The following is a 55835-nucleotide window of genomic DNA, read 5'->3' on the forward strand; positions in this document are numbered from 1 at the left end:
CTGAATATCGTTGTGCACATGGCGGGCCGGAACGGGCGTTCCCTACCGCCGTGACCCACACACACGATTCAGGAGACGCGAATGACTCAACCCCAGGTGGTGACGCTGACCCGCGCCGGGGCCCCCGCCATGCCCCGCAACTGTACCTTTGATGCCCATGACTGGGAGATTCTGAGCCGCTACTGGCATCCCGTCGCGTTCGCGCATGAGGTGAGCGACAAGCCGCTCGGCGTCACGCTGCTCGACGAATCGCTCGTGCTGTTCCGCTCGGCAGGGCGGGTCGTTGCGGCGCGCGATGTGTGCCCGCATCGCGGCGCACCGCTTAGCCGCGGATGGGTCAACGGCGACAATCTCGTTTGCCCCTACCACGGCCTCGAATATGGGGCGAACGGCAAGTGCAACCACATTCCCTCGCAACCGGAGGGCGCGATTCCCGACCGCCTGTGCCTGACGACGTACGCCGCGCAGGAAGCGTATGGGCTCGTGTGGGTGTCGCTCGGCGGCGGTGAGCTGCCGTTACCCGATTTCCCGGCCTGGAATACGGACGGGTATCAGCAGATCCTGCCGCCGTCGATCGACATCCGCGCCTCGGCCGGGCGGCAGACCGAAGGCTTCATCGACGTCGCGCATTTCGCGTGGATCCATCACGACAGCTTCGCGGTCCGCGCCAATCCCGTGGTTCCGCAGTATTCCGTCGAGCGGCGTCCGAACGGCCTGCGCGCGGAATATGTGAGCACTGTGAGCAACTTCCCGAAGTCGATGCAGCATCGTGCGCCCGAGGGCTTTTTGTGGCGTCGCGTGTTCGAGGTCGACGTGCCGTTCTTTGCCCGGCTCACGGTGCACTTTCCCGAGAACGCACGCCTGGCAATCCTCAATGCTGCGAGCCCGGTGTCGGCGCGCCACACGCGCCTCTTCGTCCCCATCGCGCGCAATTTCGACCAGGATTTGCCGCTCGACGATGTCTACGAGTTCAACCGCCAGGTATTCGAAGAGGACCGCGCGATCGTAGAGCTGCAGTGCCCGGAGGATCTGCCGATCGACCGTTCCCTCGAAGCGCCGATTTTCGCCGATCGTTCCTCCGGTGCATACCGGCGCGCGCTCGCGGAGATCGGGCTCGGACAGGCCTATGTCCGTTGATGCAGGCACGCGAGGAGAATTCATGAAGATCTGGGAATGCGTGATCTGCGGGTTTCGCTACGACGAGACCGAAGGACTGCCCGAGGCGGGCATTGCGCCGGGTACGCGCTGGGAGGACGTGCCTGAGGACTGGATGTGTCCGGACTGCGCGACCGGCAAGCACGACTTCGAGATGCAGGTGGTGGCATGAGGCCTTCCGAATACACTGAGGCTCAGGGCGATCCTGTCGTGATCGTCGGCTCGGGGCTCGCCGGCTACACGGTGGCGCGCGAGCTGCGCAAGCTCGACGCCAAAATGCCGATGGTGATCGTGAGCCGCGATGACGGCAGCTTCTATTCGAAGCCCACGCTTTCGAATGCGCTGGCGATGAAGAAGGCGCCTCACGAGATCGCGAACTTCACGGCGCAGGCGATGGCGACGCAACTCGATGCGCGCGTCTGGAGCCATCGCCAGGTCGAGCGCATCTTGCCGGGCGAGCATGCGATTGTGGTGGACGGCCAGCGGCTCCGTTATCGCGCGCTGGTGCTCGCAACCGGGGCCGACCCGCGGCGCGTGCCGGTCGAAGGTGACGGCGCCGGCGACGTGCTGTCGATCAACGACCTCGGCGACTATGCTCGGTTTCGCGAGGTGCTCACGCCGGGCGATACGGTGGCCATGCTCGGCGCGGGCTTGATTGGATGCGAGTTCGCCAACGATCTGGTGGCCGCGGGACACCGCGTGTGCCTGATCGACCCGGCCAGCGCGCCGCTCTCGCGGCTGCTGCCAGCCGAGGCCGGGGCGGTCTATTCGCGCGCCTTGTCGGGCGCGGGTGTCGATCTGCGGCTCGGCTGCGGAGTCGCCTCGGTGGTGCGGCGCGGTCCGGGCTACCGCCTGACGCTGAGCGACGGCAATGCCGTCGATGTCGATATCGTCGTTTCGGCGATCGGCCTCGTGCCGCGCACGGCGCTCGCGAGCGCGGCCGGGTTGCGGATCGAAGGCGGCATCAGCACGGATGCCTGGTGCCGCACCGACGCGCCAGACGTCTACGCGCTCGGCGACTGCGCGGCTATCGAAGGCCGCGTGCAGCCCTACGTGCTGCCCATCATGCATGCGGCGCGTGCGCTCGCCCGTACCCTGTCCGGCACGCTCACGCGCGTCGATTTCCCGGTGATGCCGGTGGTGGTCAAGACACCGGCCGTACCGGCCGTCGTGGTGACGCCAGCGGCGTCGGGCGGACGCTGGACGCTAGAGACCGCCGCACAGGACGCGCCGCACGCGGTACGCGCGGTCTGCGAAGATGCCGCGACGAAGTGCATGACGGGCTTTGCCCTGGTGGGTGCCGCCACCGCGGACAAGGCCGCTTTGTTGAAGCAGATGGCCGCGGGCACGGCCGGATAGGCGAAGCGCAGCATCATCGACAACCGGGCGCGGCCCCGCCGCGTCCGACGACAGGCAGCTTTCGCTGACCGACCCCTGTTGCGCACTGGCGCTCATGTCCGGATCCTGTCTCCCGGACTGAGACGCCTGGTGTTTTCACGCCGCGAGCCATGCTCGCGGCTTTTTTTCGTGGGCGATTTGTGTCACAGGCTTCAGCGCACGTGTCCCTTCGCGACGCCAGACACGAGATGGCGCGGCCAGATTGCGGCTGCGCGGCGGGTCCGGAGGCTCGGTTGGCGCGCATCAGGAATCCGTTGCGCGCGCAGCCATCCGGGCCACCCATTCGACCACCTGTGCGATGGCGAGCAGGCAGACGACGCCGGCCAGCACCGGAAAGACGAGGAAGCTTGCCGATCCATTGCCGCTCAGCATGATGACGAGCGGGTCCGCGCCTGCCGGCGGATGCACGGTGCGCGTGATCTGCATGGCCGCGATCGCGAGGCCCGTGGCGAGCGCCATGGCCCAGACATCGTTGCCGGCGAGCCGGAACACGGCTAGCCCCACGGCCGATGCGATCAGGTGGCCCAAGACGAGGTTTCTCGGCTGGGCGAAGGTGCTTTCGGGCGCACCAAACAGCAGCACGCTCGACGCGCCGAACGGCGCGATCACGAACGGCAATCCGGTGAGTTGCGCCAGCAGCCCTACGACGGCGATTGCGGCGGTCCCACCCAGGAAGCCGCGCACCACCCGGGGCGCGAGCGAGGGCAACGGCGTGCGCGTTGCGGCAAGTCGGGTCTTGTCGAGTTCGTTCATTGGGGATGAGGGAGATCCGTGTGAAGGGCGCTGCGCGCACCGCGGATGGCGCGCGCAGCCCGGGCGTTTCCGCCGCCATTTACGCGTGGTTATGCCGTCTGATAGCGGCTCGCCTCGTCGGAGCCTTCGGTTGCATTGCCGGCGCTATAGGAGTGGGCGCCCACGCCCGCGAGCTTGCCGCCATCGACAACCAGGTATTCCTCACGGATCGGCTTGCCCGAGAACCAGCACTCGAGAATTTCGCGCGTGCCTGCCGCGTAGCGGGCCTGCGCGGAGAGTGTGGTGCCCGACGTATGCGGCGTCATGCCCTGATGCGGCATGCTGCGCCACGGATGATCACGCGGCGCGGGTTGCGGGAACCAGACGTCGCCTGCGTAGCCGGCGAGCTGCCCGCTCTCGAGGGCGTTGACGATCGCGTCGCGGTCGCAGATCTTGCCGCGCGCGGTGTTGATGATGTACGCACCGCGCTTCATCTTCGCCAGCATTTTCGCGTCGAACAGATGTTCCGTTTCGGGGTGCAGCGGGCAGTTGATCGTGACCACGTCGCAGACCGCCACCATCGATTCCACGTTCGGATGCCAGGTGAGGTTCAGTTCGCGTTCAACCTGTTCGGGCAGGCGGTGACGGTCGGTGTAGTGGAGCTTGACGTCGAACGGCTTGAGACGGCGCAGCACGGCGGTGCCGATGCGCCCGGCGGCCACCGTGCCGACATGCATGCCTTCGAGGTCGTACGCGCGCGAGACGCAGTCCGCGATATTCCAGCCGCCTTTTTTCACCCATTCATGAGAGGGCAGATAGTTGCGTACCAGCGAGAGAATCATCATCACGACGTGCTCGGCCACGCTGATGCTGTTGGAGTACGTGACTTCGGCCACCGTAATGCCGCGTTCGCTGGCGGCCTGCAGGTCGACGTGGTCGGAGCCGATACCGGCCGTGAGCGCGAGCTTGAGCTTTGGGGCCTTCGCGATGCGCTCGGCCGTGAGATAGGCGGGCCAGAACGGCTGAGAGATCACGACCTCGGCGTCGTGGAGCTCCTGTTCGAAGCGCGAGTTGGGGCCGTCCTTGTCGGAGGTGACGACGAGCGTATGGCCGAGGGACTCGAGGTAGCGACGCAGACCCAGTTCACCGGAAACGCTGCCGAGCATCTCGCCGGGCGTGAAGTCGATGGCATTCGGCGTGGGGGCGGTTTGCCCATCGGGATAGCGGGCAATGGTGGGGACCGTGTCGCGCGCGTAGCGCCTGGGCATGCCGTTGACGGGATCGTCGTACAGGACGCAAAGTACCTTGGCCATGTGTCTCACTCCATGATGGAAAGCGGGATTGGGTGAGGCAGGAGCGGCGTGGCAGGGCCGCTGCTGCCTTCGTTACGATCGTTCGGCTCGCGAAGGATCGATGGCCAGAGTGTTGTCGAGGACGCTGGATGGGTCCAATTGTTTGGAAAGATGGTCTGATAAGCGCGGCTTATCAAGGCCTGCGAACGACGGCTCGCCGGCCCGGGCAGGCGGGCGCCGGTGCGTTGGCGGTGGCGCTCACGCGCCCTGAAGCAGGGCGTCGAAGTGGCTTTGCAGGTCCAGACGCTGGGCGCACTCCCACATCGCCGCAACGAGTGGGGGCATCACGGCGGCATTGCGCGTGATGAGGCCGATTTCCCGCGTCAGCTCCGGCTTGAGCAGCGTGGCGGTGTAAAGACCGCTTGCGTGCGCGCTGCCCAGCAGGCTATGCGGCAGGATGCTGTGTAGCCGCACATGCTCCACGGCGGAAAAGAGCGTAAGCAGCGAATCGGACTCGGCAATCACCGTGGGTTGCACACCCGCTCGGCGGAACGCCGCGTTGATGACCTGGCGGTTTTGCATCGAGGAATCGAGCAGACACAAATCGAGGCCTTCCAGTGCTTCCCAGCGCTCGAGGCCATTGCAGGCCCCCTCGCCACAGCCGGTGGGGGAGACCAGCACATAGCGCTCGCAATACAGCGACGCGATGGCGAAGCCGGCCTGCACCTTGCTGTCGAGATAGGTGAAGCCGATATCCAGTTCGAATTCGTCGAGCTGGCGCAGGATGGTGTCCGAGCTCAACGAGCGCAGCGAGTAGCGTATGCCCGCATGCTCGGCGCGGCAGCTCGACAGCAGGAGGCTGACGATAGGCAGCGTGGTGGGAATCACGCCGATGCGCAGCGTGCCGCTCAGCCGCACACGCGCAACCGATGCGTCCTGGCGCATGTGCTCGAGCGTGGCGAGGGTCTGCCGCGCCCAGCCCAACACCCGCTCGCCATCCTCGGTAAAGCCGAGAAAACGTCGTCCGCGTCTCACGAGCACGAGTCCGAGCTCGTCTTCGAGGCTGCGGATCGCGGAGGAAAGCGCGGGCTGCGAGACATTGCAGACCTCGGCCGCGCGCGCGAAATGCTGCTCCCGCGCGAGCGTCACCAGATAGTGGAGCTGACGGATGAACATGCGTGGCGTGTTTGCGCGGCGAAACGTAGCGAGGCCAGGCTAGGCGAGCAGATCCTCGTAGAACGCACCAAAGGGGCGCGTCGGGTGGGCGATCTGGATCTCCAGCACCCATAGGCCCGCTGCGGGCGCGGCAGCGAACTCGCCGAGGTCGCCCGCCTTGTAGATGGCATGCGGAAAGTCGCTGACGCGATGGCCCTTGATGTCGACATTCAGACGCCAGCCATACGTCTCGGCCCGTGCGGCGGCATAGTCGTAGAGCGCGATGCCGCTGCAGCCTGTGCTGCGCCAGTGTTCGGCCACTTCATCGTGGATCGTTTCAACGTCCTCTGCACAACGAATCATCTCGGGATCGTCGCCTGTGACGAAGGTCGCGCCGGCGTCGCCCTCGTGCTGGCTCCACACCACGCCCAGATCGACGAAGAAAATATCGTTCGAACCGAGCACCGGGTCATCCGCGGAGCGCTCCCTGAAGGTGCGCAGCGTGTTTTCGCCGATCCGGACGATGACCGGGTGCCAGATCCGTTCCATGCCCAACACCTGAAGGATCGCCTTCGCGCGCGCGTTGGCTTCCGATTCGCGCATGCCGGGCCGGATGGCGTCCGCGATCTGCTGGACCGCCTTCCAGGTCATCACGCGGGCGTGCTCCATGGCGTCGGGAGAGAATTTTTCGCCGACCGCCTGCTTGTCAACAGTGCTCACCTGATATCACTCCGGTTGTCTCGGGGTTCATTGCACAGGGTGCCTGGCGGCGAGCCACGGGGGGGCATGACCACGGCACCCTACGAAATCGATATATCCGATAGTATATAACGAGATGTTGACCGTCGCGGTAAGGGGAAGCCGCAGCCCGGCGTGAAGCGCCTCGCATATTGCGATCCGGCCCCGGTGCCGATCGAACGCTACGCGAGAGCCGCGCTTTCGCGTCACCCGCCTCAGCGCGCGAGTTCCTTCGCGACGCCGGACACGAGATGGCGCAGCCAGATAGCGGCCGCGCTGCGATGGGTGCGGTCGTGCCAGAGCTGGTAATAGGTGAGCGCCTGGGGATCGCCGGGCAGGGGCTCCATGCGCAGCGGAAGCAATTTGCTGTAGTGAGTGGCAAGCGCGCGCGTGGTCGTGAAGAGCAGATTCGAGCGCATCAGCACATAGGGCGCCATGCCGAAGTAGGGCAAGGTTGTCGTCACGTTGCGCGACAGACCGCTACGCGCGAGCTCGACATCGATCGTGCCCAGCCCCGTGGCGTTGTGTGTGGTGACGGCAAGATGCTCCGCTTCCTGATAGATGGCCCGGCTCAGCTTGCCCGGCTTGATCGGGTGCTGCGCGCGCAGCAGGCACACGAGATCGTCCTTGCACAGCGGCTGCAGATGCAGATGCTCGGGCGGCGTGCGCCAGTTGCCGATCACGAGGTCGAGCGTGCCGCTCTCGAGACCATGTTCGTAGCCGCCGTCCACCATCATCAGGTGCTGGAATTCGATACGTGCGCGCGGCGCCTCGGTGCGGAACGCATCGACCACGGCGGGCAGGAAGAACGCATCCAGATAGTCAGGAGAGCCAATGAGAAAGGTGCGGCGCGTGGTGGCCGGATCGAAAGCGCGGGTCGGATGGAGCACCGCGGCGATGCCCGCGAGCGCCTGCGCCGCCGGCTCGATCAGCGTGAGCGCGTGGCTCGTGGGCACCATGCGGCTGCCGCTGCGCACGAGCAGCGGATCGCCCGTCATGGCGCGCAGCTTGCGCAACGCGACGCTGATGGTCGGCTGCGACTGGCCTAGCAGCACGGCTGTGCGCGAGACGCTGGCTTCGGTGATGAGCGTATGGAGAACCTTCAGCAAATAGGAGTCGATGACTTCCCTGGACATGCGAACCGCCGTAATTTGACATCGTTCATTGCTGTATACGGTGCGATATAACGGGGTGTCAATTCAGGGAAATTGCTGCCCATGCCCGGACGCCCTTGCTGCACGGGGCTCATAACGGGGCGAACATCCGCACTATGTGCTCCCCTGAATGCCGGATTCGCCCAGGCCACGCCTGGCCACGACCGGCCCGGCCAGGATCGGCTCGGGTGCCTGCCTCGCGATGCATGGCGTGCCGATCCGGGGCCACGCGAAGCACCCGATATAATTGGCGAGCCATTCAACGAGGACATAGTATGAAATCACTGATTGCGTTACTCGCCACTGCCACCATTGCGTCGACCGCCTTCGCCGGCAACACCATCGAGAAGTTGCCATCGGGCGTCGTGGTCGAGCACATCAAGCAAGGCACCGGTCCGCAACCGACCGTGAACGACGTCGTGCGTGTCAACTATCGCGGCACGCTCGCGGACGGCACCGAATTCGACAGCTCCGACAAGCATGGCGGCCCGGCTGCCTTCCCGCTCGGCCGGGTGATTCCGTGCTGGACGCAAGGGCTGCAGAAGATGAAGGTGGGCGGCAAGGCGAAGCTGACCTGCCCGGCGGCTACCGCGTATGGTGATCGCGCAGTTGGCCCGATCCCGCCGAACAGCGACCTCACGTTCGAAGTCGAACTGATCGGCATCGGCCAGTAATGGATTGATAGAGGGCGCCTGACCGCAGTCGGGCGCCCTCTGGAACGCGGGGCGTTCGCGGCTGCGCCGCTTACTGCGCGGGCATGCCGTTCAGGTGGTAGTGCAAGTCGCCCGCCATATCCAGCAGCGAGTAGTCGCGAAACGAAAAGCGCCACACGTCGTCGACGCGCTCGAACGCGTCGTGATAGCGCCCGGCCGCAATGGGCTGCAGAGGAAACCCTTCCGTCGCCTGCAAGACCGTGTAATACGAGCGCGCCGTTGCACGGTGGGCCGGCTCGTCGATTTCGATGATCGGATTGGTGACGACATGCCGGGTGCGTGGCGTGCCACAGGGATAGCGCTTCACGTGGCCATACAACAGCTGCAGGAATTCCGGCGCGCTGAGTCCGGCATGGCTGTCCCGCGTCTTCAAGCGCGCGTGCTGAAACAACGTGCCCACGCCGTCCCAGTCGCCGCTGTCCATACATTCCGCATATCGGTAAAGCAGGTTGGCAATTTGCACCGCGCTATCACTCACGTCCGCGTCCTCCGGCTTTCAGGCAATAGCGTGAACATAGACCGGCCGGCTACGCCCTGACTTCCTCCGAGTGGACTAGGCGCTGCTTACGACGCCGTCACCTTGCGGGATTTTGCGTGTTCGGCGAGCAACTGCAGGTGGCGTGCTTCGGTTTCGTCATCGGCGGGGAACATGCATTCGAGGCGCATTTCCTGTGCTGAAACGTTCTGCGGCGCGCCTACGGTCGTCACCATCGAGAAGTATCGAAGCACGACGCCTTCGTGGATGAAGCCGATCGGAATGACCGGCATCGTGGACGCGGAGGCGGGCCCATGATGCGCTTTCCAGTCACGCGGCACGTCTGGCCAGGCTAGCAGTTCGTCGAGCAGCTGCCGCGTGCCGGCGTCGACCGCATGACCGACCGATTCCCGATACACGCGTTGCAGCAGGCTGCGCGAGATCGTGTCCCAGTCGGCCACGAACGGACGCATCCCTTGCGGATCGAAGATCATATGCAGCATGTTGCGCGGGCTTTTGCGAGCGGCCATGTCGATGAAGCAATTGAAGAAGCGCGGCGCCGCGTCGTTGGTCATCAAGACGTTCCAGTGGCGATCCATCACGATCGCCGGAAACGGCTCGTGCTGGCGCACGACCCGCTCGAGCGCGCGGATCACGCTGTGCATCTCCTGGGCGTCCCATGGCGCTTCCGAATACATCGGTGCGTAGCCGGAGGCGAGCAGCAGGGCATTGCGCTCGCGTAGCGGCACATCGAGTGTCTGTGCAAGCGTCAGCAGCGTGTCCCTGCCAGGCACGCTGCGGCCGCTTTCGATGAAACTGATCTGTCGCTGCGAGACGCCGGCATCGAGCGACAGATCGAGCTGGCTCACGCCACGCACGTCGCGCCAATAGCGCAGCAACTCGCCCAGTTCGCCGGGCGCTTTCGGATCGGGACGGCTGGCGTTCATCGGATTCCCCTAACTTGGGTGGACGAATGGAGAGGCTTCAGGGCGCGTTCGCGTGCCACGCGAACGCCTCGAACTGCGCTTCGAGTGGCGGCCGGGTCACGCTGCGGGTGAAGTTCGTGATCGTCGATGCGGCAGCGGCAGCGTCTGGATCCGCGGCTCGGTCAGCCTGTTCGAGTGCACGCGCTCGAACAGGCCGATGAAACCGTTGATCAGCATCCGGCGCGATTGCGCGGGAGCAGGCTCGATCGCGTAGACAGGATAGGTAGACATGGTAACTCCGTGGCGCTGAGCGCTGCCGGAATGGCCGCACGACAGCCGAAGCGTAGAGGCGCGCGATGCATGCGCCAATTACATGGCATGTAATCATCGCGCGTCTCGTGCCTGAGCCTCTTGATCGGCACGTCGTCGAGCAACTTGCGGCGCTAATTTGCGACATATGATTCGGATGCCGAAATAAAAGCTACGCGAAAAACCGTTCGACGCGTTGACAGCCATTCGTCAGCTTAAAGTGCGGAAATACGGGTTTCTACTGATTTTCCGGGCATTCTTGCCCAGACTGCCAGCCGCGACGCAAGCGAGCCTCACAGTGATGAAAGTTTTTTGGCACGTATTGTGTGAATGACAGAAATATCCTAATCTCGTTTCCCATGGAGACCAACATGAAACAGACCGTCAAGCAGCGATTGCAGGAGAGCCTCGCGTCCTCGACGGCCTCGTCGCGAACGATCGCCGCGTACATGCTCGCGAACCTGCAGAATCTGCCGTTCGAGACTTCGGCGGTGATTGCGGAGAAGCTCGAGCTGAGCGAGTCCACGATCGGCCGCTTTTGCCGCTCCATCGGCTATGCGCATTTCAAGGCGCTCAAGAACGACTTGCAGGACGATCTCGGCGACGGCCCGTGGCTCATGGGCGACCGCCTCAAAGACTTCCTCGGCCGTGCGCCCGACGAGGGCCAGGGGCCGTCACGCGGCCTGCAAAAGGAGATCGCCGCGCTCGTGCAGGTGCATGAGCATGCGCTGCGGCCCGCCTGGCGGCGCCTCGCCGAGCGCCTCGCGAAGGCGCCGCGCGTGTATGCGGCGGGCTTTCAGACCGAGCGTGGCATCGCGATGACGTTCGTGCACCTGCTGCAATACTTGCGCGATGGTGTCCATCTGGTCGACGGCAGCGGCGGCAACTTCAGCGACGTCTTGCTGAGCCCGCCCAAAGACACCGCGCTGATCGTCTTCGAGGCACGCCGCTATTCGCGGCACGCGCGCATGCTCTGCGAGCGTGCGAAGGAGGCGGGCATCGCGGTGAGCCTCGTCACCGACAACTTCTGCGACTGGGCCGACCAGGCCGCCGACGAAGTATTTCGCGTGCAGACCGAGGTCGATCTGTTCTGGGAGTCGACGGCCTCGATGCTCTCGCTGGTCCACCTGCTGATCAACGACGTCTTCAAGCACCTGGGCGCCGATGTCGAGCGCAGGCTCCAGGCCATCGGCGCGCTGCATAACGAATTCGTTGGATATACGTCTTCCACGCCACTTTCCAGCTAGCCACAACCACAAGGAGACACCGAATGAAACGCTTTGTTCGCTCTACATTGGCAGTCCTCACAGTTATTGGCGCCTGTGCGGGTGCCCATGCCGACACGGTCCGGATTGCGGTGGAAGGGGCTTACCCTCCGTTCAACTATGTCGACTCCAGCAATCAGTTGCATGGTTTCGACGTGGACATCGCGAACGCGCTGTGCAGCAAGATGAAGTCCGACTGCAAGCTCGTGGCGCAGGACTGGGACGGGATGATCCCGGGCCTGATGGCGAAGAAGTACGACGCCATCGTGTCCTCGATGGTGGTGACGAAGGAGCGCGAGGAGAAAATATCGTTCACGAACCGCTACTACCGCACGCGCCTCGCCATCAGCGTTCCGCAGAACTCGAAGCTCACCAACACGAATCCGCAGTCGTTCAAGGGGCTTGTGGTGGGCGCGCAGTCCTCCACGACCCAGGGCAACTATGCACAGGACGTGCTGGCCGCGGCGGGGGCGACGGTCAAGCTGTATCCGGCCCAGGACGACGCCAATCTCGATCTCGCGGCCGGACGCCTCGACGCGGTCGTCAACGACAAGTTCCCGAACCTCGACTGGCTCGCCAAGGGCGGCAAGGGTTGCTGCAAGCTGCTGGGCGAGGTGACCGGCAAGGACGACGACGTGGCCATCGCGGTGCGCAAGAACGACAACGGCTTGCGCGAGCGCCTGAACAAGGCGATTGCCGACATCATCGCGGACGGCACGTACCAGCGCATCACGAGCCAATACTTCAAGTCGAGCATCTACTGAAACCCAGTTGACCCAGCCGTGAGCGGCGCGCACGACTGCATCGCTCACGTACTGGAAAGGAGTGCCAAGGATGTTTGAATCGATTGCGCTGCTGGGATTTGGACAGGGCAGCTGGGGGCTGGCGCTCCTGCAGGGCGCGTTCGTGACGATTGCGCTCGCACTGTGCTGTCTGCCGTTCGGGCTTGCGCTCGGCTTGCTCGTGGCGATGGGCAGCCGCTCGCGCAGCACGCTGGCGCGCGGCACGGCCTACGGGTTTTCGACGGTGTTTCGCGGCCTGCCTGAGTTGCTGACGCTGTTCCTCGTCTACTACGGTTTCGAGATCGCCGTCGAGCAGATCTTCGCTGCGGCGCACATCGACGCCGACGTGTCGATCAATCCGTTTTTCGCTGCCTTCGTCGCGCTCAGCGTCGTGCTGGCGGCGTTTTCGAGCGAGGTCTGGCTCGGCGCGTTCAAGTCCATCCCCAAGGGGCAATACGAAGCGGCTCATGCGCTGGGCCTTTCGAAGGCGAAGACTTTCTTCTCGATCGTGCTGCCGCAATTGCTGCGCATCGCCTTGCCGGGTCTCTCGAACAACTGGCTGACGCTGCTCAAGGACACGGCGCTCGTCTCGACAATCTCGCTGGTCGACGTGATGCGCCAGACCAATCTCGCAGTCAGCGAGACCAAGGAGCCGATCCTGTTCTACGGGGCCGCCTGTGCGATCTATCTGTTCTTCTCCGCGCTGTCGGGAAGGCTGTTTGCGTTCGCTGAACACCACTTTGGCCGCGGCCATCATCGAGCACGCGTATGAGCCTCTTTCCGTTTCTGCAGAATCTGATCGATTCCGATCTGCTGGACCGCTACGGTTCGCAGATGCTCTCGGGCGTTTGGGTGACGGCCAAACTGGTCGCCATCTCGTTCTCGCTCGGCGCGGTGCTCGGGCTGCTGCTCGCGTTTGCGCGCACCTCGCACTTGCGCATGCTGCGCAATGCGAGCGCGGCGTTCATCTATGTCTTTCGCGGCTCGCCGTTGCTCGCGCAGCTGTTCCTGCTCTATTACGGGTTTGGGTCGTTGCGCGACTTGTGGGAGTCGCTCGGCCTGTGGTGGCTCTTCCGCGATTCGTGGTATTGCGCGTTGCTCGCCTTCACGCTGAACACGGCCGCGTATCAGGCCGAAATCTTTCGCGGCAGCTTCGCGGCGGTATCGGCGGGGCAGTACGAAGCGGCGAAGGCACTGGGCCTGAGTCAGCGCACGTGCTTCTGGCGCGTGGTCTGGCCGCAATCGTTGCTGATCGCGCTCGGGCCGCTCGGCAATGAGCTGATTCTGCTCGTGAAGGCGAGCGCGATCGCGTCGCTCGTGACGGTCTACGACCTGATGGCCGTGGCGAAGCTGGGCTTTTCGCGCACCTTCAGTTTCCAGTTTTATCTGTGGGCTGCGGCGCTGTATCTCGTGCTCGTCGAAGTCCTGCGCCGCGTGCTCAAGCGCATCGACCGGCGGCTCGGCAGGCATCTGAACCCACTGTGAGCCGCATCGCCGGCAGGAGGAACCGCTTTTGGAATTCGACACTCTTGTGCTGGGCGCGGGCATCGTCGGCGTGTCCGCCGCGCTGCAGCTCCAGGCGCGCGACCTCGGCGTGTGCATCGTCGACCGCGACGAGCCGGGCAGCGGAACGAGCTTCGGCAACGCGGGCCTGATCGAGCGCTCCAGCGTCATCCCGTATGCCTTCCCGCGCGGCTTTGGCCGTCTGCTGCGTTACGCGATGAACGGCGAGCCGGACGTGCGCTATGAGCCGGCGTTTTTGCCGCGCATTGCCGGGTGGCTGTTTCGCTACTGGCGCAACTCGAACGCGCAGAACCTGCGCAAGGCCACGGCGGCGATGCTGCCGCTCGTGGAGCGCTGCGTCGAGGAGCACGATGCGCTGGTGGCGCGCGCGCAGCTCGAAGCGCTGGTGTCCTCGCGTGGCTGGATCGAGCTCTATCGCGACCGCGACGCGCTGGCCGCGGGGCAGCGCGAGGCGCGCGCGCTCGACGGCTATGGCCTCGACTTCGACCTGCTCGATGCCAGGGCGCTACGCGCGCTGGAACCGGGACTGAAGGACACCGTTGCGGGCGGGGTGCACTGGAACGATCCGAAGACCGTGCGCGACCCCGGCGCGCTGGTGAGGGGCTATGCGGCGCTGTTCGAGCGCGGCGGCGGGCGCATCGTGCGCGGGGACGCGCGCACGCTCACGCGCGACGGCAGCACCTGGTTCGTGCAAACGCGCGAGGGAACCGTGTGCGCGAAAGACGTGGTGCTCGCGCTTGGCGCCGATTCGGCCGAAGTCTACGAGCCGCTTGGCTATCGGGTCCCGCTCGCCGTCAAGCGTGGCTATCACCTGCATTACCGCGCGCCGGAAGGCGTGATGCCGCAGCGTCCGCTGTGCGACGTGGCGGGCGGCTACGTGCTGGCGCCGATGAACGCGGGCATCCGCCTGACGACCGGCATCGAATTCGCGGCACCGGCCGCGCCCGCGAACCGGGTGCAATTGCAGCGCGCGGAGGCCATCGCGCGAACGCTCTTCGATCTCGGCGAGCCGATTGAAGCCGAGCCGTGGCTGGGCCGCCGGCCCTGTTTGCCGGACATGTGTCCGGTGATCGGTCCCGCGCCGCATCATCCCGGGCTGTGGTTCGACTTTGGCCACGCGCATCACGGCTTGACGCTGGGCCCGGTGACGGGACGCCTGATCGCCGATCTCGTGACCGGCGCGAAGCCCTTTACCGATCCCGCGCCCTACAGCGTGGCCCGTTTTAGCTAAACCGCGGTTAAACCACGGCTAAACCGCGAACCGACGCGCGGCGCACGGCGCCGCTCGATCGGCGATTGAATCCGAAGAGGGCACTTTCATGCTATCCACCGAAGCAGAAGCAGTCCGCGCGACGAATAACGCTGCGCCCCGCGAACTGGCCGTGCAGATCCATGGCCTCGAGAAATACTACGGCACGCACAAGGTGCTCGACGGCATCAGCCTCGATGTCCGTGCGGGTGAGCGCGTGGTGATTTGCGGACCGTCCGGCTCGGGCAAGTCAACGCTGATCCGCTGCATCAACCAGCTCGAGCACGGCAGCGGCGGCACGATCCGCTTGCGTGGCTGCGAGTTGCAGAAGGAGGGGGCGCGCACGCGCGAGGCGCTGCGCGACGTCGGCATGGTGTTCCAGCACTTCAACCTGTTTCCGCACATGACGGTGCTGGAAAATTGCGTGCTCGCGCCGATGTCGGTGCGCGGCCTCTCTCGTGCGCAGGCCACCGAGCGGGCCCACGTGCTGCTGCAGCGAGTGGGCATTGCCGCTCACGCGCACAAGTATCCCTCGCAGCTTTCGGGGGGCCAGCAGCAGCGCGTGGCGATTGCGCGCGCGCTCTGCATGGAGCCGAAGATCATGCTGTTCGACGAGCCGACTTCGGCGCTCGACCCGGAGATGGTGGGCGAAGTGCTCGACGCGATGGTCGAGCTCGCGAAAACCGGCATGACGATGCTGTGCGTGACGCACGAGATGGGATTCGCGCGCAAGGTCGCCGAGCGTGTGCTGTTTCTCGAAGGCGGCAAGATCGTCGAAGACAGCCCATCGGCGCAGTTCTTCGACGCGCCGCGCAGTGCGCGGGCCAAGGCGTTTCTCTCGCAGATTCGCCACTGACGCGGCGCGCGGGGCTCTGGCGCTGGCGCCGGGTGTCGGAAGGCGCGCCCTCCGACACCCTTGGCCTTAGCCGCGAATGAACGCGAGCAGATCGGCGTTGATCGTCTCGGCGTTGCTGGTGGGCATGCCGTGCGGGAAGCCCGGATAGATCTTCAGGGTGCTGTTCTTCGCCAGCTTCGCGGACAGGACACCCGAGTCCTCATAGGGGACGATCTGGTCGTCGTCGCCATGCATCACCAAAACCGGGATCGTGGTGCTCTTCAGGTCTTCGGTGAAGTCGGTCTGCGAGAAGGCGACGATGCCGTCATAGTGCGCCTTGGCGCTGCCCATCATGCCCTGGCGCCACCAGTTCCAGATCACGCCTTGCGAAGGCGTCGCGCCGGCGCGGTTGTAGCCGTAGAAGGGGCCGGCCGGAACGTCGTAATAGAACTGCGCGCGGTTGGCCGCGAGCTGGGCCTGGAGGTCGTCGAAGACCTGCTTGGGGAGGCCGCCCGGATTGCCCTCGGTCTTCACCATCAGCGGCGGCACGGCGCTGATCAGCACCGCCTTGGAGACGCGGTCTTCGCCATGGCGGGCCACGTAGTGGATGACCTCGCCGCCGCCCGTGGAATGGCCGACATGGACCGCTTTCTGCACGCCAAGGTGGTTCACGACAGCCGCCACGTCATCGGCGTAATGGTCCATGTCGTGGCCGTCCCACACCTGGCTGGAGCGCCCATGGCCGCGACGGTCATGCGCGACCACCCGGTAGCCTTGCGCCAGAAAAAACAGCATCTGCGCATCCCAATCGTCGGCGCTGAGCGGCCAGCCGTGATGGAAGAAGATCACCTGCGCGTCGCGCGGACCCCAGTCCTTGTAGAAGATCTCAACGCCATCCTTCGTCGTCACGTAACCCATGTTCGTTTCTCCTGGTTAATGCGTAGGCATTCAATCAGCGATGTGCTTCCAGACGGTTACAGCTACGGCACGGCCCTGACGACGCGGCACAGAATTTGCAAACATCCCTGCGGACATTCATTCGTCTAACCGGTTGACCGGTCGGCGTCGTCGAGCCAGCAAACACTCTAAGATTAAAGCTAACCTTAATGTCAATAACTTTTCGGGCGCGATATCTATCCGCATCCGGACGCTTGACCTTCAAGCTGAGTTGAATCTTAAAGTGCTGGCTGAAACGCTGTATGTTGGCGTGCCGGGTCAAACTTGGAGAAGGGTCAGCGAATATGGACAGGCGGTATACACGCGTCGAATTTGGACCGCACACGGTTGAAGTGCCGGAAGGGGGCTACTACGACCGCTTCCGGATGAATCCAAACCTGGATGAAGTGGCGCGGGACCCTCGCGCGGGGAACATCGACTATTTCAGAAGGATTCCGAAGCAACTGCTCGACTCGCGCGTCGGTCCCACGTGGGCGCCCAACTTCTACTATCGCACCAGCAATATCCAGCTGCTGTTTCTCGCGCCCTTGTCGCGGCTGCGGGCGATGCTGCCGACGCCGCTCGAGCCGCTGCGCGCGTTCCCGGGCTTCGGGCTGGTGGCGCTGAACTTCTTTTCGTATGCGGTTTGCGATAACGATCCGTATGACGAAGTCTCCATCGCGGTCGTGATCCGCCGGCCCGGCGCGCGTGGGTCCCATGCGCTGGAGCTGCGCGATTCCATGCGGCGTCGAAGTTTCCACGCTCATGTGCTGGCGCTGCCCGTCAGCACGGAAATCGCGCGCGTGCGCGGCGTGTACGGCTATCAGCTGCCCAAGTGGCGCGCCGAGATCGATGTGAGCATCGGCGCCGACGTGAGGGCCCGGATTGCCGGCCCGGGCGGCGCACCGGACCTGAGCTTGAGCGCGCCGCTGCCGGCCTTGCGCAATGTCGTGCCTCAATCGCATATGGGCACGACGACGATGGTCAATAAAGTCGATGGGCAATGGCATCAGGCCACCGTGCAGACCAATACACTATCGTTCGCTCAACGCCTGTTCCCGCGCAACGTGACCGTGTCGCGCAATGGCGGCCCGCTGAGCAAGTTGCTCGACGGGCTGGGCGCCTCGACCATCGTGCGTCTCGATGTGGTCAAGGACGCACAGATCGTGCTGAATCTGCCAACGCCATTGAGGGCTTTCGATCGTGCCGGAGCGTGAGCGGGGCGGTGTGAATGCCCACTCTTTCCACCCGCAGCCCACGTAAGGAAACGTTCATGACCGCCCCGAGCTATGACATCGTCGTGTTTGGTGCCACCAGCTTCGTTGGCCAGATCCTGACGCGTTACCTGGCCGAGCACCTCGCCGGCCAGGCCGAATCTTTGCGCTGGGCCATCGCGGGCCGCTCCGAAGCGAAGCTCAACGACCTCAAGCGCTCGCTGGGCGCAGCGGGGCGATCCCTGCCCATCATCGTCGCGGACGCGGGCAACGAAACACAGTTGCGCGCGCTGTGTGCGCAGGCGCGCGTGGTCGTCTCCACGGTGGGCCCCTATGCGCTCTATGGCGAGCCGCTCGTCAAGGTTTGCGTAGAGAGCGGCACCGATTACTGCGATCTCACTGGCGAGACCCAGTGGATCAAAAGAATGATCGAGAAGTATGAGCCAGCGGCCCGGAAAACCGGGGCGCGCATCGTGCATTGCTGCGGCTTCGACTCGGTCCCCTCGGACATGGGCGTGTGGTTCTTGCAGCAACAGGCGAGGCGGCAATGGGGCGTGCCGGCGACCCACGTCAAGATGCGCCTCAAGACCCTCAAGGGCGGCGCGTCGGGCGGCACGGGCGCCAGCGTGATCAACGTGGTCAAGGAGGCGGCCGCCGATCCGTCCTTGCGCAAGGAACTCGTCAATCCCTATGCGCTCTGCCCCAAAGGTCACGGCTTCCAGGCGCGCCAGCACTACGTCAAGTCCGCGGAGTTCGATGGCGCGTTCGACGCATGGATCGCCCCGTTCGTGATGGCGGCCATCAACGAGCGGGTGGTTCATCGGTCCAATGCGCTCTCTGGCAATGCCTATGGCAGCCACTTCACCTATGACGAAGCGATATTGACCGGCCGAGGCCTGAAGGGGCGACTGAAAGCTCTGGCCACGGTGGCAGGGCTGGGGGCGTTCATGGCGGGCATCTTGATCGGCCCGGTTCGCGGCCTGATGCAACGCTTCCTGTTGCCCAAGCCCGGCGAAGGCCCAAGCCCCGAGGTGCAATTGGCAGGCCGCTACGATTTGCGGTTTTTCGGCCAAACCGACGACGGCCAGACGTTGCGCGTGAAAGTGACCGGGGATCGCGATCCCGGCTACGGCTCGACCGGCAAGATGCTGGGCCAGGCGGCGATCAGTCTCGCGCGGGATCTCGTTGAGGACGGCGTCAAGGTGGGGCGTGCCGGCGGCTTCTGGACACCGGCGACCCTGTTCGACGCGCGCTTCATCGAGCGTCTGACGCGCCACGCCGGATTGCGCTTCGAGCGGATATGAGGTGTCACGCGCCGCCTTCGTCCTCCGGGCGATATGCTGCATGCGCGCCAACCGTCAAAGGAGTGCGGCAACCTGTTCGGCCGTCGCCTTGGCGGATTGCGGATTCTGCCCCGTCACGAGCCGGCCATCGGTGACGACCTTCGAGACGAACGGCAGCAGCGCTTTCTCGTAGAGCGCGCCGCGCCGCTTCATCTCCTCCTCGGCGTTGTAGGGCACTTTGCTGGCGACACCGGCGAGCACTTCCTCCACCCACGAGTAGCCGGTCACACGGCGACCGGCCACCAACAGCGTGCCGTCCGAGAGCGTCGTGTTGAGCAGGCCGCAGTAACCATGGCAGACCGACGAGACCACGCCGCCGCGCTCGTAGATCTCCCGTGTGATCCGCTGCAAGCCGGCATCGTCGGGGAAGTCCCACATGACGGCGTGGCCGCCCGTGTAATAGATCGCGTCGAACTCGGCCGAATCGATCTGATCGGGGCGCGCGGTCGTGGCCAGCAGCGCCTGGCGGTCCTTGTCGGTCAGCCATTGCTTCACGGAGGCATCGGCCAGCGGCCATTTGAGCGAGCGCGGCTCGAGCGGCGAGACGCCGCCCTTCGGGCTCACGAGACGCTGCTCAAACCCCTGCTCGGCGAAGATGTGCCAGGCATGCGTCAGCTCGGATAGCCAGAGGCCGGTCGGCTCGGCCTGATCGGCATAGTTGGCGACGTTGCTGACGACATGAAGTACGCGCTTGGTCATGTTGGAGCTTCCTTTCGATCGGCCACTGGGACCCGCATTCACAACCATAACGTTGAAGTCAAGCTGAAGGTCAAGGTCTTTCGGGGCTTCGGCCGCTTGCGGCGGACGCGCCGGACAGCAGGCCGTCCAGCAGCGTCGTGAGGGCATCTTCGATGGCGTGATCGCCCACCTTCTCGGGCACCAGCCGGCCGTCGATCGCGAGCATCGTCAGGCCATGCAGGTGCGCCCAGCATGCCGTGGCCTGGCCGAGCGCGGAGCGCGAACGAATCGTGCCCTCGCGCTGGCCGCGCTCGAGGACTTCGATGACCAGCCGGAAGGGCGCCTGCGTACGCGCATCGAGATGGATATCGGAAGGCTCGCCGGCATCCGCATTGAACATCAGACGATAAAGATCCGGGTTCTCGGCGCCGAAGCCCAGATGCGCATAGCCCAGCGCCTGCAAGCACGCGGGCGCATCCGCAGCCGGATCGAGCGCAGCAACGAGCGCCTCGCGCAGACGGTCGAAGCCGATCAGGGCCAGCTCATGGAGCAACGCCGTCTTGTCCGGGAAGTGCCGATAGGGCGCGGAGTGGCTGACATCGGCACGCCGGGCGATCTCGCGCAGCGTGAACTGCCAGCCCTTTTGCTCCTGGAGCATGTCGAGGGCCGTGTCGATGATCGCGCGCCGCAAATCGCCGTGGTGATAGGGCTTCTGCTCCATGGGCGCATCTGACGTCATAGGGATTATGCGAATGTTGACAAGAGACACATTCTGCTCCTACCATCCCGAATCATCAAGTAGACGCTGTCTACATTCCGGTAATCTCGTGAGGTGCACGATGACCATTCCCGCAGAATCCATTCACGGCCTCGACGCGGCAGATTTGCTGGCCCGTCAGCGCAGCGCGTTCCTCAAGGAAGCACCGCCAAGCCTCGCCGAGCGCAAGGCGCGGCTTGCCCGGCTGCGTGCCACGGTGCTCGCGTGGCGCAACGAAGTGAAAGAGGCGATCAGCGCCGATTTCGGCCATCGCTCGCGCCACGAGACGGACATCATGGAAACGGCCGGCGTGGTCCAGTCGATCGACTACCTGACGCGCAACCTGAGCCGCTTCATGAAGGCCGAGCACCGGCACGTCGGGTTCGTCTATCGCTCAGGCCACGCCCGGGTGGAATACCAGCCGAAGGGTGTCGTCGGGGTGATGGCGCCGTGGAACTACCCGTTCTCGCTGACGTTCATTCCGCTCGCGACCGCGCTCGCGGCCGGCAACCGCGTGATGCTCAAGCCCTCGGAATTGACGCCGCGCACCAGCGAGGTCATCCAGCGCATGCTCGCGGATACCTTCCCGGCCGACGAAGTGGCTGTCGTGCTCGGCGGGCCGGAAGTCGGCGCGGCCTTCAGCAACTTGCCGTTCGATCATCTGCTGTTCACGGGCAGCACGCAGGTCGGCCGCAAGGTCATGAAGGCGGCCAGCGAGAACCTGGTGCCGGTGACGCTCGAGCTTGGCGGCAAGAGCCCCGCCATCGTCGCGCGCGGCCACGTCGACGAACGGACCATGGGCAGCATCGTCTTCGGCAAGCTGGCCAATGCCGGGCAGACTTGCGTGGCGCCTGACTACGCGCTCGTCCACGAGGACGATCTCCAGGCCTTTGTCGCGCAGTTCGATGCGATGGTGGCGCGCACTTATCCCGAGGGGCCGACCAGCAAGGACTACACGTCGATCGTCAGCGACAGGCATTACGCGCGGCTCGTCGGTCTCGTCGACGAGGCCCGGCGCCGCGGCGCGCGCGTGATCGAGGCGGGTGTGAGACCGGGCAGCGCCGCTAACCGCGTGCGCACGCTCGCGCCCACGCTCGTCGTTGGGGCCAGCGACGAATGCGCCGTCATGCAGGAAGAGATCTTCGGCCCGATCCTGCCGGTACGCACGTATCGCACCATGGACGAGGTGATCGACTATGTGAACGCGCGTCCGCGTCCACTCGCGCTCTACTATTTCGGCAACGAGGACGATGCGTGCGAGACGCTGCTCAAGCGCACGACCTCGGGCAATACCGGCATCAACAACACGCTCTTGCACGTGGCCCAGGACGACCTGCCGTTCGGCGGCGTCGGGCCGAGCGGCATGGGGGCTTACCACGGCATCGAGGGCTTTCGCGCGATGAGCCACGCGAAGGGGGTCTTCGTTCAGGGGCGCTGGAACCTTCCCAGCCTGCTGCGGGCACCGTTCGGCAAGGTGGCGGATCTGGCGCTGAAGTTCACGCTGGGAGCGAATCGTCCTCGCCGTCGCTAGAGAGTGAGCGACGCTTTGCGGCTGGCGCTGCGCTCTCGCTCGACACGCGCTCAGGGATCAAATCAGCATCTTCAATGTCTCGAACAACGCGAGATCATCTTTCTTCGCTGAGCGCGCGTGCCGCCGGATCACCTTCACCAGGCACTCGACGAAACAGACGGCGGCATTGCTCAGGGTGCTGTTGCGCCGGGTGACGACACTCAGTTGTCGGGGCTCGAACTGCTCGCGCAGCGCGAGCGGAAGGAGCCTGCCGCGCAACGGCGGGACCCGGCACAGGACCGTTGGGCTCCACGTGCACATGTCGGCGTGCTCGACCATCATCTGCAGCATCGCGACTGATTGCGCGCGTACGATCCGGCGCTCGTCGATCCGTGCGCCGTTTCGCGTGAAGAGATAGTCGATCAAGCCGGCCTGACCGTCGGGCGCGAAGTTGAGCACCCAGTCGTGATCGAGCAGCTCATGTAGCGAGCGCGCGTGTGCGAGCGGGTGGCCGGCGCGCACCATCACCGACGACTCATAGGTCAGCACCGGCTCGCAGACGAACTCTTGCACGCCGGCTGCCGCCTGCCATTGTCCGATCGCGAAATCCATGCTCCCGTCGCGCAGATGCGGCTGGGCCACCGACATCAGCCCCTCGAGCAGCTCCAGCCGGATCCCTGGCATCAGCTTGCGAAACAGCAGCACGGTCTCGGCAAGGAACGTGAGCGTCACCCATGGCGTCACGCCAACCATGAGCCGTCCTTCCACACGCCCGCGCAAGCGCTCGAGGTCGCTGTGCGCGTGCTCGAGCTGGTTGAGCACGAGCCGTGCATGGGTGAGCAAGACCTTGCCGTGCTCTGTAAAACCGATGCCCTCGGGGGCACGCACGAGGAGCGGCAGCTTTTCGGTTTCTTCCAGTTCGCGCAGTGCCCGCGTGACGGCCGCCTGCGAGAGGCCGAGTGCACGCGCCGCGCCGCGGATGCTGCCTGCGTCTGCGCTCGCCACGAGCGCTTCGAGTTGATGGAGCTTCATAGCCCGACGCCAGTAGGTGACAACGAATGGTTGTCATCATAACAAACGCGCGGCTGTTCCCCGGCTTTTTCGCTGCATACGATCCGCTTCATGGTGGGTTGTGGCCGTGACCCGTGCAAGACGGGCACGGCGCCGATATGTCTGAACGCATGGGGGGACAGTGGAGCAAATAGGGGTACTACCGGAAATCGCGGCGATCGAGGACGAGGTGATCGAGATTCGCCGTCGGCTGCACGCGCATCCTGAGCTCGGTTTTCAGGAGCATGCGACCAGTGAACTGGTCGCGAGCCTGCTCGCCGGATGGGGCTACGACGTGACGCGCGGCGTTGGGGGGACGGGGGTGGTCGGGGTGCTCGAGCGCGGTCACGGCCGGCGCCTGGGCTTGCGTGCCGACATGGACGCGCTGCCCATCCAGGAACGCACACATTTGCCTTACGTCAGCCGAACCGACGGAGTCATGCACGCGTGCGGGCACGACGGCCATACGGCGATGTTGCTCGCGGCGGCGCGCTGCCTCGCGCAACGCACGGACTGGCGAGGGACCTTGAACCTGATTTTCCAGCCCGCCGAAGAGGGCTTGGGCGGCGCGCGCAAAATGATCGAGGACGGCCTCTTCGAGCGCTTCCCATGCGATGCCGTGTTTGCCATGCACAACGTGCCCGGGTTTCCCGCCGGGCGCCTCGGGTTCCGGAGCGGGCCTTTCATGGCGTCGGCCGACGAGGTGACGATCCGTGTGGTGGGACGGGGCGGCCATGGGGCGTCGCCGCAGCAGACGATCGACCCGGTTGTCGTCTGCGCGTCGATCGTCATGGCGTTGCAGAGCATCGTCGCGCGCAACGTCGATCCCCGGGAGCAGGCGGTCGTCACCGTCGGCGCGATTCACGCGGGCACCGCGTCCAACGTGATTGCGCCCCACGCAGACCTGCTGTTGAGCGTGCGTGCGCTCTCACCAGAAGTCCGCGCGTTGCTGGAGAAACGCATCTGTGAGATCGCGCGAGGGCAGGCGGCCAGCTACGGTGCTCAAGTGGAGATTGACTACCAGCGCACTTACCCCGTGCTCGTGAACCACGCTGATGAGACCGAATTCGCGCGGCAGGTGGCGATGGACTACGGCGGCGCGCAGGCGCTGATCGAGAACCTGCACCCGCTCATGGCCAGCGAGGATTTCGCCTGCATGCTGGAACGTTGCCCGGGGAGCTATCTGTCGATCGGCAACGGCGACACTCAGGGCGGCTGTGGGCTGCATCACCCCGAATACGATTTCAACGACGACATTCTTGCGATCGGCGCGAGCTTTTGGGTCAGGCTTGCGCAGCGCGCCCTGCAATGAACGTCATACAAGGTTTGACCACGGCATTACATCGACAACAGGAGAGACATCAATGAAGAAGTGGACAATGGCATGGTCGCTGGCTTGCGTGGCCATGGCGGCCTCCGCACACTCGGCGGACTTCAGCGGCAAGGAAATCCGGCTCGCGGTCGACCCGACCTATCCGCCGCTCGAGTACAAGACGCCCGACGGCAAGCTGACGGGATTTGGCGTCGACATCGCGAACGCACTGTGTGCGCAGATGCATGCGAAGTGCGTCTGGGTGGAGACCAGTTTCGACGGCATGATCCCGGGCCTGCTCGCACGCAAGTTCGACGTGATCTCGTCGTCCATGACGATCACGCCCAAGCGCATGGAGCAGATTGCGTTCTCGAACAAGATTTCGAATGCGCCCGCCCGCCTCGTGGTGCGCCGCGGCTCCTCGCTGCTGCCTGACCCCGCATCGCTCAAGGGCAAGCGCGTGGGCGTCGAGCAGGGCACGAGTCAGGAAGACTACGCACGCGCCAGGTGGCAACCGGTTGGCGTGGAGATTGTCGCCTACCAGAACCAGGACCAGGTCTACGCCGATCTGGTTTCCGGACGGATCGATGCCGCGTTCCAGGCCTCCATTGAAGCCAGTGACGGCTTTCTGAAGAAGCCTGAAGGCAAGGACTTCGAGTTCGCGGGGCCGGCCATGGACGACCCGAAGTATTTCGGCCAGGGCGACGGGCTCGGTCTGCGCAAGCAGGACGTGGAGTTGCGCGACGCATTCAATCAGGCGCTCGCCGAGATTCTCGCCAACGGCACCTACGCGCGCATCAACAAGAAGTATTTCGACTTCGACATTTACGGCACGAAGTAACGGAGCGAAGCGCGCTCGCGCGAGAGACCGGCCCGCAGGCGGTGAGTCCAGTTCGACGAATGGCCTGCGGTGTAGTTAGTAACCCTGAATAATGGAAACCAGATGAGAAAAATTGTATCGGCGGCCTTGCTGTGCGGCGCGGCCATGCCTGCATTCGCGCAGAACTCGGTGACGCTCTATGGCGTGATCGACGAGGGGATCGATTTCACCAACAACGCGGGCGGCCACCAGGTCTATGAAATGACGAGCGGCTACGCGCAAGGGAGCCGTTGGGGCTTGAAGGGCACCGAAGACCTGGGGGGCGGCCTGAGCACCGTCTTTCAGCTCGAAAACGGCTTCAACGCCGGCAATGGCGCGCTTGCGCAGGGAGGGCGCATGTTCGGCCGTCAGGCGTTCGTGGGTCTTGCCAGCGAGCGCTACGGCACGCTCACGTTGGGCCGCCAGTACGATTCCGTGGTCGACTATCTTGCACAGACCACGGCGAACGGGAACTGGGGCGGCTACCTGTTCTCGCACCCTTATGACAACGACAATACGGACAACACGTTCCGCTTGAACAACACGGTCAAATACGCGAGCCCGACGCTCGGAGGCTTCTCGTTTGGCGGCACGTATAGCTTCAGCAACGACACGGGGTTCGCGAACAACCGTGCGATGAGCGCTGGCGCGCAATACGCGGCTGGCGGCTGGCTCCTTGCCGCCGCTTACCTCAGAGCCGACAATCCGACCACGAACTCGGGCGGTGCCATTGCAGGCGCAGGCGGGTCGCTCGGCCCCGACGGCAATTTCGTTTCGTCCACGCTGCAGATCTTCGGGGCGGGCGTCAACTACACGGTGGGCCCGGCGACTATCGGCTTCGCCTACACGAACACGCAGATCGATCACCCCACGGCGAATGTCGGCTATCTGAGCGGCACGGAAACGATCCAGCCGGTCGCCGGTGCGCTGGCGGGCGGCACGCTCAACGCGCTGAAGTATCAGAACTTCGAGCTCAACGGCAAATACCAGTTCACGCCTGCCTTCTTCGTCGGCGCGGCGTACACCTATACGCTCGAACGTTACGAGGCGACAACGGGCACGGTGAAGCCGGGCATTCACATGTTCGGTCTGATGGCCGACTACAACTTGTCGAAGCGCACGGACGTCTACTTGCAAGGGGTCTATCAGCTCGTGACCGGCGACGCAACGGGCTCGTCACTCGATCGCGCCTATGTGCCCGGCGCGCAGGACCTTTCGTCGACGTCGCGGCAACTGGCCGTGCGCGCTGCGCTTCGCCATACCTTCTGATGTCGGGGCGCGCCAATCTGCTGCGCGCGCCTCAATAGCTCGGCACCCTGCTGGGCTGCGGGCGCAGCAGCAGATAAAAGGCCGTAACGTGCGTAATCATCAGCAGCGGCACGTAGATGACCGGAATCGCGTACGTGGCGCCCAGCTCTCCCGCATGCGCGGGAAGGCCGACCTGGACCGCGTGGTAGTAGTCGAGCAGGAGATCGGTCGTGCCCGCAACATTGAAGGCTACGACGAACAGCCAGAAGACCGCCCGTACGCGTGCCGTGAGCAGCGCCAGTATCGCCAGCACGCCCGTTGCGAAGTCGCCCCAGGCGGCGAACGCGGCGAAGCTGGCGGGCAGCTCGGGACTGACGACGCCGGGCAGGATGAAGACCAGCCCGAAGAACCGGAAGCTGTGCAAGGTGGCGATTGCGCGTTGCGCGTCGAACGGGTCCATCGACTTGAGCTTTGGCCAGATGTAAGCGCCAAAGCACAGCAGCCAGGCAACGTAGCCCAGAACGAGATGCAACTGGAAGAGAAACTGCGTAGTCATGTCACCTCCTGTCTGGCGTGGCCAGGCGTATGAACGAAAAAAGGAAAAGGGATCAGCGCGCGCGCCGGCGGATCAACTGGCGCAGCGACAGCGCGTGCAGCAGGATCGAGCCTGGCACCACAAAGGCCGGGGTCAGCACATACGGATAAGCACCGGCGTTAATGCCCGGCATAGCCGGAACGATCAGCTGGAACCGGCCCGGCGCGGTGATCAGCCCCAACGTAATCGCGACGGCAAAGTCGGCGAGGCCCAGAATGTTCCAGGCGAGCGCCGCCCTGCGGCCTTGCGCCGTGCCGCTTGCGAGCGCGATGGCCACGGGCGCGGCGAACAGGCCCGTCAGCAGGTCGCCCGTTCCAGCGGGCAATGCGAACACGCCGGGCAGCTCGCCATGCAGCCAGGCCGCGAGCGCCCAGCTGCCGAACACCCGGTAAAACTGCAGCCCGACGAGCCAGGCCGCGGGCATCGCGTCGAGCACCTTGCCCACCCGCTTCGAGAACAGCAACAGCGGCACGCCGACGATGACCGGCAGGAAGATCGCCATCGGTAGCAACGGCAGCAGGGGAGGGACGGCGCTCAGGCGAAACGCGCCGTGGATCGCCGCGCTCCAGACGATTGCGAACCAAAGCGTGTGCGGGATGAGAACCGCAACCCAGGTCGTGAGGCGTTGGCGCGGCGTGAGGTCGGTGCTTGCGAGGCCGAGCCACAAGCCGAGTGCGATGAATACCTGGGCGATCAACTGGTGCGCCGTGGTTTGAAAGCCGCTGGCCGGAATGATGGGCTGCCAGTAGATCAATGCAATCCACAGCAGCGTCAACGGCGCGAGCCACAGCAGGACGCGCCAGGCGGGGCGCGGCGCGACCGTGCCGGCGAAAACGGGGGAGGCGTTCATCAGCGGTGCTCCTCATGAATGCTGGTGCCAGGTGTACCATCGATCTGCGTGAGCGACTATTCATCACAATGTTGACGGGCTATGAAGCAGAACTTCACAGTCAGGCAGGGCGCACTCGATGGCGTGGAGGCATTCCTGAGCGTTGCGAGGCATCGCAGCTTTCGCAAGGCCGCGGCGGAGCTCGGGGTGACGCCGTCGGCCATCAGCCAGGCCGTGCGGGTGCTCGAAGAGCGCATTGGCGCGGCGCTCTTCACACGCACCACGCGCAGCGTCGGCCTGACCGAAGCCGGCGAGCGGTTTTTTTCTCGCGCGAAGCCCGCTTTCGAGGAGCTCGTTGCCGCCAGCGAGGTGGCGCGCGGACTTGGTCAGCGGCCCGCTGGGTTGTTGCGCCTCTCGGTGCCGCGCGCGATCGTGCCGATCCTGCTGGAGCCGCTGATCGCGTCGTTTTGCAAGGCTTATCCCGAGGTCGAGGTGGAGATCGCCGCCAGTAAGGAGCTGGTCGATCTCGCGGCGGAAGGGTTCGATGCCGGCATCCGGTTGGGCCAGTTCGTGGAAGCCGACATGGTGGCGGTGCCGATGACACCGCCGTTTCATCTCGTCGTGGTTGGGAGTCCTGCCTATCTGGCGGAGCGCGGGAGGCCCACGCATCCGGACGATTTGCGCGAGCACGCCTGCCTGCGCTGGCGGCGCTCCAACGGCGCGCTCGCGCTATGGTCGTTCAACGATAAGGATAAGGACAGCGACGGCAACGCGATCGAGATCGAGATCGCCGTATCCGGTCCGCTCATCGCCAGTGACTTTCCCACCATGCTTGGCGCGGCAGTAGAAGGCCTGGGCCTTGCGCAGCTCCCTGAGCCGCTGGCTGCGAGCGCGCTGAAAGCGGGCAAGCTGATGCCCGTGCTTCAGGCGTACGCGCCGATGATGCCCGGCGTGTTTCTCTGCTATCCGGGCCGCCGGCAGATCATGCCGAAGCTGCGGGCGTTCATCGATCATGTGAAGAGCCGCACCGCGGGCGATGGCAAGGTTCAGGCGGGCGTTGCCGCGAAGCGCGCCAGATCGCGCAATGGCGGCTGAGCACTCACAGCCCGGTCTTGCGGTGCGCCATGTACGCCAGATAATCGATGATCAACGTGATCTCGCGATCGCTGAGCTGGTCGGGCGGGAAGGCGGGCATGGTCCGGCCGGGCCAGTCTCGCACCGATGCCGGATTGCGGATGTAGCGGCGCAATGCGGCGGGCTGGAAGTATTCGACGGGATTCATCGGCACGTTGAGATCGGGGCCGGTATTCGCGCTGCCCGCGTGGTTGAGCCGGTGGCAGGCGAGACACTGGGTGATGAACAGGCTTTGGCCCGCGCGGATGGGGTCGGTTGCCGGCAGCGACGCATCGACGGCGAGCGCCGGCCAGCGCGCGGAAGGCGACGGCTGCGTGGCGAGCCGCGCGATCTGGTAAGGCCACTGCTCGCTGCGCACCGATGCCGCTTGCTTGCCGATCCAGACCAGGTAGAACGGTCCCGCGCTGACCTTCTTGCCCGGCAGCGCCGGCCATGGCTGCGCCGGATCCTCCACGGCGAGCCATGCCACGGCCGTTGCGGGATCGCGGTTGCGCACGAGGTCCATCGGCAGTTGAGCGGCGAAGCCGTCGGTCGCGCGCGCTTCGAGGACGTTGTCCGCGGGTATCGTCGCGCCGTCGAGCAGGTCGGCCAGCGGCACGGCGCGGTAGGTCGTCGCCGTGCCGTAGGCGACATCGCGCGGGACGTGAATCTCGGTAGCATCGGCACGCCCCAGCAATGCGCTTTGGCTAAACGACTGGGTCTTGCCGGCAATCGTGAGTTCCATCGTGGGCTGCGCGGCCGCACAACGTCCGGCCAGGCCTATCGTCAGCAGCAGTGCCACCAGCAAGATGCGTATCGACATGTGTCCTCCATGGAAAGCGGCTAGGCGTCGTCCGGCGGTAGCGTGGCCCGACCGGCCGGTAAGGCGGGACATTTGCTAATATTCTCGCGACGCTAATACGTGTGGCCCAAGGCAGCATCATAATAGCCATGCCACGCGTTTTCGTTGCGTGTGTGTGACGCAACGCGCGACATCCCCCGAAGGCCAAATAATGGAACGTTCCGAGTACGCTCTTGAGGACACGGGCAACCTCGTGCTGCTCGAGCACGTCAACCTCACGATACCGGATCAGCGTCTTGCGACGGCGTTCTACGTCAGTGGGCTGGGACTCACGCGCGATCCCTATTTGATGACCGGCGTGACCAATATGTGGATCAATGTGGGCCGCTCACAGATTCACCTTCCGCAAGGCAATGCGCAGCGCCTGCGTGGACACGTCGGGCTGGTCGTGGGAGAGCGCGAGCCGCTGCTAGAACGGCTGTGCGCAGTTCAGCCGCTGCTCGATGGGACCGCATTCGGATGGGTGGAACGTGCCGACAGGGTAGAGGTGACGTGTCCATGGGGGAACCGCTACGACTGCCTCGATGCCGATGGTTCGCGAGGGACAGCACCGTGGTCGGGCCTCGATCTCGGCATCGCTTATGTGCATCTCGATGTCCCGGCCGGCTGCGCGGGATCGATTGCCGCCTTTTACCGTGAGGTGTTCGGTGTGCCAGCCGACGTTCGCGAGGGCGATGGCTTGCAGCAGGCGGTAATCGCCATCGGAACGCATCAGCAACTGGTCTTCGCGGAAACGCGCGCGGCGATTCCCGACTACGACGGCCACCATATCCAGATCTACGTCGCCAATTTTTCCGGACCCTATGCGCGGCTGGCTCAGCGCGGGCTCACGTATGGCGAGGAAGCCCATCAATATCGCTTTGCAAACCTCGTCGATCCCGTGAGCGGAGCGCACTGCTTCACGCTCGAACACGAGGTGCGCAGCCTGCGCCATCCGCTCTATGCGCGGCCGTTGGTGAACCGGAATCCCGACCAAAGCAACCGCGACTACCGCAGCGGCGGCGACACGCGCAGCGGCGTGTTCTAGCGTGGGCGTCAGGGCGCGGCGTTCGCGTTGCGCAGCGCGGCGCCGAAGATGCGGATCGCTTCCTGCGTGGCGGGGTCTCGCACGCGCGTATAAACGGCGATCTCGATTGGCGCGAGCGGCGGCAGTCCGAAGCGGTTGCCCACGTCCACCGCGCGCGGCGGACGCCCGCGCCGCGTCATCGGCGCGACCGCGAGTCCCGCCATGACCGCGGCACCAACGGTGCCGATGCCGCCGCCCACGAAGACCTCGGTCCATTTGATGCCGGCTTCGTCGAGCGCCTTCAGCGCATTGGTTCGGACTCCGCATGGTGCAGAAAGCGAAGCGATGCGCAGCGGTTCATTGGGATTGTGCTGCCACTGGGGCGCGGCAAACCAGCCGCAATGCTCGATGAAGAGGCGCTGGGCGTCGCGCCGCGCCGGGTCGCGCCGGGCGAAGGCGGCGTCGAGTTCGCCCGCGTCGTAGGCCTCGAGCATCTGGCTCGACGCGCCGATCTTGACCTCGACGCGCAACGTGGGGTCGTGGCTCGAGACGCGCGCGAGCAGCGGAATCAGCTCGTCGGCGGCGGTGTGATCGATGATGCCAAGACGCAGGCTGCGCTGCTCGCGCACGTCGATGGCCAGCGCGCGGTCGTGGGCGCTCAGCAGCTCGCGCGCGGCCGAGAGAAAGGCCACGCCTTCGGGCAGCAGCTGAATGTGCCGGGGCGTGCGCTCCAGCAGGCGCTTGCCGAGCCGCTCCTCGAGCCGCTTGATTTTCAGGCTGATGGCCGATTGCGTCGTGTCCTGCACCTCGGCGGCGCGCGTGAAGCTGCTGAGATCGGCGACGAGCACGAAGGCCTGCACGGCATCGAGGTCGAGCAGGCGAGCGGAAGGTTGATATCCCGTGCTCATGGCGATCTCCTCAACCCGGTTCTCGGGTGGCCGCTTCAAGACTGAAAACGAACGACTCGTACGGCCGGCCGATGGCGTGCCGCAATCCCATCTCGCAGGTCCGGTTCGCGCAGACGTAGGCGTCGGCCTGAACCCCATCAAGATACGCCTTCTGGTCGCGCGTGGCCGAGACGACCAGTTCCGGATGCAGCAGCCCGCGGTCGCCGGCCGTGCCGCAACAGGTCGCGCCAACGGGGATGTCGACTTCGCGCGCCATGTGGCCCGCCACGCGCCTGAGCGTCCTGGTGAGCTTCAGATGCGACATCGCGCAGGTCGGGTGGATGACGATCTTCCCGAGCGGTGCGTGGACTTCTAGTTCAGGCAAAAGACCCGCGCACCATTCGATGGAATCGATGATCGCAAGCTGTTCGTATTGCGCCCGCATGTCGGGCGACAGCACTTCGTGCAGGCCGCTGAGCAGGCCGTGCGTGCACGACGCGGCGTCGACCACGATCGGCAGGTGCCCGGCGTCGCTCCACTTCCAGAGACGCTCGAACACCGTTTCGACCATGACTTGCCGCGCCGATGCGAACCCCTTCGAGCCGAACGGCGAGGCACAGCAGGTGCCGGCAATGTCTTCGGGGATCCACAGGTGCTTGCCCGCGCGCTTCGATACGGCGATGAGCGCTTCCTGGATCGACAGCGCGTCGTCGGACGCGTCGGGGTCGCGGCCGAACATGCGGTTCACGCACGCCGTGAAGTAGACGGCGTCGGCCTGCTCGCGGCGGGTTTCCGGTAGCGCACGCGCGGGCTTGGGCATGGGCCCGGGCACGGTGGGCACCACGTCGCTGCTGGCGATCAGGCGGGCCGTGCCGGCCACGCCGCGCACTGCGTTCCAGCCCAGCGCCTTGCCCATGTAGCGCGCGCCGCGCAGCGCGAGCTTGCTCGCGCGTTCGACACCCTCCCAGCGCTGCGCGACAAAAAGCGCCGCGCTTTCCGATGCCGCCGTTTGCGAGGCGTGACGGAACTCGCGCATCAGCTCGCCCGTATTGATCTCGATGGGGCAGGGCAGCGCGCAGGTGCCGTCGCCGGCACAGGTCTGAATGGCGTCGTACTGGTACTGCTCCTGAAGCTGCCGGAGCAGGGCCGAGCCTTCCGGCTGGCGGGCCATCTCGCGCCTCACGACGATGCGCTGGCGCGGCGTCATCGTGACATTGCGGCTCGGGCACACCGACTCGCAGAAACCGCACTCGATGCACAGGCTCGCATTGGCCGTGCTCTCGATGCCGGGCTGGGTCTTGAGTCCCTTGAGATGAATCTGCTTGTCGCGGGTGAGGATCACGTTCGGCGCGAGCACGCCGCGCGGGTCGGCCAGTTGCTTGACTCGCCACATCAGCCGGGTCGCGCGCTCGCCCCATTCCTGCTCGAGGAAGGGCGCCATGTTCAAGCCGGTGCCGTGCTCGGCCTTGAGCGACCCGTCGTAACGGTTGACGACGAGATCGACGAGTTCGTCCATGAACTGCGCGTACTGCGCGCGACCGGCTTCTTCATCGAGCCGCGCGGTCAAGGTGAAATGCAGATTGCCGTGCGCGGCGTGACCCGCCACGCCCGGGATGAAGCCATGCTTGCGCAGCAGCGCCTGCAAATCGCGCGCGGCGCTCGCGAGCTGGCTGGGCGGAAAGCAGACGTCCTCGACGATCAGCATCGAGCCTGGGGGCCGTTGCTTGCCCACGAGGCCCAGGAGTCCTTCGCGCACGAACCACGCGAGTTCGATCGCTTCCTCGCGGCTCGTGAATGACGGCGGCGTGATGACGCTGGCCGTCGCGCACAGTTCCACGACTTGCGCTTCCATGCGCTCGAGCGTGGCGGCGTCCTGCGTGCCCAGCTCCACCAGCAGGGCGGCCGCTTCGGGGGCGAGCGTGCGCCAGTACTCGGGCGTGCCGGGAAACGCCTCGGCGGCCGCGCGCAAGGCGGGCGCGACCATCAACTCCACGGCCTGCGCGCCCAGCGCCACGAGCGCCGGGACTTGCTCGATGGCGGCGTCGATCGAAGGAAACGCGAGCCACGCGACACTCGTGATGGGCGTGCTGGGAACCGTTTCGAACGTGACGTCGGCGATGAATCCCAGCGTGCCTTCCGATCCGATCAGCAGGCGTCTGAAGATTTCGAGCGGCGTGTCGCCGTCAAGAAAGGCGTCGAGCCTGAGTCCATGAGTATTCCGAATCGAATACTTTTTGCGGATGCGTTCGACGAACGCCTGATCGGCCGTGATTTCCGCTTTCAACTGCATCAGTCCGGCGGCGAGCTCGGGCTCGCACTGGGCGAATTGGCGTTCCGCGTCGGCGCTGGCCGTGTCGATTTGCGTGCCGGAGGGCAGCACGAAGCGCATCGCGCTCACTGTGTGATAGGCGTCCTGGCTCACGCGGCAGCGCATGCCGCCCGAATTGTTGCTCACGACGCCACCCAGCGTGCAGACGTTGGCGCTGGCGGGATCGGGGCCCAGCTTGCGGCCGAAGCACGAGAGATGCACATTCGCATGCGCGAGCAGGGTGCCCGCGCGCGCCTTGAGCCTCATGCCGCCCTTGTCGATCGAGACGATGCCGGCGAAGTGCTTGCGCACGTCGATCAGGATCTCATCGGACTGCGCCTGCCCGTTCAGGCTCGTGCCGCCCGCACGGAAGGTGGCGTGGCGCCCCGTCTCGCCGCAGAATTTGAGCAGCTTCGCGATGTCTCCGGCGTCGTGCGCTTCGACGATTACCTGAGGGATGAGCCGGTACGGGCTCGCGTCCGACGCATAGCGCACGAGATCGACCACCCGGTGCAGCACGCGCCCGGGTCCCAGCAGGTTTTCCAGCGCGGTTTTCAACGCGGCGGGCGTCCCGTTGAGCAGCGCTTCGGGTACGGCGTCGCTGGTGGCCGCGCCTTCGGGGCGGCCAATTCGGGTGGGGTCCACGGAGAACAGCTTTTTCATGTCGAGCCTGGGGTCTGATCGATTTGCCAATGGCGGCACACTCATGCATTGGGTGTGCAAGTCGAAGAAGTTACCGCCGGGCGGACTTGAGGACTGCAAGAAACCGAACAATTGCGGGCTGGTTGGGCGATGCGCGCCAGGGGGCTGGCCGGCGTCGGTCAATCGACAGACAGGGCTGGTTCGTCGACAATCAGGCCGACCGACTGGCTATAGCAGCCATTAGTTAGCCTTCAACCAGCGGGAACACCGGATAGCAACTGGAGGGAAATAAAGCATGTCAAATGAGGCGCGCACCACGATCATTGCCAGGAAAACGCCGGAATCGGCGGCCATGCAGGCAAATGTCAGCCGGGCGATGACGATCACCGCCACGCTCAACCGGTTGACATTCAACGATGCGGAAGAGGTCCGGACCGTGTTCAGCGATCTCATCGGCAAGAAGGTGGACGACAGCTTTTCATTGATCCCGCCGTTTTACACCACTGGCGGCGTCGATATCCGGGTTGGGCGCAATGTCTTCATCAATCAGAATTGCACGTTCTATGACCTTGGCGGGATCGACATTGCCGACGACGTGATGATCGGCCCGAACGTGAGCCTCATCACGTCCGGGCATCCCATTGCGCCTTCCCAGCGGCGCAATGGCGTAATCGCCAAGCCCATCGTGATCGGGAAAAACGTCTGGATCGCAGCGGGCGCGATCATTATCGGCGGTGTAACGGTAGGCGCGAACTCGGTTGTCGCGGCCGGGTCCGTCGTCACCAGGGACGTTCCGGCGAATACGCTTGTGGCGGGAAATCCCGCGAGGGTCATTCGTTCGATTGTAGATTGAGAGGATGCCTAAGTGGTGCGTGTGTTGTCGGTCGCGATCCTTGCCGGAAAAGTGCAGCAAGGATGAGGCCGGATTTCCCAATGCTCCGGCGCCTTCCAGGGGGCTCAAGTCCGAGTGCAGGCCGACACGATCAGCGAAGGCTGGCAGTAACGGCCAGCCTGCCAGGTGTCCGCGTCGCACGATTTGCTCAAGCGCGGCCAGGCGCGAAGGGGACTGTTGAGGCACGACCTCAAGCACGCAGACGAAGCGTCCTTCGTTCAGCGCCCGTTTCAATGAAGTCAAGACAGCTCGATACCGTGTCAATCAGAGGGGCGTCGTTGCCGCAGCCTCCTGGTGATAGTGCAGAGCAACGACTGCGATAATAGCCAGCAGCACGCGGGGCCGCATAGAAGAAGGACCGTTGCGCGGGCGCACAGCGGAGGTCAACGCTCAAACCGCGCAATGCGCGGCGATGTTGCAATATTGTCCTTTGAAATACAGCAATGGCTGCGTAGCAGCAGCTTCTTGCAGGTTTAACGCTTTCACTTCACCAATCACGATCAGGTGATCACCTGCCGCGTGTTCGGCGTAAATTTCGCAATCAAGCCAGTGAAGGCTGCCGGCAATGACCGGATTGCCCAGCGGCGATTCCTGCCATTCGACGCCGTGCCACTTGTCCGTGCCTCGCCGAGCGAACTGGTTGGAAATCCGGACTTGCTCGTCCGACAGGATATTGACTGCGAAACGACCTGCCCGGCGAATCTTGGGGTAACTGCCCGAACTGGACATTACGCTGAATGACACCAGCGGCGGGCTCATCGACACGCTATAAAACGACTGGCAAGTGAAGCCAACCGGTTCGCCATCAACGTGTGATGTGATCACCGTAATACCGGATGCGTAGTGCCCGAGCGCTTCACGAAAGCTCAATGGCTCGATAGCATTACTGGAAAGTGACATAGTCGGTACTGGATACTGGGTGCAGCTCGAAAGTGTTAAGGAAGGCCGGAAGTAGTCAGGTCATTCTGGCTGACCTCAGCCCAGCCTGCTTGCGTTTGCCGGCTTGATCAGAGTCGAAAACAGGTCTTTGCTTCATCTTGATGCCCGGGCAACCTGGGCGGCGTATGCCGTTGGATTCGCGGAGTTTGTCCAGGAAAATCCCTGAAATCCACACCGCCTTCAATCCGCCCGAGCACCACCTCCGTCTCTGGCTCAGCGTGAGTTCGAGAGCTCTCCGCGGACGATTTCCGCGCCCGCACTCAAGGCTTCCAGCTTGCCTTTCGCTATTGCACGAGACAACGGAGCCATGCCGCAGTTGGTGCAAGGATAGAGCTTGTCGGCATCGACAAACTGGAGTGCTTTTCGCAGGGTATTGGCGACTTCCTCGGGCGTTTCAATGGTGTTGCTGGCCACATCAATGGCGCCCACCATCACTTTCTTGCCGCGAATGAGCTCGATGAGATCCATCGGAACGTGAGAGTTGTGGCATTCCAGCGAGACCATGCCAATACTGGACTTTTGCAGCTTGGGGAAAGCCTCTTCATACTGCCGCCACTCCGACCCCAGCGTCTTCTTCCAGTCCGTATTGGCCTTGATGCCATAGCCATAGCAAATATGGACAGCCGTTTCGCACTTAAGCCCTTCGATGGCCCGTTCCAGCGTGGCAACGCCCCACTCATTCACCTCATCAAAGAATACATTGAATGCGGGTTCATCGAACTGAATAATGTCGACCCCGGCAGCTTCCAGCTCCCTGGCTTCCTGATTCAGGATTTTGGCGAATTCCCAGGCCAGTTTTTCGCGGCTTTTATAGTGATCGTCATAGAGCGTATCGATCATCGTCATCGGGCCGGGCAGCGCCCATTTGATGGGTTGCTTCGTTTGCTGACGCAAGAACTTGGCGTCTTCGACAAAGACCGGCTTTTGGCGAGCAACGGCACCCACCACCGTCGGTACGCTTGCATCGTAGCGATCACGAATTCTGACGGTCTTGCGGGTCTCGAAATCGACGCCGTCCAGGTGCTCGATAAACGTGGTCACAAAATGCTGGCGCGTTTGTTCGCCATCACTGACGATGTCGATACCCGCGTGTTGTTGTTGTTGCAGCGACAAACGCAAAGCATCCTGTTTGCCCTCGACCAACTCCTCATCTTGCAACCTCCAGGGGGACCAAAGTGTCTCGGGTTGTGCAAGCCAGGAGGGTTTAGGCAAGCTACCAGCAGTTGACGTGGGCAACAATTTTTTCACAGTATATGACCTTGCGTTTTTGATAAATCAGAGAGCGTAGTTAGCCGACCACTGCTCAAGAACAGCGTGGTAGGGTTTGATAAAGTGCTCTTCAGCAAATTTTCCCTGCTCAATAGCCAGGCGGCTACGTTCCTCTCGATCATAAACAATTCGAGTTAACGAAAAATCCTGGTGCTTCAAACTGGGTTGATAAGATTCCCCTGCCGCAGAATTCGCATTGTAAATCTCTGGCCGGTAGATCTTCTGGAATGTATCCATCGTGCTGATCGTGCCGATAAGCTCAAGATTGCTGTAATCAGCGATCAAATCGCCAGCAAAATAAAAAGCCAAAGGGGCGACACTATTCGGGGGCATGAAATAGCGAACCTTCAAACCCATTTTTTTGAAATATTCGTCAGTTAGAGAATATTCGTCTTGCAGGTATTCAACGCCCAATACAGGATGCTGATTCGCCGTCCGATGATAGGTCTTGCTACTCGAGACACTCAGACAGATAACAGGCTGCTTTTTGAAGTTAGATCGGTAAGCGCTTGAATTCACAAAACACTTGAACAGCTTCCCATGCAAAGATCCAAAATCATCTGGCGTGCTGAACCCGGGCTGATTCTTGTTGTGCTCCAGCAATAGAACACTGAAGTCATAATCCCGCACGTACGAGGAGAAATTATTTCCGACAATACCCTCAATGCGTTCACCCGTTTTTCGATCAACAATATTCGTTTTCAATATTTCAATCAAAGGCAGAGCATTGGCACTGCTTTCACCATCAACATTCATTTCAACGGAAATGATTTCATGCTTGACGGTATAACGATCGCCTTTAGGGTTATCCCAATGCGCCAGGGCATTGAAACGATTGTCGATCATCCTGAAGGTGTTGCGCAAGTTCTCCTGGCGGCTCGTTCCTCTCGCCAGGTTAGCAAAATTGGTTGTTATGCGCGTATTATCTGAAGGGTGATAGTCTTCATCGAAACAAATGCTTTTGATAGCAAATGAAAAATTTTTACTCATTTTGATCTACCGCCCTAATTTCAGAGATGAATCTGCACCTATTTCCTGCTTTTCACAATTTTTCTGATTTGCTACTCAGCAGTCTTCATAGTGTCGATATTTGCAACGAATTTTATGCGGATCCATCGATGAAAAAAAGTGAATTGATTTCATGGAACCATTAGAATGTTTCATGGTGCGGGAGCGCCTGTCTCACATAGCCGGCGCTGCTGCGCTAGCGCGGCAAACCAACGGGCGAAATCTGCTTAAGCGCGGGTATGTCGTTTCCGGTCGGAGCGTGCCACTGGGCTTGCGCACGTCCGCGCTCGCCGCTGAAATGCTGGGCGTTGCGTCAGAACTGGCGCCGAAGTCCGTTTGAAGTCACCCACACTCGACTCACAAAATCGCTGAGCAGCGATCGATGCATGGCCAGCACCGCTTGCGCAACATCGTCCGATGACGGTCCGGTATCGGTGTCAGTCGAGGTAGTCGTACATCTGCCCGCGCGTTACAGCAGCGTAATGCTTCGTTCGTTACTGCGCCCGTGGAAGCACCGCTTCGCGGATGAGCGAGAAGAGCGCCGCGTCCGCATCTGCCGCCGCGGACTGGACCTGGCCGTATTGCGGCGAATCGGGCCATGTATCCGCAAGCTCGCCATGTGTCCGCAAACTTGCGGCCCACGCATCGACGATGCCAGACATCGTCTTCGGGTCACGCGCGAGGAGGTGTGAGACGACGATGCGCCCGACCTCTTCGTAAAGCGGCCAGCATTCTTCGTCATCCGACTCGAGCACACTCATGAGCCGGTCGAGTTCGTCCCTGTCGCCTGTCGTCATTTCACTGCTCTTTGGAGAAGCCATTGCAAATACACCGTTGAGGCACGTGGGCTGTCTTTACGAGCACATACGCATGAAAACAGCCCGGCCGATGTTAACGATGGTCAGCCATACACCAGCGTGGTCTTCGGCGCCCAGCGCCTTGAGTTCATCGCGCGACGACTCGCCTTTCCAGTAGCGCTCAAGACCGAACTTCAGTTCGCGTTTAGCGCCGATGCGCGGCAAGCCGAGGTTGTGCGTGGTGACCCTATCCGCTGCCATCCCTATGTGCATTGCTGAAATCCATCCAGAGCGGAAGCGATCATAGAGCTATTCTTCGATGAAGAAAAATGGCATTATTTCATCTGTTCATTAGATTTTCTCATCGAATTACGGGGAACCCTGCGTCATGCTCGAACGCGTTCATTTAGTCATCGTGCGTGAAGTCGCCCGCCAGGGCTCGCTCACCGCGGCCGCGGCGTCGCTTTTTCTGACGCAGTCAGCGCTCAGTCACACGGTCAAGAAGATCGAGCAGCAACTCGGCACGCCGATATGGGATCGCGAGGGCCGCAGCCTGCGTCTCACTCAGGCGGGCCAGTATCTGCTATCCCTCGCGGAGCGCCTTTTGCCCCAGTTCGAGCTGGCCGAAGAGCGCATGAAGCAATACGCGGCGGGCGAGCGCGGCACGCTGCGCATCGGCATGGAGTGTGCGCCGTGTTATCAATGGCTGCTCAAGGTCGTGTCGCCGTATCTCACGCGTTGGCCGGACGTCGATGTCGACGTGAAGCAGCGCTTCCAGTTCGGCGGCATTGGCGCGCTGATTGGCTACGATATCGACGTGCTGGTCACGCCCGATCCCCTCAATCGTCCGGGCCTGCGCTTCGAGCCGGTGTTCGACTACGAGCAGGTGCTGGTGGTCGCCGAAGCGCACCGGCTTGCCAAAGTGCGTTACGTGAAGCCGGAGCAGCTTGTCGAGGAAACGCTCATTACGTATCCGGTGGACACCGACCGGCTCGATATCTACAACCAGTTTCTACGCCCGGCGAACGTGGTGCCGCGCCAACACAAGACCATCGAAACGACCGACATCATGATGCAGATGGTCGCCAGCAACCGCGGAGTGGCTGCGCTGCCGAAGTGGCTGGCCGAGGAATACGCCGACCGCATGCCGCTCGTCAGCGTGAAGCTCGGCAAGGAAGGCATCGCCAAGCAGATTTTTCTCGGCACGCGCGAGGCTGATGGTGCGATCGACTATCTGGCTTCGTTCGTCGACTCCGCGCGGCAATCAAACTGGCAGGCGGCACGCCCACGGCGTTGAGCAGATGCGGTTGAGTCGCTGGATCGCCGCCTGTGCGAATCAATGCCTGAGCTGATTGGCCTCGAAAAACGACGCGCGCGTTCAAAAGCACAGCGTTGCCAGTCAGCGTCCTGCGCGCGAGCCTCGGCCAGTGCATGATCCGGTGATTCGGGCGACGTGTTCGCGAGTCGCCCCTGTGGGGACGCACTCATCATCCAGGCCTTCGCGATGGCATGTAGGCCCCGCCCACGATGGCGACAAAGCCAATCATTCTCAACGCGGATCAGGCTACTGAGGGCGGGGATCAGTCATCATCGGCAATGCGAAATCTCGCCAGTTGGATGTCCCGACTGCATCGGAAGTCGCCTTGCATGGTTGAGATCCCGCGCGACGCCGAGCGTCCTTAAGCCATATTCACGCTGCAGACGGGCCCGCCGACCGGATGGCAATACGCCGGTGATGGACAGCCAGCGCTGCCTCGCCGCCGCTCGTGGCGTGAAAGAGTCCAAGCTGCTCGAACTCCGCTTCCTGCAGCGGCGTGATGGCGAGATCCGAGTAAGCGTAACGATCCGGTGCCTTCATGACTTTCCTGAGCGTCGCCTCTGTCCTGAGGTAGAAGCGCAGGTATCTCGTCATCTTGAGCGCGGTCTCACCCCAGTAGCGCGGATAGAAGCGAAGCGGCGATTCGACCGGTAGCCCCCAACGGCGGTCACGGCGGTGTTTCATCCGCAGGGCGCCCCCTTCGAGCGGATGCACACCCTCGTGCTCGATCATCAGTCTGAACCAGGCGATCGTGCGCATGATCGTCTTCGGTCGGCCGTTCGGGATCTGCGCTGCCCGCTTGACGATCGTGCGGATGTGCTCGTACGAGTAGAACGCGCTCCAGGCGCACCGATACGCTTCTTCCCATTCAGCGTCCGACATTTTCGGGTGGTGCGTGACGCGATGGTTGGTGTCGTATTTGTTGATGTCCGGGTCCATCCATTCAGCGTTCCTTACCATCGTCTGATGGTCCTCGGAGCCCGGAAGCGGGGTGAGCATGAAGAACTCGAGAATGTCGATGGGCAATTCACGCTTGATGATCTCGATGTCGCGCAGGATCGATTCTTTCGTGTCCGCCGGGAATCCGATGATATAGCCCGCGTAGGTAATCGCGCCGTGAGCGCGCCACATCTGCAGCATGGCGCGGTATTCGGTGATCTTGTTCTGGCGCTTCTTCGCCGCGATCAGATTCTCGGGATTGATATTCTCGAGCCCGATGAACACGCGGCGCACACCGGCGCGCGTGGCCTTCTCAATGAAGCCTGGAATCTTGTGACAGAGCGTGTCGACCTGAATCGTGAAGCCGCAGTGAATGTTGTGCTTTTCCCGAAGCTCGATGACGCGGTCAAGAAGGATCTCCCAGTCGTGGTTGCGGGCGAAATTGTCGTCCGTGACGAAGAACCGGTCGATGCCCTGCGTGGCGTTCTCGCGGATGATTTTCTCGAGATCGTCAGGAGTGCGAAAGCGACTCTTGTGCCCCTGCACATTGATGATGGTACAAAACGAGCACTGATACGGGCAACCACGGCCGAGGTCGACCGAGGTATAGGTACCTGCCGTGCGTTCGATATGCTTGCGCGGCAAGAAGGGCTGGGGAGCGCCTTCGAGCGAGGGCAACGCGTCCATGAAGTTATACAGGGGCTTCATTGCACCATTCCACGCGTCGAGAAGGACTTCATCGAAACGCCGTTCCTCGGCCTCCCCAGCGAAGAGCGCCACCCCCATTGCTTGCGCTTCCTTAAGCTCGGCGGGCAGCTCGGGCAGCATGGAGATGCAGCCAGAAACGTGGAAGCCACCGATCGCAACCGGCAAGCCTGCGGCGCGGAACTGGCGGGCGAGGTCGAGTGCGCGCGGGTACTGGTTCGACTGGACGCCGACCAGACCAATCATCGCTCTCCCGCCCTTGGCCTTCAGGTCACGAATGATGCGCTCCGGCCACACCCGCTGGTTGGTTTCGTCGCATGTGTCGATCTCGAACTGGACGCCAGGGCCCAGCAGCTTTCGCTTTCGCGCGTCTTCAGCGAGCGCATACATACATGCGAGCGTATTGGAAGGCATGACCGAGCGGAGCCACTGGATCGGATAGCCGTCGTCGTCGTAATGGGTTGGTTTGATGAGGACGAGAGAGAATCGGGAGCTGCCAGGAATCGAGTACATCGTGTCCATTGTGTCCATGGTGTGCTCTGTAGCCCTGTCTGGAAGTCACAAAACCGTAAAGGTCGTCCGTCTTCAGAAAACTGGAGAGGGATCGTGAACTGGCAAGCAGTACAACAACCCGCATCCTACCCGCCTGGCCCCGTGCTGTGTTGACAAATCAGTTGGCACCTGATTGCATCAGCGCGGGATCGGTCGAGTGCAGGAGCGAGAATGGGCAAGCCTTCCAGAACAGCGTTATTCTCCGCAGTCCGTATCTGGGACTCGGCAACTGTCGCCGCATTATTGGATGCGGCGCCGGAACTCGTCGCGGCAAGCGACCCAAATGGAAAAACGGCCCTGCATTGGGCGTGCTCGGTGAAGCCTGGCAGCAGCCCTCAACTGGTCGAGCCGAATGGCATCAAGACCGTCAAAGTCTTGCTCGACGCCGGTGCGGATCTCGAACAGGCCGTGCCGATGGATGAGGACGAAGGCGATTTTCGCGCCACGCCGCTATGGTATGCGGTTGCCCGTGGCGAGAATTTTCCCCTTATCGAGTGCCTTCTGAAGCGTGGCGCCAACGCCAGCTATTCGCTTTGGGCGGCCGTATGGCGTGACGACGAGCGCGTATGCCGAGCACTGTTGAAATCCGGACCCGAGCTGAATCTCAAGGCCCATGGCGAGACGCCGATTTTTTACGCAGCGAGGCTCAAGCGGCTCGCCACGCTGGCCCTGTTGATCGACGCCGGAGCAGATCCGTCGATTCCCGATGCAACAGGTCGCGACAGTGTGGCGATCGCTCGGGAACGCAAGCTGCCGAAGGAGATCATCGAACAGATGGTTGCGCTACAGCGGCGCAAGTCAGGCGGCCGTGCGTGAGTGAGAAATGGCGACGGGCGGGGCCGGAAGCGGGCCGCTCACGCCATGACCGAGCCGGACGGGCTGTGCCGCTCAGTCGTTCGAAGCGCCAAAGCAGCGGCCGCACGAACGCGCCTGGCCCAGTCGCAGGCGCCCGGCACTGACGGTCGCCTCTGCGCCGCATTCGCATCGGCAAACCCACAAGCCGTTGCCGGCGTACCGCTCCGTCGTCAACTGGCCGAACACCTCGCCGCCGCGCAGCGCAGTCGAGCCCGGTCGCGAGCGCCATACCCGACGCTGCTCGAGGCAGCCGCAATCGCGCGTCTGGCCGCGCTCGACCGCATCCAGCCTGGCGCTCACATAGCCGCCGCATTTGCACCTCCAGAGCCACACCTCGGCGCCGCAGTACTGAAGCGCGACGAGATCGCCGAACCTGCGGCCGGCGACATCGCGGCTCGGCGGGAACGGCCATGGAGGCGGCAAGGGGGGAGGGATACGCGGGTTCACGACAGGTAAATGGGATTCGGCACTCTGCATTCAAGCATAACCGCTTTCGATTCACGGCTCGCGGCCGGGCACAAAGTGGGGATGGAACGTCCTTGTAAGGTCAATGTGGGGTCGCATCGTTGCAGGACGCGCGTGGGCATTATGGCACCTCGCGCATCGGGCGCCGTGCCGACGGCGCGTGACGGGCGTTACCCGCGTTCGCGCAGCGGTTCGAGCAAGCCCTTCAGGCCGTTATGGTCCATCTCGTGCATCAGCGCGAGCAGGCGGCCGAGTTCGCCCCGCGGAAACCCCTCGCGCGCAAACCAGTTGAGGTAATTGCCGGGCAGGTCGGCGATGAGTCGGCCTTTGTATTTGCCGAAGGGCATGGTGACGCTGACAAGGCGTTCAAGGTCTTGAGCTTGCATCGGCATATTATGCAGGGCTTTGCACACCCGCGCGCTCTGCCACACTGCGCCCGGCCGGCCAATGTGTGCCGTTGGACCGGGCATTCAGCCCGTTGCGCACGCGCTCCTGTCCGGGCGTCGCCGGAATAAGCCCGTGGCTGGTCGCCCGCTTGTTCAGGGCAGCATATGCGTATCCCCGGCGGCCTGCGGCGGCAACTTGATCGTCAGCGCCTTGAATTCGCCGCTGGTTGCGATCGAGCCTGCGTGCGCGACGCCCTCCGGGACGACGATCAGGTCACCTGGGCCGACCTCGCGCTGTTCGCTGCCCAGCCAGAATGTGCCGCGGCCCGCAATGATGTACTGGATCTCGTTGGCGCTGGTATGGTAGTGCCTGGGAACGTTGCCCGACTGCACCGCAACCGTCCCGTATGGCGTTGCCACCAGTATTTTCGTACGCAGTGTGCCCATGTTGGGGACCTGCGGCCCGATTTCTTCATTCGTCATGGCCGCCAGGTTGATGATCTGCGGCGCCAGCGCGGCTGTCGGGGTCTGCGCGTAGGCCGGCGGCAGCCCCATGCGGGCCGCAAGGTAGCCGCAAGCAAATGCGATCGAGACGGAGGCAAGGGCGGATAAGCGATGCATATCTTTCCCCTTCGGTTGCTTGGGACCCCTACATTGTTACGACGCTTCAAACCTGCGTTACGGTTCGATTGTCCCACTGCGATCCGCACCCAGAAGTGGGGGAAACCCGCGCTCAAGCGTTCTTGAGTTGATCCAGCAAATACCGAAGTCGTCGGGCCTGGGCAGGCACGATTTGCGGAGTGGACGCCATTCGCTCTACGCGATCGAGCCAATAGCGTCGACCGAACACGGCGATGTTGTCATCGACGGCAACGGCGATCTCGAGGTGTGTAATGGCGCCATCGAGACTCTTCGCCGTATAGGGGCTTTCTTCCTGCGCCCCGGTTTGAGCGCGTTGCCGTGTTATTGCACGCTTCGCATTTTGATTGGCGCGCTTCGGGGGCGGAAATGTTTCTTGTTCAATTGTGGTTATCATTATTTTGCCTTACGTTTCAATAACTGCACCGTGCATACGAATTGCGTATTGGATCGCAACCCCGTCGTATTTCGGTGCAACCGTGTCGGCAAGGTATCCAGCAAGGGGCGTGCCAGCCTTCCACGGCCACGTGGCAGCGGGATAAGGCGGCGCGTGAGAGGGCGGCGCTGGACGATTCCGACCGCGGAAATGGCGCAGAGTGGACGATTTCGACCACTTCGGCCTGATTGCCCGGTGTGCCTCAACGGGCTGGGGCGAGTCCCTGGACGTTCGGTCCGATAGACGCTTCGTGGCGCAATTGAGCTAGCAACGCTATCGCGTCGGCAATGCGGCGGGTCGAATCGGCCGATTGCTCCCGCAACCCGCGAGCGAGCGTGTCGATCGCTTCGGTTTGGCGGCCGGTGGAGCGCAAGAGGTCCGCGAGGTAGCGCGCGGCATCCACGCGCGCGGGCACCGAACCGAACGCGAGCGCCGTCGAAAGGGCGGTGCGCAATCCCTGCTCGGCGGACGTCAGATCGCCGAGCGCCCACTGCGCCCGCGCGCGCGTGACCAGCAGTTCGCCAAGATGGGCGCGTTCCTGGCGCGCGAGCGTGTCGTCAACCGCGGTGGCCAGCATCGCTGCGCATTGTTCCGCGCGGCCGGATCGCAGCAGCAGCTCGCCGTGCTGCCACATTTTGAAGGAATAGAACAGCGCGCCGCCGTTGCAGACCATGTGGTTGTCGTAACCGTCGAGCATCACGGCTTCGGCTTCTGCGTTCAGGCCCAGCTCGCTGAGATGGCAGCCGCGCAAGATCTGGCCCATGCCGCGATAGAACGGGAAGCCGTTGGCGATCGACACCGATTCGAGTTCGCTGGCGAGCGGCCCGCGCCGCGCCTGATCGTCGAAAAGGCACGCCAGCCACGCGGCGCCCTGCAGATTGACGGCGTGCGCCAACGCGTGCGTACCGGGCTCGCTCGCGCGCAGGATCAGCATTTCCATCGCGCGCCGGGCTTGCCCGAACTCGCCGATCTGGTAGGCGGCCAGCCCCTCGAATGTCAACGCGAGGCTCGCCAGGTCGATGCCCTGTGAGCCCGTGCGCACATCGTCCCGCGTCACGCCGAGCAGATTGCCTCGCGCGAGGCAAGCGAGCGCTTCTTCGCTGTCGCCAAGCCAGTAGAGCGTGTTGGTCATCGCGACGTGCGCTTCGTCGCGTGACACGCGATCGCCGCTGTGCTGGGCGCGCTGCAGCATCTCCTGTGCGCTCGCGCGCGCCTGCTTGAGCTGGAGGGTCGTCAACTGGGTGGTCCAGACGCCGAACTGGATCGCCGAGATTTCGCCAGGCTCGCAGATCCCTTCGCCGATCTCGAGCGCCGCGGCGTAACAGGCTGTCGCTTCCGCGTACAGCCAGCCGTGCACGCTGCGCAGGCTTATGCCGAGCAGCCGGTAGGCGTCGAACTGGGCGCGTCGCGCGGCGGCTTCGTCGCGGCTTGTCTGCAGCACGTCGAGGCAGCGCCGCAAATGCGGAATGGCCTCGGCGAAGCGCGAGGCTTCGATCAGCGCGCTCGCGTGTTCCAGACTCTTGTGCGCTTCGCGATGGTGTTCCTCGCGCGACTTCAGGCGGCGTTCGACCGTCTTGCGCCCGACGCCGAGCAAGCTGGCGGCGGCACTCTTGTTCCCTGCGGTGCGTTCCAGCGCGCGATCGATGAGGAGGTCTTCGGCGGCGGCGAGCTTGTCGCGTCCCTCGAGTTGCAGCAGCATGTCCGCGAGCGCTGCGCGCGAAACCGATCCGGCCGTTTCGCTGAGGAGAAACGGCTCTAGCGTGTCTTCTTCGATCAGCGGCTTTTCGGCCAGCACGCTCAACTGGCTGACCAGGTTGCGCAATTGCCGGATATGGCCCGGCCAGCTATGCCGTCCGAGCCGCCGGAGGGCGGCCGGCGAAAACTCGATGCCTCGGCCTTGTTGCGAGGCGAAATGCGCGACGAGCGCAGGAATGTCCTCGACGCGCTGGTCGAGCCCGGGCACGGCCAGCACGAACACCGCGAGCCGGTAAAACAGGTCCTCGCGGAATAGCCCCTGATGCGCCAGCTCGCGCAGATCGCGGTGCGTCGAGGCGACCACGCGCCCCTCGAAACGCAGGCTCGACGAGCCGCCCACCGGGCGGAACGTCCGCGTTTCGAGTGCGCGCAGCAGCTTGGGCTGCAGTGCGAGCGGCAACTCGCCGATCTCGTCGAGCAGCAGCGTGCCTTTGCCGACCTGCAGCAAGAGCCCCGGACGACTCTCGCCAGCGCCGGTGAAGGCGCCTTTGACGTGCCCGAACAGCTCCGCTTCGACGAGATGCTCGGGAATCGCGCCGCAATTCACATCGACGAACGGTTGATCGTGGCGCAGGCTGCGCGTGTGCACGCGGCGCGCGACCAGTTCCTTGCCCGATCCGGTTGGCCCGACGATGAGCAACGCGTGATCGGTGGGCGCGACGCGATCGATCATTCTGACCAGTTGACGAAACGCCGGCGCCTCGCCAATGAACGCGTCGCGATCCGCTTTTGCTCCTGAAAGGCGAACGAAGGGAATGGTACTCATTGCCTCGTGAGCTCCCGATAAACGCGTGGCATTTTCACTGTGATCGTCCCGGCGACTGCGATGGGTGACGGCGCATCGGTCCCGTGCCTCGCGGCGCCCCCGGAGTAGGGTTTTGCAGCGGTCGTAGTGGTCAAGCCTCTTTGGGCACCAGCGAAAATCCGTGAGCGCCATGGGAAGCCGGGTCTCATTGTAGTCCCGACGCCGCGCCTCATTCTCGAGTTTCGCTTCAACCAGGGATACGCACCATTGCGGGTTCAGGCGATGCTCCCGCCGCGAAAGCGGAGGGAGCATCGGTTGCACCGAGGATCACGCCGAAACCGATAAGGCGATGCGGAGGTCGCTAGAACGCGTGACGGATGCCCAGCATGACCGCTGTCGTGGCCATGCCCGGCGCCACGGGCTGGCCATACGTGATGGGCTGGTTCATCGTTCCCCGGTTGTTCACGTGCCCCACCTGGCCGTAGACGAGCGTCGCTTTCGACAGGCTGTACTCCGCGCCGGCTGCAACTTCGATCGACTTGTTGGCCGAGTTGTTGCGGTCCTTCAGGTAGTACACGCCACTGGTGACCTTGAAGGCAGGCGAGAACTGGTAGCCGAGGCCAGCCGAATACAGGTCGAGGTTGACCTGGTCAAAATTATTCGGATTCCTGCCGTTTGCATACGACGCGGAAACCGAGAAGGCGTGGTACGTGTATAGCGCGCCCACGTAGAGAAAGCGGTTATTGGCCAGTCCGGTGGGCACCGTCGTCGGGCCGGGATTCGTATCGTGGCCAAGGTAGTATCCCGCCGCAAAACGCAGGCCGTAGTTCGAGTATTTCAGTACGGCGGACTCGCGCGTGCCTCCCTGGAAGCTGCCCGGCACACCGCCGGGGGCATACTCGAGTGCCGCGGACAGCCCAGCGAACTTGGGCGATTCGTAGACAATCGCATTGCTGTCGTACAACGCGCCGATAGGCCCGTTGGTGCTCGCGCCCTGCCAGCCGGCAGCCTGGTTCATGCCCAGCCACGCAGTCAGGATGCTGCCGAAATAGTGTGCTGCCTGGACGTCGGTCTCGGCCATTGCATAGGCAATCGGCACGATCTGGCGACCGAAGTTGACCGTGCCGAACGGTCCCGACACACCTACCGTTGCGATCTGGTTGAACTGTGCGGCCACGCCCGGCGTATCGCCCAGGTTGAACTGGCCGGTGCCGCTGTCGAACTCGCCTTGCAGTCTGAAATTGACGTGATAACCGCCGCCGATGTCCTCGGTTCCCCTGAGTCCCCAGTAGCTCGCGTAGATGCCGCCATCCTTGTAGCGATAGACCTTGCCGAGGTTCGGCGCCGTCGGGCTCAACGTGGCTGCCGACGTGCTTTGATACAACATCCCGGCATCGACGACCCCATACAGCGTCACTGACGACTGCGCGTGTACTGCGCTCCCTGTTGCCGCTAGAGCGGCCGCAGCTATCCATTTCAATTTCATTGCGTCTCCGGTTTCTTTTTGCGTTTAAGCGGCCTGTTGCGACCGCCGTATGTACTGAACACGTCGGATGCTTCGCTTCAATGCCAACTGCGCTCGTCGAAGGCTTCCTGGTCGTGCCTCGCTACTGATTCGGTGTGCTACATGAATCAAAGCCGTTCTTCTATTGTCTCCGCGCGCTTATTTCTCCCGATGAGCGAGCGCTTTACGCACCGCCAAACGGCTTTTGCACGGTCAGCTTGTTGGTCACGGAAGTCACCCCCGGAACACTCTTCGCGATCTCAGCAACCTCATTGATCTGCGAAGCGTCCGTGACCGTGCCGTTCAGCGTCACCGCGCCGCCTCTTGCGACAACGCTGATATCGCCTGCGCTGATCTTCTTGCGCTTGCCGATGGCGGCATACACCTGCCGGCGCAGCGCGCGATCGGCTTGCCTTGCGTTGATGGGGGCCGCAGCGCTTTGCGCGGCGGATGCAGCCGGCACACCGGCAGGCGCACTGGCCGTCTGGCCCGGCTGCGACCAGGCGTTGCTGGACGCGGCCAGAATCAATGTGGCAATCGCCAACGCGCGTGCCTGAATACGGTTCATCGAATACTCCTGTTGTGATGAAGGAAGGAATCAGAAGGGGGGAGCCGAAAGCGGTCTAGCTGACCTTGCGCTGCATGTTTTGCCAGTACTTTTCCTTGACCGTGCGCCGCAGGACTTTGCCGACCACCGAGGTCGGCAATTGCTCGACGAACACCAACGACTTCGGCGCCTTGTAGCCGCCGAGCTTTTCCCTGGCATGCGCGATCAGCTCGGCGGCCTCGACCGAGGCGCCGGGACGCAGCAGCACTTCCGCATGCACAGCCTCGCCCCACTCGGAATGGGGAACGCCGACCACGGCGGCCATCATGACGGCCGGGTGCGAGGCCAGCGCCGCCTCGACTTCGATCGCATAGACGTTGAAGCCGCCGCTGATGATCATGTCCTTCAAACGGTCGACGATGTACAGGTAGCCGTCCTCGTCGATATAGCCGAGGTCGCCCGACTTCCAGGCCCCGTCGGCGAACTCGGCGGCCGTCGTTTCCGAATTGTTGTAATAGCCCTTGATGACGGCCCGGCTGCGGATGTGGATTTCGCCGGGTTGGCCGGTTGGCAGCGGGTTGCCATGCTCATCGGTCACGTAAACCTCGACGCCCGGCGTCGGCCGGCCCGCCGAGGATAGACGTGCGATGCCGCCCGCGGTCTTCTGTCCGGTCTCGTGCTCGGCCTTGTCGAGCGTCGACACGAACATCGGGACCTCAGTCGCGGCGTAGACCTGCGCGAAGATGGGACCGAAGCACGCAATCAGCTCTTCGAGCTTCGCGGGACTCATCGGCGCGGCGCCGTAGATCAGGGTGTTCAGCGAAGAGAGATCGCGTGGGCTGGCGTGCTGCAATTCGAGCAGGCGGTACAGCACGGTCGGCACCAGGAACGAATGCGTCACGCGCTGCTGCTCGGCCGTTTCCCGCCATTGCTCGAGATCGAGCTGATTGAGCGTCAGGTTGGCGCCGCCGGCATAGAAAGTCGGCACGAAGGCGACCATCGTGCCATGCGAGAGCGGCGCCACGTGCAACATGCGCGTGCGGTCGTTGAAGCCGAAATCCGGGTTGCTGAAGCCGCCGTCGCGGCAAGCCATCAGATTGCCGATCGAGTACATCGCGCATTTGCCCTGGCCCGTCGTGCCGCCGGTGAAGCGCAACATGAAGATGTGCTCGTCGTCGTCCAGCTCGACGTTGGCGTCGAGCTCGGAGGCCGTGTCGACGAGGCTCCAGAACGCGCGCACGCCGGGGCGCACGGCCTGTTCCGGCGTCGGATCGTCCATGACGACGATCTCGCAGCCGGCCGCGCGCAACATGGCGTAGTAGTCATCGAGCAGGCGCGTTTCAATGAATACGACCTTCGGCTTGACCAGTTCGATCTGACGCGCGTGCTCTTGCGGCGCGTCGCGCAGGTTGGTCATGACTACCGTGCCTGCCTGCTTGAGGACGGTCGGCAGCATCATCAGGCTCAGGTTGTCGTTTTCGAGGATGAGCAGGAACTTGTCGCCGTTGCCGACCCCGAGCGCATTGCGCAGCGCGTCGGCGATGCGGTTGGTCAGCAGGTGGTATTCGCGGTAGCTGTAACCGCGGCCGCGCTCCACATTGACGATCGCTTGCCGGTCGCCGAAGCGCAGCGTCATCAGGCGCATGATGCGGCAAAAGTTCATCTTCATGGATGTGTCTCCTTTGTTCTTTCGCCCTCCCGCTTTTTGAGCGGAAGGACAGCCCTGTCGCCGGTGCGGCGCGCTTAACGCGCGCGCAGGCGTGACGCGGCGTCGAGGCGGATCGTGTGCGCGTTGAGGTAGGCGTTTTCGATGATGAACGCGCAGCAGTGCGCGAACTCGCGCATGTCGCCGAGGCGCCGGGGGGCTTCGATTTGCGTCGTCAACGCGGCGACAATCTTTTCGTCGAGCGTCCGCACCATCGGCGTCATGAACAGGCCAGGCGCAATGGCGTTGACACGGATGCCGACGTCACCAAGCTCGCGCGCCGCCGGCATGTTCATGCCGAGCAGCGCCGCCTTGGAGGCCGCATAGGCGACTTGACCGATCTGCGCCTCGTAAGCGGCACCCGACGAGATGTTGATGATCACGCCACGCTCTTCGCCGGCCTCCGGCTCGTTCTTGACCATCTGCTCGGCGCATTTCGACATGACGTTGAACACGCCATTGACGTTGACCGCCGTCACCTGGGCGAATTTCGCGAGCGGCGTGGCCTTGCCTTCCTTGCCCAGCACCTTGCACGGCGTGGGCAGCGCCGCGCAATTGATGCAGACGTGAACCGTGCCGAAGCGCTCAGTCACAGCGGCTAGTGCGCTCTGCACCGATTCCTCGTTGGCGACGTCGGTTTGCACGAACATCGCGTGTTCGGCGCCGACGTCCTCGACCGCCTTGGCGCCGGCCTCGGCGTTCAGATCGAAGATAGCGACGCGCGCGCCTTTCTCCTGTACCAGATAGCGCGCTGTGGCGAGGCCGAGGCCCGACGCGCCGCCGGTAATGACGATGACTTTTCCTTCAATACGCATGATGTTTCCTGTAGATATTAAATGCTTCGCCTCGGCGCCCTAGAACGCCGGCACGCCGGTCAAGGCGCGGCCGATAATGAGTTGCTGGATCTGGGTCGTGCCTTCCGGAATCGGCGCGATGATCGCCTCGCGAGCGAGTTTCTCGACGAGGAATTCGGTCGTGACGCCATTGCCCCCGTGGATCTGCACGGCCTGGCGGGCGATCTTCACGGCGGCTTCGCAGGCGAAATACTTGGCCATTGCCGCTTCCATCTCGGCCGGCACGCCGGCTTCGATCATCGACGCGGCGCGGTAGGTCAACAGGCGCGCTGCGTCCACGTTGGTGGCCATTTCGGCCAGCATCGCCGCGATCAACTGATGGCCCGCGATGACCTTGCCGTGCTGGCGGCGTTCCTTCGCATAACGAACCGCTTCTTCGAGCGCGCGGCGGCCGATGCCCAGTCCCTGGGCGGCGACGAATACGCGCGACCGCTCGAACAGCGAGAGCGTATTGCGCAATCCCTCGCCTTCGTTGCCGATCATGTTGGAGGCGGGCACGCGCACATCGGTCAGGAAGATCTGTGCAGTGGACTGGCTGTTGAAGCCGATCTTGTGGATGCCGCGGACTTCGTACGGATGCTCCTTGCGGTCGAGCAGGAAATGGGTCAGCCCCTTGCGCGGGTCGTCGCTGGTTCGGCAGGTGCAGATCAGGAAGTCCGAGTACTCGCCATTGCTGATCCAAGTCTTTTCGCCGTTGATGATGAAATGGTCGCCATCGCGGCGCGCACGCGTTCTGATCTCCAGGACGTTGGAGCCGACGTCGGGCTCGGAAATGCCCATCGAGACGAAACTGTCGCCGCTCAACAGGCCGGGCAGGTAGCGTTCACGCAAATGTGGGGGTGCAACCTTCTCGAGCAGCACGACGCCAAACGAGTTGATCAGCACCGGCACCGACAGGTCGGCCGAAGTGGTGGCCACTTCCTCGAACAGCATCAGCGAAGTCAGCCAATCCAGCCCCATGCCGCCGTTGGCTTCGCTCGCGATGCCCGACACCAGCCCGAACTCCGTTAGCTGGCGCATGATGGCGGCCATCTTGTCGCGCGGCACGAACTTGTCGCGGTATTGCTTGCTGAAGATCGGATCGATCTCGGCGTCGAGGAAGCGTTTCAGTCCATCGACTGCAGCCTGCTGCTCTTCAGTGCGGAATACGCGTCCCATTGTGGAGTCCTTATTGTTTTGCCAGGATATTGACGCCGACCACGGCTTCTTCGATGCCGTACAGGCCGCCGCCGTTTTCCTGAATGGCGATGCGTGCGTCTCGAACCTGACGCTGTCCCGCTTCGCCGCGCAATTGCGTCACCAGTTCGTGAATCTGGCCAAGACCGGTAGCGCCGATCGGATGCCCCTTCGATTCGAGGCCGCCGGACGGGTTGATCGGGATGCGTCCGCCGACCGTGAAGTCGCCGCGCCCGGCCGCGGGGCCGCCTTCGCCGAACGGCACCAGCATCAGCGATTCGGCGTTGAGGATTTCGCCGATCGCCGAGGCGTCGTGCACTTCGGCAACGTCAACGTCCGCAGGGGCGACGCCGGCTTGTTCGTAGGCTTTCTTCGCTGCGAGGTGAGCGATGATTTTTTGCGGCTCGTCCAGACTGCGCGTCGTGCCGGTCTGAATGACGCTGGCCAGCACGCGCACGGCGCGGCCGGGGGTGCCCCACAGGCGCTTCAGGCCGTCGGCGGTGCACAGCACGGCGGCGGCGGCGCCGTCGCTGATCGGCGAGCACATGGCCGTCGTCAGCGGGTAGGTGATCGGCGGCGAAGCCAACACCGCCTCGATCGTCATGGGCTGCTGGAATTGCGCCAGCGGGTTATGCACGGAGTGCTGGTGGTTCTTGGCCGCGACCGCGGCAATCTGGTGCTGCGTGGTGCCGTATCGCTTCATATGGTTGCGGCAGATGGCGGCGTAGACATCCATGAACACGCTGTACGGGCGCTCGGACATCGTGCCGGGCGGGGGCTCGACGCCTTCGCCCAATGCCAGCAGCGTCTTCTTGTTTGCCTCGACCGTGGAGACGTCCCAGCCGCCATCGAATGCGGCAAACATCCTCGCCTTGTCGGCGATGTTCATCTTTTCCGCGCCGACGGCCAGCGCCACGTCGCAGGTTCCGGCGCGCAGTGCCTGCACCGCCAGGTTGAATGCCGAGGAGCCGGCGGCGCAGGCGTTTTCGACGGTGAACACCGGAATGCCCTCGATGCCGATGCGGCGCATGGCGATGGGCCCGGGAATCGCGGTCTGCCCCTGGAACTGGCCATTGGTCAGCGTCGCATAGAATGCCGAGCCGATGTCGGCAGCCTCTGCGCCGGCGTCTTTCAAGGCCAGGGTGACGGCTTCGCCGACCATGTCGTATACGCTGCGCTCAAGCAGGCGCCCGAACGGCGTCATGCCGACGCCGGCCACATAGATATCGTTCATGTAATTCCCGAAAAAGGGATGAGAGATGCAGGATGAAGACGTGGGTCGGCTCAACGGCCCTGGAATTGCGGCGCGCGCTTTTCGGCGAATGCCTGCAAGCCTTCCTGCAGGTCAAAGCTGCGCAGATGGCGACGCAGCATGACCTGCTCATGCAGCAAGGCGTCGTCCCGGCTCTTGTCGGCGGAGACGCGCGCGACTTCCTTCATGCGCCGCAACACGACAGGGCTCTTGCCGGCAATCTGGCCGGCCAGCTTCATCGCCGCA

Annotated in this window: 55 protein-coding genes and 1 pseudogene (1 of these 56 cut by a window edge); 21 read left to right on the forward strand and 35 right to left on the reverse strand. The window is 63.6% G+C overall.

From position 1 onward, the window contains the following. Nucleotides 1–81: 81 nt before the first annotated feature. Genes E1956_RS34700 through E1956_RS34710 form a run of 3 tightly spaced genes read left to right on the forward strand, consistent with a single transcriptional unit; the run spans nt 82 to nt 2514 of the window. The gene (locus E1956_RS34700; RefSeq protein WP_134757685.1) at nt 82–1137 is read left to right on the forward strand and encodes an aromatic ring-hydroxylating oxygenase subunit alpha; all 1056 of its coding nucleotides are present in this window, start codon (nt 82–84) and stop codon (nt 1135–1137) included. Nucleotides 1138–1159: 22 nt separating this feature from the next. After that, complete coding sequence (locus E1956_RS34705; protein ID WP_134757687.1) at nt 1160–1327, forward strand: rubredoxin; 168 nt, start codon at nt 1160–1162, stop codon at nt 1325–1327. Beyond that, nucleotides 1324–2514, forward strand: coding sequence for an NAD(P)/FAD-dependent oxidoreductase (locus E1956_RS34710; RefSeq protein ID WP_134757690.1), 1191 nt, complete (start codon nt 1324–1326; stop codon nt 2512–2514). The genes E1956_RS34705 and E1956_RS34710 overlap by 4 nt, the downstream gene beginning before the upstream one ends. Before the next feature lie 282 nt (nt 2515–2796). Here the strand turns inward: E1956_RS34710 and E1956_RS34715 are convergent, their stop codons facing one another. The 5 genes from E1956_RS34715 to E1956_RS34735 form a co-directional block, all read right to left on the reverse strand. After that, nucleotides 2797–3306: an HPP family protein gene (locus tag E1956_RS34715; RefSeq protein ID WP_134757692.1), complete on the reverse strand. Its 510-nt coding sequence runs from the start codon at nt 3304–3306 to the stop codon at nt 2797–2799. A gap of 89 nt (nt 3307–3395) precedes the next feature. After that, the gene (locus tag E1956_RS34720; RefSeq protein WP_134757694.1) at nt 3396–4598 is read right to left on the reverse strand and encodes an NAD-dependent formate dehydrogenase; all 1203 of its coding nucleotides are present in this window, start codon (nt 4596–4598) and stop codon (nt 3396–3398) included. Between the two features lie 237 nt (nt 4599–4835). Continuing rightward, a complete protein-coding gene (locus tag E1956_RS34725; RefSeq protein ID WP_134757696.1) occupies nt 4836–5753 on the reverse strand; it encodes a LysR family transcriptional regulator in 918 nt (305 codons plus the stop codon). A gap of 39 nt (nt 5754–5792) precedes the next feature. Beyond that, the gene (locus E1956_RS34730) at nt 5793–6401 is read right to left on the reverse strand and encodes a M24 family metallopeptidase (protein ID WP_418789335.1); all 609 of its coding nucleotides are present in this window, start codon (nt 6399–6401) and stop codon (nt 5793–5795) included. Nucleotides 6402–6685: 284 nt separating this feature from the next. Continuing rightward, nucleotides 6686–7606 (reverse strand): LysR family transcriptional regulator, encoded by a 921-nt coding sequence (locus E1956_RS34735; protein ID WP_134757700.1) that lies wholly within the window; start codon nt 7604–7606, stop codon nt 6686–6688. Nucleotides 7607–7899: 293 nt separating this feature from the next. On the opposite strand from E1956_RS34735, the gene E1956_RS34740 reads away from it, so the two are divergent. Further along, entirely contained in the window at nt 7900–8298 is a 399-nt protein-coding gene (locus E1956_RS34740) for an FKBP-type peptidyl-prolyl cis-trans isomerase (RefSeq protein ID WP_134757702.1), read from the forward strand. A 70-nt stretch (nt 8299–8368) separates the two neighbouring features. On the opposite strand, the gene E1956_RS34745 is transcribed toward E1956_RS34740, so the two are convergent. The 3 genes from E1956_RS34745 to E1956_RS34755 all read right to left on the reverse strand — a co-directional run bounded on the left by E1956_RS34745 (nt 8369) and on the right by E1956_RS34755 (nt 10029). Then, complete coding sequence (locus tag E1956_RS34745) at nt 8369–8815, reverse strand: nuclear transport factor 2 family protein (RefSeq protein ID WP_134757704.1); 447 nt, start codon at nt 8813–8815, stop codon at nt 8369–8371. Nucleotides 8816–8901: 86 nt separating this feature from the next. Beyond that, nucleotides 8902–9759, reverse strand: a complete 858-nt coding sequence (locus E1956_RS34750; protein ID WP_134757706.1) for a helix-turn-helix domain-containing protein — start codon at nt 9757–9759, stop codon at nt 8902–8904. 96 nt (nt 9760–9855) lie between these two features. Continuing rightward, the gene (locus E1956_RS34755) at nt 9856–10029 is read right to left on the reverse strand and encodes a hypothetical protein (RefSeq protein WP_418789308.1); all 174 of its coding nucleotides are present in this window, start codon (nt 10027–10029) and stop codon (nt 9856–9858) included. A gap of 389 nt (nt 10030–10418) precedes the next feature. On the opposite strand from E1956_RS34755, the gene E1956_RS34760 reads away from it, so the two are divergent. From E1956_RS34760 to E1956_RS34785, 6 genes are all read left to right on the forward strand, one after another. Then, a complete protein-coding gene (locus E1956_RS34760; protein WP_134757708.1) occupies nt 10419–11294 on the forward strand; it encodes a MurR/RpiR family transcriptional regulator in 876 nt (291 codons plus the stop codon). Between the two features lie 23 nt (nt 11295–11317). Further along, nucleotides 11318–12076, forward strand: a complete 759-nt coding sequence (locus E1956_RS34765; RefSeq protein WP_134757710.1) for a transporter substrate-binding domain-containing protein — start codon at nt 11318–11320, stop codon at nt 12074–12076. 70 nt (nt 12077–12146) lie between these two features. After that, nucleotides 12147–12866 carry an ABC transporter permease gene (locus tag E1956_RS34770; protein WP_134757713.1) on the forward strand — a complete coding sequence of 240 codons (720 nt, stop codon included), beginning with the start codon at nt 12147–12149 and terminating at the stop codon, nt 12864–12866. Beyond that, nucleotides 12863–13579 carry an ABC transporter permease gene (locus E1956_RS34775; protein WP_134757716.1) on the forward strand — a complete coding sequence of 239 codons (717 nt, stop codon included), beginning with the start codon at nt 12863–12865 and terminating at the stop codon, nt 13577–13579. The genes E1956_RS34770 and E1956_RS34775 overlap by 4 nt, the downstream gene beginning before the upstream one ends. Before the next feature lie 28 nt (nt 13580–13607). Further along, nucleotides 13608–14849, forward strand: coding sequence for an NAD(P)/FAD-dependent oxidoreductase (locus E1956_RS34780; protein WP_134757718.1), 1242 nt, complete (start codon nt 13608–13610; stop codon nt 14847–14849). A gap of 88 nt (nt 14850–14937) precedes the next feature. Further along, a complete protein-coding gene (locus E1956_RS34785) occupies nt 14938–15723 on the forward strand; it encodes an amino acid ABC transporter ATP-binding protein (RefSeq protein WP_134757720.1) in 786 nt (261 codons plus the stop codon). Nucleotides 15724–15789: 66 nt separating this feature from the next. Here E1956_RS34785 and E1956_RS34790 read toward each other — a convergent pair whose 3' ends face one another. Next, nucleotides 15790–16620, reverse strand: coding sequence for an alpha/beta fold hydrolase (locus E1956_RS34790; RefSeq protein WP_134757722.1), 831 nt, complete (start codon nt 16618–16620; stop codon nt 15790–15792). Nucleotides 16621–16943: 323 nt separating this feature from the next. Here E1956_RS34790 and E1956_RS34795 point away from each other — a divergent pair, with 323 nt between their 5' ends. Further along, nucleotides 16944–17855, forward strand: a complete 912-nt coding sequence (locus tag E1956_RS34795) for an acetoacetate decarboxylase (RefSeq protein ID WP_134757724.1) — start codon at nt 16944–16946, stop codon at nt 17853–17855. A 56-nt stretch (nt 17856–17911) separates the two neighbouring features. Then, nucleotides 17912–19156 carry a saccharopine dehydrogenase family protein gene (locus E1956_RS34800; RefSeq protein WP_134757726.1) on the forward strand — a complete coding sequence of 415 codons (1245 nt, stop codon included), beginning with the start codon at nt 17912–17914 and terminating at the stop codon, nt 19154–19156. Nucleotides 19157–19210: 54 nt separating this feature from the next. Here the strand turns inward: E1956_RS34800 and E1956_RS34805 are convergent, their stop codons facing one another. Then, nucleotides 19211–19894, reverse strand: a complete 684-nt coding sequence (locus E1956_RS34805; protein WP_134757728.1) for a type 1 glutamine amidotransferase domain-containing protein — start codon at nt 19892–19894, stop codon at nt 19211–19213. A gap of 70 nt (nt 19895–19964) precedes the next feature. After that, nucleotides 19965–20612 carry a TetR/AcrR family transcriptional regulator gene (locus tag E1956_RS34810; protein WP_134757730.1) on the reverse strand — a complete coding sequence of 216 codons (648 nt, stop codon included), beginning with the start codon at nt 20610–20612 and terminating at the stop codon, nt 19965–19967. A 100-nt stretch (nt 20613–20712) separates the two neighbouring features. Between E1956_RS34810 and E1956_RS34815 the strand changes: the two genes are divergently transcribed. Then, the gene (locus tag E1956_RS34815) at nt 20713–22161 is read left to right on the forward strand and encodes a coniferyl aldehyde dehydrogenase (protein WP_134757732.1); all 1449 of its coding nucleotides are present in this window, start codon (nt 20713–20715) and stop codon (nt 22159–22161) included. Nucleotides 22162–22218: 57 nt separating this feature from the next. Here E1956_RS34815 and E1956_RS34820 read toward each other — a convergent pair whose 3' ends face one another. Next, entirely contained in the window at nt 22219–23172 is a 954-nt protein-coding gene (locus E1956_RS34820; RefSeq protein ID WP_134757734.1) for a LysR substrate-binding domain-containing protein, read from the reverse strand. A 160-nt stretch (nt 23173–23332) separates the two neighbouring features. Here E1956_RS34820 and E1956_RS34825 point away from each other — a divergent pair, with 160 nt between their 5' ends. The 3 genes from E1956_RS34825 to E1956_RS34835 all read left to right on the forward strand — a co-directional run bounded on the left by E1956_RS34825 (nt 23333) and on the right by E1956_RS34835 (nt 26630). Next, nucleotides 23333–24502 carry a M20 aminoacylase family protein gene (locus tag E1956_RS34825; RefSeq protein ID WP_134757735.1) on the forward strand — a complete coding sequence of 390 codons (1170 nt, stop codon included), beginning with the start codon at nt 23333–23335 and terminating at the stop codon, nt 24500–24502. A 52-nt stretch (nt 24503–24554) separates the two neighbouring features. Next, nucleotides 24555–25343 (forward strand): ABC transporter substrate-binding protein, encoded by a 789-nt coding sequence (locus E1956_RS34830; RefSeq protein ID WP_134757737.1) that lies wholly within the window; start codon nt 24555–24557, stop codon nt 25341–25343. 102 nt (nt 25344–25445) lie between these two features. Next, nucleotides 25446–26630: a porin gene (locus tag E1956_RS34835; protein ID WP_134757739.1), complete on the forward strand. Its 1185-nt coding sequence runs from the start codon at nt 25446–25448 to the stop codon at nt 26628–26630. Nucleotides 26631–26661: 31 nt separating this feature from the next. Here E1956_RS34835 and E1956_RS34840 read toward each other — a convergent pair whose 3' ends face one another. Continuing rightward, nucleotides 26662–27165, reverse strand: a complete 504-nt coding sequence (locus E1956_RS34840; protein ID WP_134757741.1) for a hypothetical protein — start codon at nt 27163–27165, stop codon at nt 26662–26664. A gap of 52 nt (nt 27166–27217) precedes the next feature. After that, nucleotides 27218–28054 (reverse strand): MFS transporter, encoded by an 837-nt coding sequence (locus tag E1956_RS34845; protein WP_134757743.1) that lies wholly within the window; start codon nt 28052–28054, stop codon nt 27218–27220. Between the two features lie 81 nt (nt 28055–28135). On the opposite strand from E1956_RS34845, the gene E1956_RS34850 reads away from it, so the two are divergent. Beyond that, nucleotides 28136–29128 (forward strand): LysR family transcriptional regulator, encoded by a 993-nt coding sequence (locus E1956_RS34850; protein WP_134757745.1) that lies wholly within the window; start codon nt 28136–28138, stop codon nt 29126–29128. Between the two features lie 4 nt (nt 29129–29132). On the opposite strand, the gene E1956_RS34855 is transcribed toward E1956_RS34850, so the two are convergent. Next, on the reverse strand, nt 29133–29969 hold the full coding sequence (locus E1956_RS34855; protein WP_134757747.1) for a c-type cytochrome: 837 nt from the start codon (nt 29967–29969) through the stop codon (nt 29133–29135). A gap of 190 nt (nt 29970–30159) precedes the next feature. Between E1956_RS34855 and E1956_RS34860 the strand changes: the two genes are divergently transcribed. Then, entirely contained in the window at nt 30160–31035 is an 876-nt protein-coding gene (locus tag E1956_RS34860; protein ID WP_134757749.1) for a VOC family protein, read from the forward strand. 8 nt (nt 31036–31043) lie between these two features. On the opposite strand, the gene E1956_RS34865 is transcribed toward E1956_RS34860, so the two are convergent. Together E1956_RS34865 and E1956_RS34870 are read right to left on the reverse strand one after the other, a co-directional pair. Beyond that, a complete protein-coding gene (locus E1956_RS34865; RefSeq protein ID WP_134757751.1) occupies nt 31044–31922 on the reverse strand; it encodes a LysR substrate-binding domain-containing protein in 879 nt (292 codons plus the stop codon). A gap of 10 nt (nt 31923–31932) precedes the next feature. Beyond that, a complete protein-coding gene (locus tag E1956_RS34870; RefSeq protein WP_134757753.1) occupies nt 31933–34872 on the reverse strand; it encodes an FAD-binding and (Fe-S)-binding domain-containing protein in 2940 nt (979 codons plus the stop codon). 274 nt (nt 34873–35146) lie between these two features. On the opposite strand from E1956_RS34870, the gene E1956_RS34875 reads away from it, so the two are divergent. Next, complete coding sequence (locus E1956_RS34875) at nt 35147–35704, forward strand: DapH/DapD/GlmU-related protein (protein ID WP_134757755.1); 558 nt, start codon at nt 35147–35149, stop codon at nt 35702–35704. Nucleotides 35705–36133: 429 nt separating this feature from the next. Here E1956_RS34875 and E1956_RS34885 read toward each other — a convergent pair whose 3' ends face one another. From E1956_RS34885 to E1956_RS34905, 5 genes and pseudogenes are all read right to left on the reverse strand, one after another. After that, nucleotides 36134–36643 carry a flavin reductase family protein gene (locus tag E1956_RS34885; RefSeq protein ID WP_134757757.1) on the reverse strand — a complete coding sequence of 170 codons (510 nt, stop codon included), beginning with the start codon at nt 36641–36643 and terminating at the stop codon, nt 36134–36136. A 252-nt stretch (nt 36644–36895) separates the two neighbouring features. Beyond that, the gene (locus E1956_RS34890) at nt 36896–37930 is read right to left on the reverse strand and encodes a methionine synthase (protein WP_134757759.1); all 1035 of its coding nucleotides are present in this window, start codon (nt 37928–37930) and stop codon (nt 36896–36898) included. Between the two features lie 27 nt (nt 37931–37957). Then, entirely contained in the window at nt 37958–38941 is a 984-nt protein-coding gene (locus tag E1956_RS34895; protein ID WP_134757761.1) for a DUF1852 domain-containing protein, read from the reverse strand. A gap of 512 nt (nt 38942–39453) precedes the next feature. Then, on the reverse strand, nt 39454–39756 hold the full coding sequence (locus E1956_RS34900) for a hypothetical protein (RefSeq protein WP_134757763.1): 303 nt from the start codon (nt 39754–39756) through the stop codon (nt 39454–39456). Nucleotides 39757–39864: 108 nt separating this feature from the next. After that, a pseudogene (locus tag E1956_RS34905) lies at nt 39865–40017 on the reverse strand (hypothetical protein); the annotation flags it as partial. A 127-nt stretch (nt 40018–40144) separates the two neighbouring features. Between E1956_RS34905 and E1956_RS34910 the strand changes: the two are divergent. Next, nucleotides 40145–41053: a LysR family transcriptional regulator gene (locus E1956_RS34910; RefSeq protein WP_134757765.1), complete on the forward strand. Its 909-nt coding sequence runs from the start codon at nt 40145–40147 to the stop codon at nt 41051–41053. A gap of 393 nt (nt 41054–41446) precedes the next feature. Here the strand turns inward: E1956_RS34910 and E1956_RS34915 are convergent, their stop codons facing one another. Continuing rightward, a complete protein-coding gene (locus E1956_RS34915; protein ID WP_197732946.1) occupies nt 41447–43249 on the reverse strand; it encodes a B12-binding domain-containing radical SAM protein in 1803 nt (600 codons plus the stop codon). Nucleotides 43250–43441: 192 nt separating this feature from the next. Here E1956_RS34915 and E1956_RS34920 point away from each other — a divergent pair, with 192 nt between their 5' ends. Beyond that, on the forward strand, nt 43442–44086 hold the full coding sequence (locus E1956_RS34920) for an ankyrin repeat domain-containing protein (RefSeq protein WP_134757767.1): 645 nt from the start codon (nt 43442–43444) through the stop codon (nt 44084–44086). A 72-nt stretch (nt 44087–44158) separates the two neighbouring features. Here E1956_RS34920 and E1956_RS34925 read toward each other — a convergent pair whose 3' ends face one another. The 12 genes from E1956_RS34925 to E1956_RS34980 form a co-directional block, all read right to left on the reverse strand. After that, nucleotides 44159–44425 carry a hypothetical protein gene (locus E1956_RS34925; RefSeq protein WP_134757769.1) on the reverse strand — a complete coding sequence of 89 codons (267 nt, stop codon included), beginning with the start codon at nt 44423–44425 and terminating at the stop codon, nt 44159–44161. Nucleotides 44426–44760: 335 nt separating this feature from the next. Beyond that, nucleotides 44761–44976 (reverse strand): DUF3820 family protein, encoded by a 216-nt coding sequence (locus tag E1956_RS34930; RefSeq protein WP_028217322.1) that lies wholly within the window; start codon nt 44974–44976, stop codon nt 44761–44763. Nucleotides 44977–45129: 153 nt separating this feature from the next. Further along, complete coding sequence (locus E1956_RS34935; RefSeq protein WP_134757771.1) at nt 45130–45597, reverse strand: cupin domain-containing protein; 468 nt, start codon at nt 45595–45597, stop codon at nt 45130–45132. Nucleotides 45598–45709: 112 nt separating this feature from the next. Continuing rightward, nucleotides 45710–46012: a hypothetical protein gene (locus E1956_RS34940; protein ID WP_134757773.1), complete on the reverse strand. Its 303-nt coding sequence runs from the start codon at nt 46010–46012 to the stop codon at nt 45710–45712. A 241-nt stretch (nt 46013–46253) separates the two neighbouring features. Beyond that, entirely contained in the window at nt 46254–48572 is a 2319-nt protein-coding gene (locus tag E1956_RS34945; RefSeq protein ID WP_134757775.1) for a sigma 54-interacting transcriptional regulator, read from the reverse strand. A 340-nt stretch (nt 48573–48912) separates the two neighbouring features. After that, the gene (locus E1956_RS34950) at nt 48913–50037 is read right to left on the reverse strand and encodes a porin (protein ID WP_134757777.1); all 1125 of its coding nucleotides are present in this window, start codon (nt 50035–50037) and stop codon (nt 48913–48915) included. A 202-nt stretch (nt 50038–50239) separates the two neighbouring features. After that, nucleotides 50240–50623 carry a BON domain-containing protein gene (locus tag E1956_RS34955; protein ID WP_134757779.1) on the reverse strand — a complete coding sequence of 128 codons (384 nt, stop codon included), beginning with the start codon at nt 50621–50623 and terminating at the stop codon, nt 50240–50242. A gap of 55 nt (nt 50624–50678) precedes the next feature. Then, the gene (locus tag E1956_RS34960; protein ID WP_167760207.1) at nt 50679–52271 is read right to left on the reverse strand and encodes a class I adenylate-forming enzyme family protein; all 1593 of its coding nucleotides are present in this window, start codon (nt 52269–52271) and stop codon (nt 50679–50681) included. A 74-nt stretch (nt 52272–52345) separates the two neighbouring features. Beyond that, the gene (locus E1956_RS34965; RefSeq protein ID WP_134757781.1) at nt 52346–53122 is read right to left on the reverse strand and encodes an SDR family NAD(P)-dependent oxidoreductase; all 777 of its coding nucleotides are present in this window, start codon (nt 53120–53122) and stop codon (nt 52346–52348) included. A gap of 39 nt (nt 53123–53161) precedes the next feature. Next, nucleotides 53162–54319, reverse strand: a complete 1158-nt coding sequence (locus tag E1956_RS34970; RefSeq protein WP_134757783.1) for an acyl-CoA dehydrogenase family protein — start codon at nt 54317–54319, stop codon at nt 53162–53164. 10 nt (nt 54320–54329) lie between these two features. Further along, nucleotides 54330–55571, reverse strand: a complete 1242-nt coding sequence (locus E1956_RS34975; RefSeq protein ID WP_134757785.1) for a thiolase family protein — start codon at nt 55569–55571, stop codon at nt 54330–54332. A gap of 50 nt (nt 55572–55621) precedes the next feature. Beyond that, nucleotides 55622–55835, reverse strand: the end of a protein-coding gene (locus E1956_RS34980; protein ID WP_134757787.1) for an enoyl-CoA hydratase/isomerase family protein. Its footprint extends 572 nt past the window's final position; the window shows 214 of its 786 coding nt (coding positions 573–786); the start codon falls outside the window, past its right edge — the gene reads right to left on this strand; the stop codon is at nt 55622–55624.

Origin of the sequence: Paraburkholderia pallida, assembly GCF_004524855.1 — a bacterium.
GTDB lineage: Bacteria > Pseudomonadota > Gammaproteobacteria > Burkholderiales > Burkholderiaceae > Paraburkholderia > Paraburkholderia oxyphila.

Excerpts from the sequence above, each read along its gene's own strand:
- E1956_RS34920 (WP_134757767.1), top strand. The coding sequence starts at position 43,442 with ATGGGCAAGCCTTCCAGAACAGCGTTATTCTCCGCAGTCCGTATCTGG.
- E1956_RS34895 (WP_134757761.1), bottom strand. The coding sequence starts at position 38,941 with ATGAGTAAAAATTTTTCATTTGCTATCAAAAGCATTTGTTTCGATGAA.
- E1956_RS34720 (WP_134757694.1), bottom strand. The coding sequence starts at position 4,598 with ATGGCCAAGGTACTTTGCGTCCTGTACGACGATCCCGTCAACGGCATG.
- E1956_RS34940 (WP_134757773.1), bottom strand. The coding sequence starts at position 46,012 with ATGATAACCACAATTGAACAAGAAACATTTCCGCCCCCGAAGCGCGCC.
- E1956_RS34795 (WP_134757724.1), top strand. The coding sequence starts at position 16,944 with ATGGACAGGCGGTATACACGCGTCGAATTTGGACCGCACACGGTTGAA.
- E1956_RS34950 (WP_134757777.1), bottom strand. The coding sequence starts at position 50,037 with ATGAAATTGAAATGGATAGCTGCGGCCGCTCTAGCGGCAACAGGGAGC.
- E1956_RS34960 (WP_167760207.1), bottom strand. The coding sequence starts at position 52,271 with ATGAAGATGAACTTTTGCCGCATCATGCGCCTGATGACGCTGCGCTTC.
- E1956_RS34810 (WP_134757730.1), bottom strand. The coding sequence starts at position 20,612 with ATGACGTCAGATGCGCCCATGGAGCAGAAGCCCTATCACCACGGCGAT.
- E1956_RS34755 (WP_418789308.1), bottom strand. The coding sequence starts at position 10,029 with ATGTCTACCTATCCTGTCTACGCGATCGAGCCTGCTCCCGCGCAATCG.
- E1956_RS34750 (WP_134757706.1), bottom strand. The coding sequence starts at position 9,759 with ATGAACGCCAGCCGTCCCGATCCGAAAGCGCCCGGCGAACTGGGCGAG.
- E1956_RS34820 (WP_134757734.1), bottom strand. The coding sequence starts at position 23,172 with ATGAAGCTCCATCAACTCGAAGCGCTCGTGGCGAGCGCAGACGCAGGC.
- E1956_RS34735 (WP_134757700.1), bottom strand. The coding sequence starts at position 7,606 with ATGTCCAGGGAAGTCATCGACTCCTATTTGCTGAAGGTTCTCCATACG.
- E1956_RS34975 (WP_134757785.1), bottom strand. The coding sequence starts at position 55,571 with ATGAACGATATCTATGTGGCCGGCGTCGGCATGACGCCGTTCGGGCGC.
- E1956_RS34760 (WP_134757708.1), top strand. The coding sequence starts at position 10,419 with ATGAAACAGACCGTCAAGCAGCGATTGCAGGAGAGCCTCGCGTCCTCG.
- E1956_RS34930 (WP_028217322.1), bottom strand. The coding sequence starts at position 44,976 with ATGCAAGCTCAAGACCTTGAACGCCTTGTCAGCGTCACCATGCCCTTC.
- E1956_RS34800 (WP_134757726.1), top strand. The coding sequence starts at position 17,912 with ATGACCGCCCCGAGCTATGACATCGTCGTGTTTGGTGCCACCAGCTTC.
- E1956_RS34915 (WP_197732946.1), bottom strand. The coding sequence starts at position 43,249 with ATGGACACAATGGACACGATGTACTCGATTCCTGGCAGCTCCCGATTC.
- E1956_RS34815 (WP_134757732.1), top strand. The coding sequence starts at position 20,713 with ATGACCATTCCCGCAGAATCCATTCACGGCCTCGACGCGGCAGATTTG.
- E1956_RS34850 (WP_134757745.1), top strand. The coding sequence starts at position 28,136 with ATGAAGCAGAACTTCACAGTCAGGCAGGGCGCACTCGATGGCGTGGAG.
- E1956_RS34840 (WP_134757741.1), bottom strand. The coding sequence starts at position 27,165 with ATGACTACGCAGTTTCTCTTCCAGTTGCATCTCGTTCTGGGCTACGTT.
- E1956_RS34770 (WP_134757713.1), top strand. The coding sequence starts at position 12,147 with ATGTTTGAATCGATTGCGCTGCTGGGATTTGGACAGGGCAGCTGGGGG.
- E1956_RS34705 (WP_134757687.1), top strand. The coding sequence starts at position 1,160 with ATGAAGATCTGGGAATGCGTGATCTGCGGGTTTCGCTACGACGAGACC.
- E1956_RS34855 (WP_134757747.1), bottom strand. The coding sequence starts at position 29,969 with ATGTCGATACGCATCTTGCTGGTGGCACTGCTGCTGACGATAGGCCTG.
- E1956_RS34875 (WP_134757755.1), top strand. The coding sequence starts at position 35,147 with ATGTCAAATGAGGCGCGCACCACGATCATTGCCAGGAAAACGCCGGAA.
- E1956_RS34955 (WP_134757779.1), bottom strand. The coding sequence starts at position 50,623 with ATGAACCGTATTCAGGCACGCGCGTTGGCGATTGCCACATTGATTCTG.
- E1956_RS34740 (WP_134757702.1), top strand. The coding sequence starts at position 7,900 with ATGAAATCACTGATTGCGTTACTCGCCACTGCCACCATTGCGTCGACC.
- E1956_RS34775 (WP_134757716.1), top strand. The coding sequence starts at position 12,863 with ATGAGCCTCTTTCCGTTTCTGCAGAATCTGATCGATTCCGATCTGCTG.
- E1956_RS34715 (WP_134757692.1), bottom strand. The coding sequence starts at position 3,306 with ATGAACGAACTCGACAAGACCCGACTTGCCGCAACGCGCACGCCGTTG.
- E1956_RS34805 (WP_134757728.1), bottom strand. The coding sequence starts at position 19,894 with ATGACCAAGCGCGTACTTCATGTCGTCAGCAACGTCGCCAACTATGCC.
- E1956_RS34730 (WP_418789335.1), bottom strand. The coding sequence starts at position 6,401 with ATGGAGCACGCCCGCGTGATGACCTGGAAGGCGGTCCAGCAGATCGCG.
- E1956_RS34860 (WP_134757749.1), top strand. The coding sequence starts at position 30,160 with ATGGAACGTTCCGAGTACGCTCTTGAGGACACGGGCAACCTCGTGCTG.
- E1956_RS34970 (WP_134757783.1), bottom strand. The coding sequence starts at position 54,319 with ATGGGACGCGTATTCCGCACTGAAGAGCAGCAGGCTGCAGTCGATGGA.
- E1956_RS34965 (WP_134757781.1), bottom strand. The coding sequence starts at position 53,122 with ATGCGTATTGAAGGAAAAGTCATCGTCATTACCGGCGGCGCGTCGGGC.
- E1956_RS34700 (WP_134757685.1), top strand. The coding sequence starts at position 82 with ATGACTCAACCCCAGGTGGTGACGCTGACCCGCGCCGGGGCCCCCGCC.
- E1956_RS34845 (WP_134757743.1), bottom strand. The coding sequence starts at position 28,054 with ATGAACGCCTCCCCCGTTTTCGCCGGCACGGTCGCGCCGCGCCCCGCC.
- E1956_RS34710 (WP_134757690.1), top strand. The coding sequence starts at position 1,324 with ATGAGGCCTTCCGAATACACTGAGGCTCAGGGCGATCCTGTCGTGATC.
- E1956_RS34725 (WP_134757696.1), bottom strand. The coding sequence starts at position 5,753 with ATGTTCATCCGTCAGCTCCACTATCTGGTGACGCTCGCGCGGGAGCAG.
- E1956_RS34945 (WP_134757775.1), bottom strand. The coding sequence starts at position 48,572 with ATGAGTACCATTCCCTTCGTTCGCCTTTCAGGAGCAAAAGCGGATCGC.
- E1956_RS34765 (WP_134757710.1), top strand. The coding sequence starts at position 11,318 with ATGAAACGCTTTGTTCGCTCTACATTGGCAGTCCTCACAGTTATTGGC.
- E1956_RS34790 (WP_134757722.1), bottom strand. The coding sequence starts at position 16,620 with ATGGGTTACGTGACGACGAAGGATGGCGTTGAGATCTTCTACAAGGAC.
- E1956_RS34830 (WP_134757737.1), top strand. The coding sequence starts at position 24,555 with ATGAAGAAGTGGACAATGGCATGGTCGCTGGCTTGCGTGGCCATGGCG.
- E1956_RS34835 (WP_134757739.1), top strand. The coding sequence starts at position 25,446 with ATGAGAAAAATTGTATCGGCGGCCTTGCTGTGCGGCGCGGCCATGCCT.
- E1956_RS34870 (WP_134757753.1), bottom strand. The coding sequence starts at position 34,872 with ATGAAAAAGCTGTTCTCCGTGGACCCCACCCGAATTGGCCGCCCCGAA.
- E1956_RS34865 (WP_134757751.1), bottom strand. The coding sequence starts at position 31,922 with ATGAGCACGGGATATCAACCTTCCGCTCGCCTGCTCGACCTCGATGCC.
- E1956_RS34935 (WP_134757771.1), bottom strand. The coding sequence starts at position 45,597 with ATGCATCGCTTATCCGCCCTTGCCTCCGTCTCGATCGCATTTGCTTGC.
- E1956_RS34900 (WP_134757763.1), bottom strand. The coding sequence starts at position 39,756 with ATGACGACAGGCGACAGGGACGAACTCGACCGGCTCATGAGTGTGCTC.
- E1956_RS34910 (WP_134757765.1), top strand. The coding sequence starts at position 40,145 with ATGCTCGAACGCGTTCATTTAGTCATCGTGCGTGAAGTCGCCCGCCAG.
- E1956_RS34785 (WP_134757720.1), top strand. The coding sequence starts at position 14,938 with ATGCTATCCACCGAAGCAGAAGCAGTCCGCGCGACGAATAACGCTGCG.
- E1956_RS34885 (WP_134757757.1), bottom strand. The coding sequence starts at position 36,643 with ATGTCACTTTCCAGTAATGCTATCGAGCCATTGAGCTTTCGTGAAGCG.